The organism is Isoptericola hypogeus, from assembly GCF_039531145.1.
In the GTDB taxonomy this organism is placed as follows: domain Bacteria; phylum Actinomycetota; class Actinomycetes; order Actinomycetales; family Cellulomonadaceae; genus Isoptericola; species Isoptericola hypogeus.
Genome location: NZ_BAAAPM010000003.1, coordinates 764,837 through 821,683, shown reverse-complemented (window position 1 = coordinate 821,683; position 56,847 = coordinate 764,837). Strand labels below are relative to the sequence as shown.

General features: G+C 74.5%; 47 protein-coding genes (1 of these 47 running past the window's edge). 26 read left to right on the top strand and 21 right to left on the bottom strand.

Translation table 11 applies throughout. The features are described from left to right. Positions 1 to 316: the beginning of an IclR family transcriptional regulator gene (locus ABD254_RS06025; RefSeq protein WP_344246604.1), read on the bottom strand. 470 nt of this gene lie to the left of the window's left edge; 316 of the gene's 786 nt are visible here — the first part of the coding sequence; the start codon lies at positions 314 to 316; its stop codon lies beyond the left edge, outside the window. A 68-nt stretch (positions 317 to 384) separates the two neighbouring features. On the opposite strand from ABD254_RS06025, the gene eda reads away from it, so the two are divergent. From eda to ABD254_RS06010, 3 genes are all read left to right on the top strand, one after another. Next, positions 385 to 1,062 carry a bifunctional 4-hydroxy-2-oxoglutarate aldolase/2-dehydro-3-deoxy-phosphogluconate aldolase gene (gene eda / locus ABD254_RS06020; protein WP_344246602.1) on the top strand — a complete coding sequence of 226 codons (678 nt, stop codon included), beginning with the start codon at positions 385 to 387 and terminating at the stop codon, positions 1,060 to 1,062. Between the two features lie 6 nt (positions 1,063 to 1,068). After that, on the top strand, positions 1,069 to 2,175 hold the full coding sequence (locus ABD254_RS06015) for a sugar kinase (RefSeq protein ID WP_344246600.1): 1,107 nt from the start codon (positions 1,069 to 1,071) through the stop codon (positions 2,173 to 2,175). A 251-nt stretch (positions 2,176 to 2,426) separates the two neighbouring features. Then, the gene (locus tag ABD254_RS06010; RefSeq protein WP_344246598.1) at positions 2,427 to 2,969 is read left to right on the top strand and encodes a ferritin; all 543 of its coding nucleotides are present in this window, start codon (positions 2,427 to 2,429) and stop codon (positions 2,967 to 2,969) included. Here ABD254_RS06010 and uxuA read toward each other — a convergent pair. Together uxuA and uxaC are read right to left on the bottom strand one after the other, a co-directional pair. After that, complete coding sequence (gene uxuA / locus ABD254_RS06005) at positions 2,894 to 4,078, bottom strand: mannonate dehydratase (RefSeq protein WP_344248509.1); 1,185 nt, start codon at positions 4,076 to 4,078, stop codon at positions 2,894 to 2,896. The two genes, ABD254_RS06010 and uxuA, sit on opposite strands and share 76 nt — an antisense overlap. 105 nt (positions 4,079 to 4,183) lie before the next feature. Further along, positions 4,184 to 5,608 carry a glucuronate isomerase gene (gene uxaC, locus ABD254_RS06000; RefSeq protein WP_344246596.1) on the bottom strand — a complete coding sequence of 475 codons (1,425 nt, stop codon included), beginning with the start codon at positions 5,606 to 5,608 and terminating at the stop codon, positions 4,184 to 4,186. 169 nt (positions 5,609 to 5,777) lie between these two features. Between uxaC and ABD254_RS05995 the strand changes: the two genes are divergently transcribed. Both ABD254_RS05995 and ABD254_RS05990 read left to right on the top strand, forming a co-directional pair. Next, positions 5,778 to 6,782 (top strand): LacI family DNA-binding transcriptional regulator, encoded by a 1,005-nt coding sequence (locus ABD254_RS05995; RefSeq protein WP_344246594.1) that lies wholly within the window; start codon positions 5,778 to 5,780, stop codon positions 6,780 to 6,782. A 60-nt stretch (positions 6,783 to 6,842) separates the two neighbouring features. After that, positions 6,843 to 8,483, top strand: coding sequence for a mannitol dehydrogenase family protein (locus ABD254_RS05990; RefSeq protein ID WP_344246592.1), 1,641 nt, complete (start codon positions 6,843 to 6,845; stop codon positions 8,481 to 8,483). Here ABD254_RS05990 and ABD254_RS05985 read toward each other — a convergent pair. Both ABD254_RS05985 and ABD254_RS05980 read right to left on the bottom strand, forming a co-directional pair. Beyond that, positions 8,429 to 10,132, bottom strand: coding sequence for an alpha-amylase family protein (locus ABD254_RS05985; protein ID WP_344246590.1), 1,704 nt, complete (start codon positions 10,130 to 10,132; stop codon positions 8,429 to 8,431). The genes ABD254_RS05990 and ABD254_RS05985 overlap by 55 nt on opposite strands. Next, positions 10,129 to 11,097, bottom strand: coding sequence for a TIGR03885 family FMN-dependent LLM class oxidoreductase (locus ABD254_RS05980; RefSeq protein WP_344246588.1), 969 nt, complete (start codon positions 11,095 to 11,097; stop codon positions 10,129 to 10,131). The genes ABD254_RS05985 and ABD254_RS05980 overlap by 4 nt, the downstream gene beginning before the upstream one ends. Positions 11,098 to 11,172: 75 nt before the next feature. Between ABD254_RS05980 and ABD254_RS05975 the strand changes: the two genes are divergently transcribed. Beyond that, complete coding sequence (locus tag ABD254_RS05975) at positions 11,173 to 11,421, top strand: hypothetical protein (RefSeq protein WP_344246586.1); 249 nt, start codon at positions 11,173 to 11,175, stop codon at positions 11,419 to 11,421. A 19-nt stretch (positions 11,422 to 11,440) separates the two neighbouring features. Continuing rightward, complete coding sequence (locus ABD254_RS05970) at positions 11,441 to 14,575, top strand: glycoside hydrolase family 2 TIM barrel-domain containing protein (protein ID WP_344246584.1); 3,135 nt, start codon at positions 11,441 to 11,443, stop codon at positions 14,573 to 14,575. A 76-nt stretch (positions 14,576 to 14,651) separates the two neighbouring features. Here ABD254_RS05970 and abc-f read toward each other — a convergent pair whose 3' ends face one another. Then, positions 14,652 to 16,310: a ribosomal protection-like ABC-F family protein gene (gene abc-f / locus ABD254_RS05965; RefSeq protein ID WP_344246582.1), complete on the bottom strand. Its 1,659-nt coding sequence runs from the start codon at positions 16,308 to 16,310 to the stop codon at positions 14,652 to 14,654. A gap of 243 nt (positions 16,311 to 16,553) precedes the next feature. Then, entirely contained in the window at positions 16,554 to 17,573 is a 1,020-nt protein-coding gene (locus tag ABD254_RS05960) for a LacI family DNA-binding transcriptional regulator (protein WP_344246580.1), read from the bottom strand. 304 nt (positions 17,574 to 17,877) lie between these two features. Here ABD254_RS05960 and rhaI point away from each other — a divergent pair, with 304 nt between their 5' ends. From rhaI to ABD254_RS05945, 3 genes are read left to right on the top strand one after another with little or no spacing between them, the layout of a single operon-like run. Continuing rightward, a complete protein-coding gene (rhaI, locus tag ABD254_RS05955; protein ID WP_344246578.1) occupies positions 17,878 to 19,059 on the top strand; it encodes an L-rhamnose isomerase in 1,182 nt (393 codons plus the stop codon). 50 nt (positions 19,060 to 19,109) lie between these two features. Beyond that, on the top strand, positions 19,110 to 21,176 hold the full coding sequence (locus ABD254_RS05950) for a bifunctional aldolase/short-chain dehydrogenase (protein WP_344246576.1): 2,067 nt from the start codon (positions 19,110 to 19,112) through the stop codon (positions 21,174 to 21,176). 5 nt (positions 21,177 to 21,181) lie between these two features. Continuing rightward, complete coding sequence (locus tag ABD254_RS05945) at positions 21,182 to 22,657, top strand: rhamnulokinase (protein ID WP_344246574.1); 1,476 nt, start codon at positions 21,182 to 21,184, stop codon at positions 22,655 to 22,657. 31 nt (positions 22,658 to 22,688) lie between these two features. On the opposite strand, the gene ABD254_RS05940 is transcribed toward ABD254_RS05945, so the two are convergent. From ABD254_RS05940 to ABD254_RS05925, 4 genes are all read right to left on the bottom strand, one after another. After that, the gene (locus ABD254_RS05940; RefSeq protein WP_344246572.1) at positions 22,689 to 23,195 is read right to left on the bottom strand and encodes an ATP-binding protein; all 507 of its coding nucleotides are present in this window, start codon (positions 23,193 to 23,195) and stop codon (positions 22,689 to 22,691) included. Positions 23,196 to 23,470: 275 nt separating this feature from the next. Next, on the bottom strand, positions 23,471 to 24,397 hold the full coding sequence (locus ABD254_RS05935) for a sugar phosphate isomerase/epimerase family protein (RefSeq protein ID WP_344246570.1): 927 nt from the start codon (positions 24,395 to 24,397) through the stop codon (positions 23,471 to 23,473). Further along, positions 24,394 to 25,581 (bottom strand): dihydrodipicolinate synthase family protein, encoded by a 1,188-nt coding sequence (locus tag ABD254_RS05930; RefSeq protein ID WP_425553727.1) that lies wholly within the window; start codon positions 25,579 to 25,581, stop codon positions 24,394 to 24,396. Before ABD254_RS05930 ends, ABD254_RS05935 begins: the two co-directional genes overlap by 4 nt. A gap of 92 nt (positions 25,582 to 25,673) precedes the next feature. Next, positions 25,674 to 26,810, bottom strand: a complete 1,137-nt coding sequence (locus ABD254_RS05925; protein ID WP_344248507.1) for a Gfo/Idh/MocA family protein — start codon at positions 26,808 to 26,810, stop codon at positions 25,674 to 25,676. A 206-nt stretch (positions 26,811 to 27,016) separates the two neighbouring features. Between ABD254_RS05925 and ABD254_RS05920 the strand changes: the two genes are divergently transcribed. Continuing rightward, positions 27,017 to 28,045 carry a LacI family DNA-binding transcriptional regulator gene (locus ABD254_RS05920; protein ID WP_344246568.1) on the top strand — a complete coding sequence of 343 codons (1,029 nt, stop codon included), beginning with the start codon at positions 27,017 to 27,019 and terminating at the stop codon, positions 28,043 to 28,045. Positions 28,046 to 28,145: 100 nt separating this feature from the next. On the opposite strand, the gene ABD254_RS05915 is transcribed toward ABD254_RS05920, so the two are convergent. Next, entirely contained in the window at positions 28,146 to 29,363 is a 1,218-nt protein-coding gene (locus ABD254_RS05915; protein WP_344246566.1) for a glycosyltransferase, read from the bottom strand. Positions 29,364 to 29,534: 171 nt separating this feature from the next. On the opposite strand from ABD254_RS05915, the gene ABD254_RS05910 reads away from it, so the two are divergent. Further along, entirely contained in the window at positions 29,535 to 30,116 is a 582-nt protein-coding gene (locus tag ABD254_RS05910) for a DUF1697 domain-containing protein (protein WP_344246564.1), read from the top strand. A 5-nt stretch (positions 30,117 to 30,121) separates the two neighbouring features. Here the strand turns inward: ABD254_RS05910 and ABD254_RS05905 are convergent, their stop codons facing one another. Next, a complete protein-coding gene (locus tag ABD254_RS05905) occupies positions 30,122 to 30,787 on the bottom strand; it encodes a uridine kinase family protein (protein WP_344246562.1) in 666 nt (221 codons plus the stop codon). A 227-nt stretch (positions 30,788 to 31,014) separates the two neighbouring features. Here ABD254_RS05905 and ABD254_RS05900 point away from each other — a divergent pair, with 227 nt between their 5' ends. Then, positions 31,015 to 32,172, top strand: a complete 1,158-nt coding sequence (locus ABD254_RS05900; RefSeq protein WP_344246560.1) for an endo-1,4-beta-xylanase — start codon at positions 31,015 to 31,017, stop codon at positions 32,170 to 32,172. Between the two features lie 63 nt (positions 32,173 to 32,235). Here ABD254_RS05900 and ABD254_RS05895 read toward each other — a convergent pair whose 3' ends face one another. Genes ABD254_RS05895 through ABD254_RS05885 form a run of 3 tightly spaced genes read right to left on the bottom strand, consistent with a single transcriptional unit; the run spans position 32,236 to position 35,530 of the window. After that, the gene (locus tag ABD254_RS05895; RefSeq protein WP_344246558.1) at positions 32,236 to 33,042 is read right to left on the bottom strand and encodes a LutC/YkgG family protein; all 807 of its coding nucleotides are present in this window, start codon (positions 33,040 to 33,042) and stop codon (positions 32,236 to 32,238) included. Next, complete coding sequence (locus ABD254_RS05890; RefSeq protein WP_344246556.1) at positions 33,039 to 34,673, bottom strand: LutB/LldF family L-lactate oxidation iron-sulfur protein; 1,635 nt, start codon at positions 34,671 to 34,673, stop codon at positions 33,039 to 33,041. The genes ABD254_RS05895 and ABD254_RS05890 overlap by 4 nt, the downstream gene beginning before the upstream one ends. Continuing rightward, complete coding sequence (locus ABD254_RS05885; protein ID WP_344246554.1) at positions 34,670 to 35,530, bottom strand: (Fe-S)-binding protein; 861 nt, start codon at positions 35,528 to 35,530, stop codon at positions 34,670 to 34,672. Before ABD254_RS05885 ends, ABD254_RS05890 begins: the two co-directional genes overlap by 4 nt. A gap of 157 nt (positions 35,531 to 35,687) precedes the next feature. On the opposite strand from ABD254_RS05885, the gene ABD254_RS05880 reads away from it, so the two are divergent. The 4 genes from ABD254_RS05880 to ABD254_RS05865 all read left to right on the top strand — a co-directional run bounded on the left by ABD254_RS05880 (position 35,688) and on the right by ABD254_RS05865 (position 39,887). Beyond that, complete coding sequence (locus ABD254_RS05880; protein WP_344246552.1) at positions 35,688 to 36,410, top strand: FadR/GntR family transcriptional regulator; 723 nt, start codon at positions 35,688 to 35,690, stop codon at positions 36,408 to 36,410. Positions 36,411 to 36,514: 104 nt separating this feature from the next. Next, on the top strand, positions 36,515 to 37,222 hold the full coding sequence (locus ABD254_RS05875; RefSeq protein ID WP_344246550.1) for a SprT-like domain-containing protein: 708 nt from the start codon (positions 36,515 to 36,517) through the stop codon (positions 37,220 to 37,222). 90 nt (positions 37,223 to 37,312) lie between these two features. Further along, the gene (locus tag ABD254_RS05870; protein ID WP_344246548.1) at positions 37,313 to 38,362 is read left to right on the top strand and encodes a beta-ketoacyl-ACP synthase III; all 1,050 of its coding nucleotides are present in this window, start codon (positions 37,313 to 37,315) and stop codon (positions 38,360 to 38,362) included. Between the two features lie 157 nt (positions 38,363 to 38,519). Continuing rightward, a complete protein-coding gene (locus ABD254_RS05865; protein WP_344246546.1) occupies positions 38,520 to 39,887 on the top strand; it encodes a Gfo/Idh/MocA family oxidoreductase in 1,368 nt (455 codons plus the stop codon). A gap of 87 nt (positions 39,888 to 39,974) precedes the next feature. Here the strand turns inward: ABD254_RS05865 and ABD254_RS05860 are convergent, their stop codons facing one another. From ABD254_RS05860 to ABD254_RS05850, 3 genes are all read right to left on the bottom strand, one after another. Then, positions 39,975 to 41,384: a pectate lyase family protein gene (locus ABD254_RS05860; RefSeq protein ID WP_344246544.1), complete on the bottom strand. Its 1,410-nt coding sequence runs from the start codon at positions 41,382 to 41,384 to the stop codon at positions 39,975 to 39,977. A gap of 126 nt (positions 41,385 to 41,510) precedes the next feature. Beyond that, complete coding sequence (locus ABD254_RS05855; RefSeq protein ID WP_344246542.1) at positions 41,511 to 42,704, bottom strand: Gfo/Idh/MocA family protein; 1,194 nt, start codon at positions 42,702 to 42,704, stop codon at positions 41,511 to 41,513. Positions 42,705 to 42,745: 41 nt separating this feature from the next. Continuing rightward, entirely contained in the window at positions 42,746 to 44,707 is a 1,962-nt protein-coding gene (locus ABD254_RS05850; RefSeq protein ID WP_344246540.1) for a DUF6807 family protein, read from the bottom strand. A gap of 174 nt (positions 44,708 to 44,881) precedes the next feature. Here ABD254_RS05850 and ABD254_RS05845 point away from each other — a divergent pair, with 174 nt between their 5' ends. The 4 genes from ABD254_RS05845 (at position 44,882) to ABD254_RS05830 (ending at position 49,064) form a co-directional block, all read left to right on the top strand. Beyond that, entirely contained in the window at positions 44,882 to 45,805 is a 924-nt protein-coding gene (locus ABD254_RS05845) for a carbohydrate ABC transporter permease (protein ID WP_344246538.1), read from the top strand. After that, positions 45,798 to 46,760 (top strand): carbohydrate ABC transporter permease, encoded by a 963-nt coding sequence (locus tag ABD254_RS05840; protein ID WP_344246536.1) that lies wholly within the window; start codon positions 45,798 to 45,800, stop codon positions 46,758 to 46,760. Before ABD254_RS05845 ends, ABD254_RS05840 begins: the two co-directional genes overlap by 8 nt. Before the next feature lie 76 nt (positions 46,761 to 46,836). Further along, entirely contained in the window at positions 46,837 to 48,165 is a 1,329-nt protein-coding gene (locus tag ABD254_RS05835) for an ABC transporter substrate-binding protein (RefSeq protein ID WP_344246534.1), read from the top strand. A gap of 167 nt (positions 48,166 to 48,332) precedes the next feature. Further along, positions 48,333 to 49,064 (top strand): SDR family oxidoreductase, encoded by a 732-nt coding sequence (locus ABD254_RS05830; protein WP_344246532.1) that lies wholly within the window; start codon positions 48,333 to 48,335, stop codon positions 49,062 to 49,064. A 44-nt stretch (positions 49,065 to 49,108) separates the two neighbouring features. On the opposite strand, the gene ABD254_RS05825 is transcribed toward ABD254_RS05830, so the two are convergent. Continuing rightward, positions 49,109 to 50,554, bottom strand: a complete 1,446-nt coding sequence (locus ABD254_RS05825; protein WP_344246530.1) for a glycoside hydrolase family 5 protein — start codon at positions 50,552 to 50,554, stop codon at positions 49,109 to 49,111. 141 nt (positions 50,555 to 50,695) lie between these two features. On the opposite strand from ABD254_RS05825, the gene ABD254_RS05820 reads away from it, so the two are divergent. Next, on the top strand, positions 50,696 to 51,205 hold the full coding sequence (locus ABD254_RS05820) for a hypothetical protein (RefSeq protein WP_344246528.1): 510 nt from the start codon (positions 50,696 to 50,698) through the stop codon (positions 51,203 to 51,205). 12 nt (positions 51,206 to 51,217) lie between these two features. Here ABD254_RS05820 and ABD254_RS05815 read toward each other — a convergent pair whose 3' ends face one another. Next, on the bottom strand, positions 51,218 to 51,736 hold the full coding sequence (locus ABD254_RS05815; protein WP_344246526.1) for a MarR family winged helix-turn-helix transcriptional regulator: 519 nt from the start codon (positions 51,734 to 51,736) through the stop codon (positions 51,218 to 51,220). A 112-nt stretch (positions 51,737 to 51,848) separates the two neighbouring features. Here ABD254_RS05815 and ABD254_RS05810 point away from each other — a divergent pair, with 112 nt between their 5' ends. From ABD254_RS05810 to ABD254_RS05795, 4 genes are all read left to right on the top strand, one after another. Next, entirely contained in the window at positions 51,849 to 54,137 is a 2,289-nt protein-coding gene (locus ABD254_RS05810; protein ID WP_344246524.1) for an LLM class flavin-dependent oxidoreductase, read from the top strand. Positions 54,138 to 54,231: 94 nt separating this feature from the next. Next, a complete protein-coding gene (locus tag ABD254_RS05805; RefSeq protein ID WP_344246522.1) occupies positions 54,232 to 55,293 on the top strand; it encodes an aldo/keto reductase in 1,062 nt (353 codons plus the stop codon). Positions 55,294 to 55,306: 13 nt separating this feature from the next. Further along, positions 55,307 to 56,176 carry a PfkB family carbohydrate kinase gene (locus ABD254_RS05800; protein WP_344246520.1) on the top strand — a complete coding sequence of 290 codons (870 nt, stop codon included), beginning with the start codon at positions 55,307 to 55,309 and terminating at the stop codon, positions 56,174 to 56,176. Next, positions 56,173 to 56,814: a nucleoside/nucleotide kinase family protein gene (locus ABD254_RS05795; protein WP_344246518.1), complete on the top strand. Its 642-nt coding sequence runs from the start codon at positions 56,173 to 56,175 to the stop codon at positions 56,812 to 56,814. Before ABD254_RS05800 ends, ABD254_RS05795 begins: the two co-directional genes overlap by 4 nt. Positions 56,815 to 56,847: the final 33 nt, after the last annotated feature.

The following is a 56,847-nucleotide window of genomic DNA, read 5'->3' as shown; positions in this document are numbered from 1 at the left end:
CCTCGAGGGCGGGGCGCAGCAGGGCGGGGAGGTTGTCCTCGGCGAGGTAGGCGGTGCCGAGGGCGACGGCGGCGGGACCGAGCCGGTAGGTGCCGGCCTCGTCCTGCTCGGCGTACCCCCGGTGCCGCAGTGCCGCGAGGGTGCGGTGCAGGGTCGACTTGTTGGCGCCGACCTCGACCGCGATCGCGGCGAGCGAGACGCCCGACGCGCCGGCCCGGGCGAGCGCGTCGAGGGCGAGCAGCGCCTTGTCGACGCTGCCGAGCGGGCTCGCGGCGTCCGCCGGCCCGGGTGCGGCGTCCGCGGGAGGTTGGGTCATCGGTGGTCCGTCCCCTAGGGTGTTCCGTAGTGAACAACAGGCGTTCACCATAGCGAAACGGAGCCTCGATGTCTTCCCCCGACACCTCCACCCCCACCGCCGGGGACGTCGTCGCCGCGCTCGGCGCCCACCGGCTGGTCCCCGTCGTCGTGGTCGACGGCGCGGAGCAGGGCGCGCGCCTCGCCGACGCGCTCGTCGCCGGCGGCCTGCCCGTCGCCGAGATCACGCTGCGCACCGCGGGCGGCATCGACGCGATCCGCGCGGTCGCGAGCACCCAGCCCGACGTGGTCGTCGGCGCGGGCACCGTGACCACCGTCGCCCAGGTCGACGCCGTCGTCGACGCCGGCGCCCGCTACATCGTGTCGCCCGGGCTGTCCGCGTCCGTCGTCCGCCGGGCGCAGGAACACGGCGTCCCGATCCTGCCGGGCGTCGCGACGCCCAGCGAGATCATGGCCGCACTCGACCTCGGCATCGACGTCGTCAAGCTCTTCCCCGCGTCGGTCGTCGGCGGCCCCGCCGCGATCAAGGCGTTCTCCGCACCGTTCCCCGGCCTGCGCTTCGTGCCCACCGGAGGCGTGAGCGCCGCCAACCTGGGCGACTACCTCGGCCTCGCCCCCGTGCTCGCCGTGGGCGGCTCGTGGATGGTCGAGAAGTCCCTCGTCGCCGCCGGCGACTGGGCCGAGGTCACCCGCCGCACCGCCGAGGCGGTCGCGCTCGCCGCCCCCGCCACGTCGAAGGAGAAGTGACCCGACATGACCAACCCCTCGATCACCACCCGCCCGGCCGCCGAGTGCCGGTACGACGTCGTCGCGCTCGGCGAGGTCATGCTCCGCCTCGACCCGGGGGACCGGCGCGTGCGCACCACCCGCTCGTTCGACGTCTGGGAGGGCGGCGGCGAGTACAACGTGGCCCGCGGCCTGCGCCGCGCGTTCGGCCTGCGCGGCGCGATCGTCACCGCGCTCGCCGACAACGAGGTCGGGCGCCTCGTCGAGGACTTCATGCTCACCGGCGGCCTCGACACCTCCTGGGTGCAGTGGCGCGACTACGACGGCATCGGCCGGTCGGTGCGCAACGGGCTGAACTTCACCGAGCGCGGCTTCGGCGTCCGCGGCGCGGTCGGCGTCAGCGACCGCGGCAACACCGCGGTCTCGCAGATGAAGCCCGAGGACGTCGACTGGGACGCCCTGTTCGGCTCCGGCGTGCGCTGGCTCCACACGGGCGGCATCTTGGCCGCGCTCTCCGAGTCGGCCGCGGACGTCGCGGAGGCCGCGATGTCGGCCGCGCGTCGGCACGGCACGGTCGTGTCGTACGACCTCAACTACCGCCCGTCGCTGTGGAAGGGCATCGGCGGCGTCGAGCGGGCGCGCGAGGTCAACCGCCGCCTCGCGCAGCACGTCGACGTGATGATCGGCAACGAGGAGGACTTCACCGCCTCCCTCGGCTTCGAGGTCGAGGGCGTGGACGAGAACCTCACCGACCTCGACACCGGCGCCTTCCGCGCGATGATCGGCACGGCCGCCGAGGCCTACCCGAACTTCCAGGTCATCGCGACGACGCTGCGCGGTGTGCGCTCGGCGTCCCGCAACGACTGGGGTGCGATCGCCTGGTCGCGCGCCGAGGGCTTCGCGGAGGCCACCCACCGCGCCGACCTGGAGATCTTCGACCGGGTGGGCGGCGGCGACTCGTTCGCCTCCGGCCTTGCCTACGGGCTCATGGAGCTGGGCTCGCTGCAGCAGGCCGTCGAGTACGGCGCCGCGCACGGCGCTCTGGCCATGACCACGCCGGGTGACACGACGACGGCGACCCTCGCCGAGGTCGCCAAGCTCGCCGGCGGGGGCAGCGCCCGCGTCCAGCGCTGACGCGTCGTGGGCGCGAGAACCGCCGCCACCGCCGAGCGGATGGTGGCGTGCCTCGCGCCCACGCGGGGAGCCCGGGTGGGACTTCGCGGCGTGAAGACCCACGTCAGCCGGGCGGTGACCACGCGGGACGCGCGGGACCGGGCGCGGCTCGTCGTCTACGCCCACCAGGCGGGGCTGGTGTCGCCGCCGGTGCGCTGAGCCGGCCCGGGACGGCCTCGCCGTCGTCAGCGGGCGCGACTAGCGTGGAGGACATGACGACCTCCGAGGGTTCGCAGTTCTGGCGGCTGCTGGGCGAGCAGGTGGGCCACGAGCTGGCCGCGCACCAGCAGTACACGGCGATGGCGGTGTGGTTCGACGGCCACGACCTGCCGCAGCTGGCGGCGCACTTCTACCGGCAGGCGCTCGAGGAGCGCAACCACGCGATGATGATCGTGCAGTACCACCTGGACCGGTCGCTGCCCGTGACGATCCCGGGCACGCCGGACGTGCGCAACGACTTCGACGCCGTCGTGGAGCCGTTGCAGCTCGCCCTCGACCAGGAGCAGCAGGTCACGCGCCAGATCGAGGCCATCTTCCGCGCGGCGCGGGAGGAGGGCGACGCGCTGGGCGAGCAGTTCCTGCTGTGGTTCCTCGAGGAGCAGGTCGAGGAGGTCGCGTCCGCGACGACGCTGCTCACGGTCGCCAAGCGCGCTGGCGACAACCTGTTCGACCTGGAGAACTACGTCGCCCGCGAGACGATCGGCGACTCCGGCGAGTCCGCGGACGCGCCCAAGGCCGCGGGCGGCGCGCTGTAGCGGAACGCGTCCCACGCGCCCAGGAGGTACTGGGTGCCGAGCGCGCGGTCGTACAGGCCGTACCCGGGGCGGGGCTTGTTCGTGGTGTTCTCGTCCCACAGGTGACGCCCGTGGTCGGGCCGCACGTACCCGGTGTACCCGGCCTCGGCGTACGCCCGCATGATCCCGGTGGTGTCGACGTCGCCCTCGCACGCGCGGTGCCCGACCTCGGTGAAGTCGCCGTTCTCGAAGTGCTTGATGTTGCGCACGTGGGTGAAGTGGATGCGATCGACGAAGCGGCGCACGGTGCCCGCGGCGAGGGGGGCCTGGGCGGGGTTCGCCGAGAAGCTCCCCAGGCACAGCGTCAGGCCGTGGTACGGGCTCGGGTGCAGGTCGAGCACGCGGGCGAGGTCGTCCGGGGTGGACACGACGCGGGGCCAGCCGAAGACGTCGAACGGCGGGTCGTCGGGGTGCACGCCCAGCCGGATGTCGGCCTCCGCGCAGGCGGGGATCACGGCCTCGAGGAAGTACTTGTAGCTCGCGTACATGTCCTCGTGGGTGACGCCGTCGTACGCGGCGTTCAGCTCGGTGAAGCCCGCGAGGCGCTCCGGTTCCCACCCCGGGAGGGTCAGGCCGTGGGACCCGGCCGCCATGTCGGCGATGAGCCCCTCCGGCGTCATCCGGTCCACCACCGCCTTCTCGAAGTACAGGGCGGTGGAGCCGTCGGGGAGCGGGTGCCACAGGTCGGTGCGGAGCCAGTCGAAGACGGGCATGAAGTTGTAGCAGACGACCTTGACCCCGGCCCGTCCCAGCCGCTTGATCGTGGTGACGTAGTTGTCGATCGCCTCGTCGCGGCCGAGGCCGAGCACGGTGCGGCCCAGCTTGATGGACTCGTGCACGTTGACCGACTCCACGACCTCGGCGTCCAGCGTGCGGGTCACGCCCCGGGCGCGCGCCTCGCGCGAGAGCCCGGTGATCCGCGCGACCTCCGCGTCGATCTCGGCCTGCTCCCACACCTCGCCGGCCTGCTTGTGGTGCAGGCTCCACACCACCGTCTCGACGCCGGGGATCTGCCGGATCTGGTCGAGCGTGACGGTGTCGTTCCCGTCGCCGTACCAGCGGAAGCCCATCTTCACGGTGCGTCTCTCCTCGTGCTCGGTCGTGCGTCGTCGCTGTGAGCATGAAATTGGCCCACGTTCAGCCCCGAGAGTGGGCCGAATTCATGCTCACAGCGGTCAGGGGCGGGGGCGGGCGTAGGCCGTCTGGGGGAGCCGGTAGGCCAGGTCGATCGCCACCTCGACGGCCTCGTCCAGGTCGAGCCGGTGCTCGACGACGAGGCGTGCGAGGTAGCCGGCGTCGACGCGTCGGGCGAGGTCGTGCCGGGCGGGGATCGAGCAGTACGCGCGGGTGTCGTCGACGAAGCCGCTCATGTTGCTGAACCCGGCGGTCTCGGTGGCGCCCTCGCGGAACCGCCGCATGGCGTCGGGGGCGTCGAGGAACCACCACGGCGCGCCCAGGCGCAGGGCCGGGTACACGCCGGCGAGCGGGGCGAGCTCGCGCGAGTAGACGTCCTCGTCGACGGTGAACGCGATCATGCGGAAGCCGGGGTGGTGGCCGAACGCGTCGAGCACCGGCCGCAGGGCGCGCGTGAACTCCGTGACGACGGGGATGTCGTAGCCCCGGTCCGAGCCGAACGCGGCGAGCGGCGCGCTCGCGTGGTCGCGCAGCACCCCGGGGTGCAGCTGCATGACGAGGCCGTCCTCGGCCGACATCGCCGCCATCTGGAACAGCATGTGGCCGCTGAACGCCCGCGCCTCGGCGGCGGTGACCGTGCCCGCGAGGGCCGCGTCGAAGACCCGCCGGGCCTCGGCGTCGGCGAGCGGCGTGGTGTCGGCGTGCAGGTGGCCGTGGTCGGTGGCGCGGGCCCCGGCCGCCACGAACCGGGCGCGCTGGGCGCGCAGCGCGTCGAGGTAGGTCGCGTACGACGCGACCTCGACGCCCGCGGCCGTGCCCAGCCGCGCGACGTCGTCGCGCCACGTCGGCCGGTCGACGTGCAGCAGCGGGTCGGGGCGGAAGGTCGGCAGCACGCGCTCGCCGTAGCCGTCGGCGGCGACCTTGGCGTGCTCCTCGAGGGTGGACCACGCGGGGTCGGTGGTGGCGATGACCTCGATGCCGAACGAGTCCAGCAGGGCGCGGGGGCGGAAGTCGGGCTCGGCGATGCGGGCGGCGACCTGGTCGTAGAGCGCGTCGGCGGTGCCGGCCGACGGGCGCTGCGTGACGCCGAAGATCTCGACGAGCTCGTGCTCCAGCCAGTAGCGGGTGGGCGTGCCGCGGAAGTGCTTCCAGCCGGCGCAGAACCGGCGCCAGATCGCGCGGGGGTCCGTCTCGACGTCCTCGCCGGGCGTCGACCCGATGCCGAGCCGGGGCAGCGTCTCACCCTGGGAGACCAGCATCCGCGTGAGGTAGTGGTCCGGGACCACGAGGAGCTGGGCCGGGTCCCCGAACGACGCGTCGTCGGCGAACCACTCGACCGGCACGTGCCCGTGCATCGAGACCAGCGGGAGGGCGCGCACGGCCGCGTAGATCTCGCGCGCGACCGGGCGGGTGGCCGGGTCGGCGGGCAGGGCCCGGTCGGGGTGCAGGGTCCAGGGCTCGCTCACAAGGGCTCCTCGTCGTCGAAGTATGCGAACGTTTGCATCGTAGCCTGCGACCGTCCGAGCGTTGCAAATCCGGCGACACCGGGCCGAGCCGCCCCCCGCGGGTCGACCGTGTGACAGAATCTGGCAAACGTTCGCCAAGCCTGGCGTCCCGAGGAGAGGAAGGTGGGCCGTGGTCACGGTGCACGACGTCGCCCGCGTCGCCGGGGTGTCGATCTCGACGGTGTCCCGGGCCCTCGCCACCCCGGAGCGGGTGGCGGCCCCGACGCGAGAGCGGGTCACGACCGTGGCCCGGGAGCTGGGTTACCGGCCCAACCGGGCCGCGAGCGTCCTGCGCGCGGGGCGCAGCGGCGCTCTGGGTCTCGTGGTCCCCGACCTCGCCAACCCGTACTTCGCGTCCGTCGCCAAGGGCGCCCAGGCGCGGGCGCGTGAGCACGGGCTCGGGCTCTTCGTCGTCGACACCGACGAGGACGCGGACCTCGAGGTCGACGCCGTCGCCGGTCTCGCGCCGCAGACCGACGGGCTGCTGCTGTGCTCCCCGCGTGCCGTCGACCGGACGGTGGGCGCGCTCGGCGCTCGGCCGGCCGTGCTCGTCAACCAGGAGGCCGACGGCCTGCCGTCGATCGTCGTCGACCACCGCGGCGGCATGCTCGGCGCGCTGGAGCACCTGCGCGCGCTGGGCCACCGGCGGGTCGCGTACGTCGGCGGTCCGGCGTCGTCGTGGTCCGACGCGCGTCGGCGCGCAGCGCTGCACGAGGCCGCCGCGCGCTTCGACGACGTCGAGGTCGTGCCGCTGGGTGCCTACCGTCCCCAGGTCGAGGGCGGCCGCTCGGCCGCCGATCTGGTGTACGCATCCGGAGCGACGGCCGCCGTCACGTTCAACGACCTCGTCGCAGTCGGGCTCGTGGAGCGCCTGGCCGCCCGAGGTCTCGACGTGCCCCGCGACCTGTCGGTGGTCGGGTGCGACGACTCCTACGTCGCCGCGCTCGTCTCACCTCCGCTGACCACCCTGCGCACCGACCTGCGCAACGTCGGTCGCACGGGCGTGGACCGCCTGGTGGCGCTCGTCGGTGCGCGGGGCGACGGCTCCGACGTGCCGCCGCTGGCCGTCGAGCTCGTGGTGCGGGACTCGACCGCGCCCCCGCCCGCCCGGCCGGCTGCCCGGCCGACCGTCTGACCGCCCGCCCGAACCATCGCATCCGACCCCCGGCACCGCCGCCGGACCGACGGAGGACCTGTGAACGACCGCCTGCACCGCTCGACGCTCCCTGCGCACGTCGTGGAGCCCGTGACGCCCGCGCAGGTGGGCGTCGTCCACCTCGGCATCGGCGCGTTCCACCGCGCCCATCAGGCGGTGTTCACCGAGCTCGCCGCGCGCGCGACCGGCGACCTGCGCTGGGGGATCCTCGGCGTGACCCAGCGCTCGGCGTCCGTGCGAGACCAGCTGCGCCCGCAGGGCGGCGTGTACGCGGTGCTCACGACGGGCACCGACGCCACGGCGCTGGACCTGGTCGGCTCCGTGGTCGACGTCGCGTGGCCGGCCGAGGACACGCCGCGCGTGCTCGCTGCGATCGCGGCACCCACCACGCACGTCGTCACGCTCACGGTGACCGAGAAGGGGTACGCGCGCGCCGCGGGCGGCGGGCTCGACGTCGAGAAGGTGTCGTCCGACCTCGCCGCCCTGGCCGCCGAGCATGTGCTTCCTGCTGCCGAACATGTCGTTGCCCGGGATCCCGGGCCGCATTCCCGGACCGACCACATGGTCGGCGGAGAGGACGGGCACGGTCGGGCGGGCGCGAGCGCGATCGGGCTGCTCGTGCGCGGGCTGGCGGCGCGGCACCGCGAAGCCTCGGCCGCGGGGGAGCGACGCCCGCTCACTGTGCTGACGTGCGACAACATGGTGGACAACGGCCGGGTGCTCGAGCGGCTGGTCCGCGAGGCCGTCGACGCCGCGCTCCCGGCCGGCGAGGGGGACGCGCTGCGCGCCTGGCTGGATGCCGACGTCACGTTCCCGAGCTCGATGGTCGACCGCATCGTGCCCGCGACGACGGCGGCCCAGCGCGACGCGGTCGAGCTCGAGCTCGGCGTGCGGGACGAGGGCCTCGTCGTGGGGGAGCCGTTCCGCCAGTGGGTGATCGAGGACCGCTTCGCCGGGCCGCGGCCGCCGTGGGAGGCCGCCGGCGCCACGCTCACGAGCGACGTCGCGCCCTGGGAGCAGGCCAAGCTGCGCATGCTCAACGGCACGCACTCCCTGCTGGCGTACGCCGGCCGGCTGGCGGGGCACGCCACTCTCGCCGACGCCGTCGCCGACCCCGCGCTGCGGGCGCGGGCCGAGGCGTTCATGTTCGACGACGCGCTGCCGACCCTGAGCCCGCCCGACGGCGCAGACCTGCACGCCTACGGCGAGTCGCTGCTGGAGCGGTTCGGCAACCCCGCGACCGGGCACACCACGGTGCAGGTGTCGATGGACGGGACGCAGAAGATTCCCATCCGCTGGGGCGGGGTGGTGGCCGACCGTCTGGCCGCCGGCGAGGTGCCGGCAGGGGCGGCATTCGCCCTGGCGGCCTGGTGCGAGCTCGTCCGCCGCGAGGTCTCCGCCGGGCGCGAGGTCGACGACCCGCGCGCGGCGGAGCTGCGCGCCGCCGTGGCCCGCGCCGTGGAGGGCGCCGGGCGCGGCGACGGCGCGGCCGCGTCCCCGGAAGCCGTGGCGCGAGCCCTCGTCGCGCTGCCCGGCCTGCTGCCCGCCGGCACGGCGTCGGACGCGCGGTTCCTCGACGCCGTCGTGGCGGAGGTGGCGGGGCTCCGGACGCTCGTCCCAGGGCGCTACAGCAGGCGCCGGACCCCCGGCGGGGACACCCGCAGCCAGCGGAACCCGTAGCCGTCGAGCCGCACCTCCGCCTCGCCGTCCGGCCCGGGGTCGCAGTCCTCCCGGTCGAGCAGGTCGACCCACCGCGTGCCGGGGGCCGGCATGTGCAGCTGCAGGCGCACGACGACGGGGTCCGCCGACAGGTTGTGGACGGTGACCATCGACGCGTCCTGCCAGGTGGAGCGCAGTGCGAGCACGGCGTCGTGCGGCTGGTCGAGGATCTCGACCGAGCCCCACCCGAGCTCGGGGCACTCGCGGTAGCGGTGCGCGAGCAGGCGCACGAACGACAGGAGCGAGTCCGGGTCGCGACGCTGGTCGGCGACGTTGACGTGCTCGGGCGCGTAGCCGTCGGTCGGCACCGGACCGGCGAGCCGGCGCGCGGGCGCGCGCGAGAAGCCGCCGTTCGGCGCGGGAGTCCACTGCATGGGGGTGCGCACCGCGAGCCGTCCGGGCGCGGCCAGGTTCTCGCCCATGCCGATCTCCTCGCCGTAGTACAGCACCGGCGTCCCGGGCAGCGAGAAGAGCAGGGAGTACACCATCCGCACGCGGCGGGGGTCGCCGTCGAGCATGGGCGGCAGGCGGCGCCGCAGGCCGCGTCCGTAGAGCTGCATCGACTCGTCGGGGCCGAACGCAGCGAAGACCTCCTGACGCTCGTCCTCGGTGAGCTTGTCGAGCGTCAGCTCGTCGTGGTTGCGCACGAACGTGGCCCACTGCGCGTCGTGCGGGATGGGCGGACGCGAGCCCAGCGCGCCGGCGAGGGGTCGCGCGTCGGACCGCGCCAGCGACAGGTACATGGCCTGCATGGCGTTGAAGTCGAACTGGACCGTGAGCTGGTCCACCTCCGTGCCGCCGTCGCCGCCGTCGGTGGGGTGCTCGTTGCCGAAGTATCGGGCCTGGTCGAGGTACGGCAGGTTCACCTCGCCCAGGAGGATCGCGTCCCCGGCGCGTCGTCCGATGAAGGCGCGCAGGGTCCGCAGGAAGTCGTGCGGCTCGTCGATCGTGTCGCCGGGCGCGGACGCCACGTCCGACAGTGCGAACGGCACGGCGTCGACACGGAAGCCCGAGATGCCGAGCTCGAGCCAGAAGCCGACGGTCTTCGCGATCTCGTCGCGCACGGCCGGGTTGGCGGTGTTGAGGTCCGGCTGGTGGTGGTAGAAGCGGTGCCTGTACCACTCGCCGGTCTTGTCCTCCAGGGTCCAGATGCCCTCCTCCTGGTCGGGGAAGACGACCTGGTCCTGGGTGGGGGGCGGCTCGTCGGGACGCCAGACGTAGTAGTCGCGGTACGGGGAGTCCTTGGACCGGCGCGCCGACCGGAACCACGGGTGCCGGTCCGAGGTGTGGTTGACGACCAGGTCCACGACGACCCGGATACCGCGGTCGCGGGCGGTGCGCACCAGCTCGACGACGTCACCGAGGTCGCCCAGCCGCGGGTCGACGCCCAGGAAGTCGGTGACGTCGTAGCCGTCGTCGAGGTCGGCGGTCGGGTAGAAGGGCATGAGCCACAGGCACGTGACGCCGAGGTCGGCCAGGTGGTCGATCCGCTGCACGAGGCCGGGGATGTCGCCCACGCCGTCGTCGTCCCAGTCCAGGTACGTCTCGACGTCGAGGCAGTAGACGACGGCGTCCTTCCACCAGAGGTCGCCGGTGTCGCGGATGTTCATGCCGTCACCTCCCGCAGCCGGGGGAGCAGCGCGGTGCCCGCCACGTCGAGGAACGCGTCCTGCTCCTTGCCGACGTGGTGGAGGTAGACCTCGTCGAAACCGCAGGCGACGAGCTCGCCCAGCCGATCGGCGAGCCGTCCGGCGTCGTGCTCGACGACGACCGCGGCCCGCACCTGCTCCGGCCGCACGAGGTCGCCCACGGCGTCGTACTGCTCGGGCGTCTCGAGGTGCCAGCTCACGCTGGGCGGCAGCAGGTTGGACCGCCACTGGTCGTGCGCGACGGCGAACGCGGCGGCGTCGTCCTCGCCCCAGGCGAGGTGCACCTGCAGGGCGAGCGGTCCGCGGCCGTCGGCGTCGCGGTACGCGCCGACGACGCGCCGCAGCGCCTCGGTCGGCTGGTTGACGGTGACGAGGCCGTCCGCCCAGTCGGCGTGCCGTGCGGCGGTGGCCGGCGTGACGGCGGCGCCGACGAGCCGCGGCGGGTCCTCGGGCAGCGACCAGACGCGGGCCCGGTCGACCGTGACGCGGCCGCGATGGGTGACCTCCTCGCCCGCGAGCAGGGCGCGCAGCACGTCGACGCACTCACGCAGGCGCGCGTCGCGCTCGGCCTTCACCGGCCACGGCTCGCCCGTCACGTGCTCGTTCATCGCCTCGCCCGAGCCGAGGGCCGCCCAGAAGCGGCCGGGAAACATCGCGGCGAGCGTCGCGACCGCCTGGGCCATGACCACCGGGTGATAGCGCTGCCCCGGCGCGGTGACGACGCCGAACGGCAGGCTCGTGGCGGTGAGCGCCGCGCCGAGCCACGACCACGCGAAGCCGGACTCGCCCTGGCGGGTGCTCCACGGCGTGAGGTGGTCGGAGCACATCGCGGCGTCGAAGCCGACGTCCTGCGCCCGGCGTGCGACGTCGAGCAGCGGCCCGGGCGCGACCTGCTCGTGCGAGGCATGGAGACCGACGGTGACCATGCCGGTCAGTCAACCGTCCCACCTGGACGTTCGCCCGCCGAGCGGGTCGGCGGGCGGGCGAGCTGCCGACGCGGCATGGGGCCCGCGCTCGTCACCGTGCCGGTCTTCCAGATCGTGGGCATCGGGAACGACGACGTGCCGCCGCCCGTCATGCTGAGCGACTGGGAGCCGTACCCGATCACCCTGGGGCTCGACAGCCGGCGCAGCGGGACCGGCCGGCCGCCCGAGCCCTCCGAGCTCACCGACCCGGGGGCGTGCTGCTCCCGGTCATCACGTCCGCCCGCGCCCCGCTGTTGCTCCAGCGGTTCTCGGCCGGCGATCTGACGGAAGGTGCTGACCAGGCATGACGCTGTTCTCCCCGCCCACACCCCTGCCCCACGAGTCGACCACGCCATTCGCCGGTCGGGTCGACCCTCCCCGGGCGGCGGTGGTCAGCGACGCACCGCGGCTGCCGCTCGACGGCACGTGGCGGTTCCGGCTGCTGCCCGGGGTCCCGGGGTCTCCCGGCGCGCACGGCGTCCTGCCGGCGGGGGAGGCGACCGACGGCTTCGCGCAGCCCGGGTACGACGACGACGGCGAGGGCTGGGGCGAGATCCCCGTCCCGGCGCACTGGGTGCTCGTCGATGACGGCCGGTACGGGCGGCCGATCTACACCAACGTGCAGTACCCGTTCCCGGTGGACCCGCCGCACGTGCCGGACGAGAACCCGACGGGCGACTACTGCCGCGAGGTGGAGGTCCCGGCCGGCTGGACCGAGAGCGGCCGGGTGCTGCTGCGGTTCGACGGCGTGGAGTCGTTCTTCACGGTGTGGGTCAACGGCGAGGAGGTCGGCTCGGCGTCCGGCAGCCGGCTGGCGCACGAGCTCGACGTGACCGGCGTCGTGCGTCCCGGCCGGAACACGGTCGCCGTGCGGGTGGTGCAGTGGTCGGCGGCCAGCTACCTCGAGGACCAGGACCAGTGGTGGCTGCCCGGCATCTTCCGCGACGTCACGTTGCTGCACCGGCCCGCAGGCGCCCTCGACGACGTGCGGGTGGACGCCGACGTCGACCCCGCGACGTCCGAGGGCACCCTGATGCCCGAGCTGCGGACCGACGACGCCGCGTTCCCGGTGCGGCTCGCCGTCCCGGAGCTCGGCGTCGACGTCACGTGGGAGACGGCGTCCGACGTCGCGCCGGTGGCGGCGGGCGTCGTCGAGCCGTGGTCGGCAGAGGTGCCGCGGCTGTACGACGCCACCGTGGCGGCGTCGGGCGAGACCGTCACCCTGCGCGTCGGGTTCCGCCGCGTGGAGATCGTCGGCGACCGGCTGCTCGTCAACGGCCGGCAGGTGACGTTCTCCGGCATGAACCGGCACGAGACGCACCCCGACCGCGGGCGGGTCTTCGACGAGGAGCACGCCCGGGCCGACCTGGCGCGGATGAAGCGGCACAACGTCAACGCGATCCGCACCAGCCACTACCCGCCGCACCCGCGGCTGCTCGACCTCGCCGACGAGCTCGGCCTGTGGGTGATCCTCGAGTGCGACCTCGAGACGCACGGCTTCGAGGACGGCGGCTGGGCCGGCAACCCCAGCGACGACCCGCGCTGGCGCGACGCCTACCTCGACCGTATCCGGCGCACCGTGGAGCGGGACAAGAACCACCCGAGCGTCGTGCTCTGGTCGCTCGGCAACGAGTCGGGCACGGGGCGCAACCTCGCCGCGATGGCGGAGTGGGTGCGCGGGCGGGACCGGTCGCGGCCGGTGCACTACGAGGGCGACTACGCCGGCGAGTACACCGACGTGTACTCGCGCATGTACGCGACGGTGCCGGAGACGGAGTCGATCGGGCGCGACGGCGACCTCTCGCCCCTGCTCGGCTGCTCGGTGGCCGACGGTGCCCGACAGCGGTCCAAGCCCTTCCTGCTGTGCGAGTACGCGCACGCGATGGGCAACGGCCCGGGCGCGCTCGACCAGTACCGCGACCTCGTCGACCGCTACCCGCGGCTGCACGGCGGGTTCGTCTGGGAGTGGCGCGACCACGGCATCCGCGCCGCCACCCCCGACGGGGTCGGGTACTTCGCCTACGGCGGCGACTTCGGCGAGGTCGTGCACGACGGGAACTTCGTCATGGACGGCATGGTGGGTTCCGACGACGTCCCCAGCCCTGGCCTGGCCGAGTTCGCGCACGTCGAGCGGCCGGTCGTGGTGCGGCCGGCGGGCGATGCCTCCGGCGTGGTCGAGGTCTGGAACCGTCGGCACGCGGCCGACACCGGCGACCTCGAGCTGCGCTGGCGGGTGGAGCACGACGGCGCGGTCGTGGCGGAGGGCGGGGCGCCGGTCGCGGACGACGGCGGTCGTCCCGTCGCGGCGGGGGAGCGCGGCGTGACGGCGCTGTTCGACGTCGCGGCGCTGCCCGTGCCGGCGCCGGGCGCCGAGGCGTTCGCCACGGTGGAGGTCGTGCTGCGCGAGCCGGCCCCGTGGGCGGAGGCCGGCCACGTCGTCGGGCGCGACCAGTGGGCGCTGCCGGCACCCGCCGCGCCGACCGCCTCGCGCCGCGTCGTCGTGAACCGGCGTCCCGCTGGGCCTGCCGAAGGTTCGGTGGGGCCGGCCGTGGCGCTCGCCGACGGGCCCGCGGTGTTCCGCGGCCCGGAGCTCGTGGCGCTCGCCGGCGCCGCGGTGTCTGCGCCGCGCGTCGAGCTCTGGCGTGCGCCGACGGACAACGACGAGGGCGCGGCGATGGGCAGCTACGACGCGGCCGACCCGGCGGCCCTGCCGTGGCGCGGCACTCCCGCCCTGCCGGTGGCCGAGCGCTGGCGGCGGCAGGGCCTGGACCGGCTGACGCACCGCACGCTGGACGTCGCGGAGACGCCGGAGCGCCTCGTCGTGCGGCGGCGGGTCTCGGCCGCGCAGAGCCGGGCCGCGATCGACGTCGAGGAGACCTGGACCGCCGAGCGGGACGCCGCCGGCGTCGTGGAGGCCGTGCTGCGCGTCGTGCTGACCCCGAACGACGCGTGGGACGACGTGTGGCCGCGTCTCGGCATCCACCTGGGACTTCCCACGGACGTCGACGGGGCGCGGTGGTTCGGCCTCGGTCCGCACGACGCGTACCCGGACGTGCGGCGGTCCGTCGTCGTCGGGCGCCACGCCGCCGACATCGACGACCTCACCGTGCCGTATGCGCGGCCGCAGGAGTCCGGCCACCGGCCGGAGGTCCGCGAGCTGGTGCTGGAGCGCGGGGGCCGGCCGTGGCTGCAGGTCACGGCAGGCCGGGACGCCGCGGGCCGGCTGCCCGGCTTCACGCTCGCCCGCCACTCGGCCCACGAGCTGGCCGCGGCCGCGCACCCGCACGAGCTACCTGCCCCGGCGCACCACCACCTGTACCTCGACGCGGCGCAGCACGGCCTGGGCTCGCGCGCCTGCGGCCCGGACGTGTGGCCGACGGCGATGCTGCGCCCGCAGGCCCGCACGCTCGAGCTGCGCTGGCGAGCCCTCGACTCCTGACCGCCCGCCCGCCCTGGAGTCGCTGTGAGCATGATTTTGGCCCGCTTTCCGTGGGGAAAGTGGGCCAAAATCATGCTCACAGCGGGGCGCGGGAGGTGTCGGCCAGGATGGCGCCGCCGTCGAGCACGACCCGGCGCCCGCGGAACCGCTCGCGCATCAGCCGGTCGTGCGACACCAGGACGAGCGTCCCGGCGTACGCGGCGAACGCCCGCTCCAGCTCCTCGACCAGCGCGGGCACGAGGTGGTTCGTCGGCTCGTCCACCAGGAGCACGTCCGTCGTGGACGTGACGAGCCGGGCCAGCTCGAGCCGTCGGCGCTGCCCCTGGGAGAGGGTGCCGACGATGCGCCGCAGGTCGTCGGGGCCCAGCAGGCCGGTCGCCAGCAGGTCCGTCGCCTGCTCCTCGAGGTCGCCGGCCCGGCCGGCGGCGAACGCGTCGAGCACGGTACGACCGTCGCGCGCGGTGAGCGTGGCCGCCTGGCGCAGGTGGCCGACGACTCCCGACGTGTGCACGGTGCCCGCGTCGGGCACGACCTCGCCCGCCACGACGCCCAGCAGCGTGCTCTTGCCGGCGCCGTTCGCTCCGGTGACGAGCACGTGCTCCCCGGGGGCGAGCGTCAGGTCCGGCACGCGGAGGCGCCGGTGCACGTCGACCTCGCGCAGCTCCACCGCGGCACCGCCGATCGTGCCGGCGTCCGCCGTCGTGCCGACGTCGGTGCGGAACTCGGCCCGCTCGGCGGGCCGCTCCGCCGGGGAGCCGGTGAGCCGCCGCACCCGCTCCTTGGCGTTGCGGATGCGGCTGGTGGCGCCGTGGGTGCGGGACCGTGACCGGAACGCGCCCGACCCGAACGAGGCCATGGGCAGCTTGCGCGGGATCTGGTCCATCCGCTCCGCGTTCGCGTCGACGAGCCGCCGCTGCCGGCCGAGGTCGGCCCGCCACCGCTCGTAGGCGAGCCGCGCCTGCTCGCGCTCCGCCTCCTTGGCCGCGAGGTATCCCGCGTACCCGGCGCCGTACCGGCGGGCGGCCCCGCCGTCCACCTCGACGAGCGTCGTCGTGAGGTCGGCGAGGAACGCCCGGTCGTGCGTGGCGGCCACGACGGTCCCGGCGTGGTCGCGCAGCCGCTGCGTGAGCCAGTCGAGGGCGTCGTCGTCGAGGTCGTTGGTGGGCTCGTCCAGGAGCAGGAGCTCCGGGTCGGCCGCGAGCGTGCCGGCGAGCGCGAGGCGCGACCGCTCTCCGCCCGACAGCGTGCCGAGCGTGCGGGTGCGGTCCAGCGCGGGCAGGCCGAGGCGGTGCAGCGCGACGTCGACCCGATGGTCGGCGTCGCGGCCGCCCCGGGAGTCGAGACGCGCGGTCAGGTCGGCGTAGCGGTCCAGCGCGGCGCCGAGCTCGTCGTCGGCGAGGGTGCCGAGCGTCCGCTCGAGGGCGGTGATCTGGGCCTCCAGCTCCCGCACGTCTGCCAGCAGGTGGTCGATCGCCGCGCCGACACTGCTCGCGGGTGGCAGGTCGAGCGACTGCGTCAGGTGGCCGAGCCCACCGGGGGCGTGCACGACGCGGGTGCCGTTCTGCGGCTCCAGCGTGCCCGCGAGCACGCCGAGCAGCGTGCTCTTGCCGGAGCCGTTGTCCCCGACCACGCCGACGCGTTCGCCGGGCGAGATCGTCAGGGAGAGCCGGTCGAGGACGACGTGGTCCGCGTACCGCAGGGTGATGTCGGTGAGGGTGAGCTGTGACGGGTCCATGTGCGGGACTCCTTCCGTCGTCGGCGTCGACGACCGTGACCGGGGGTGGGCGCGCGAACGCCGACGCGGAGCGGTGCTCGACGCGTCGGCGCTGGTGCGGTCACAGGGTTCCCATCGGCCGCGACGCTACCCGTCCGCGACCCTCGGCGCACGGGCTTTCCCCGTCCAGGCGTTGTGAGCGTGAAGATGGCCCACTTTCGTCGACGAAGGTGGGCCATCTTCACGCTCACAACGCTGCGGCGGTCAACCGGTGCCGGTCGTCGACTCCCGCACGACAAGCTCGGGCTGGAAGGTCACGTGCGCGGCGGAGTCGTCGGGGTCCAGCAGCAGGTCGGCGGCGCGGTAACCGAGCTGGTGGGTGGGCTGGCGCACCGAGGTCAGCGGCGTGGCGAGCTCGCCCGCGAACGCGACGTCGTCGTAACCCACGACTGCCATCCCCGACGGCACGGGCACGCCCGCGGCGCGCAGGGTGCGCAGGGCGCCCAGGGCCGCGAGGTCGTTGACGCACATCGTGGCGGTGGGGCGGTCGTCGAGGGCGAGGACCTGCTCGGTGCCCGCCTGCCCGCCGTCGGCGTTGAGGGCGGTGATGGTGACCTCGACGAGCGCCTCGCCCGGGTCGAGCCCGGCGTCGACCAGGGCGGCCCGCAGCCCCTCCGCGCGGTCGGCGCACTGGCGGATGGTGTGCGGGCCGTTGAGGAACGCGATGCGCTCGTGCCCCAGGTCGACGAGATGGCGTGCGGCGGCCGCGGCGCCGGCCCGGTCGTCGACGGCGACGGACGACAGCGTCTCGACGGGGGACGGGCGGTCCAGCAGCACGACGCGCAGCCCACGGGAGCGCAGCGCCTCCAGGTGCTGCACGTCGGGCCCGGACGGCACGACCATCACGCCCTGCACGCCGTGCTCCTCGAAGAGCCGCAGGTACCGGGCCTCCCGCTCGGGGTTCTCGTCGGAGCTCGCGAGCATGAGCGTGTAGCCCGCCTCGTCGAGGCGGTCCTCGATGCCGCGGGCGACGTCGGTGAAGAACGGGTTCGCGATGTCGAGCACGATGGCGCCCGCGGTGGTGATCGTGCCGGCGCGGAGCTGGCGGGCCGAGCCGTTGGGCACGAAGTCGAGCTCGCCGATCGCGGCGAGCACGCGCTCGCGGGTCGCGGGCGAGACCCGGTCGGGCCGGTTGAGGACGTTGGAGACGGTGCCGACCGAGACCGTGGCGAGGCGCGCGACGTCGCTGATGGACGCGCGGCGTCGCGGTGCGGTCGTGGTCATGGGACTCCTCGGGTCGAGGGTGCGCCGTCGCGCCCGGCTCCAGCGTAAAGCGGCGCCGGGCGCGCCCCCTGCGACATTCGGAGAATGAGCCACGACACCTGACCGCGAGGTAGAGCCTCCGGTTCTCCGGTCGTACGCCGCGCGCTCTACCGGAAGACCCGAGGCTCTACCTCGCGGGCTGCGGCGTGGCCGTCCAGACGGTTGACGGCGACGCGGCCGCGCGCCTACGCTATGAAACGATTCAAAACGCTGACCGCGACGGCCGCACCAGCACCGCGCGAAGGAGCGCGACCGAGGAGGAGACATGACGGCGACGACGCCCGCGCTCGACGCGCGGCTCCGCACCGCCCTGGGCGAGCAGACGATCGAGCTGCCGTCGTGGGCGTTCGGCAACTCGGGCACGCGGTTCAAGGTGTTCGGCACTCCCGGCACCCCGCGCGACCCGTACGAGAAGATCGCGGACGCCGCGCAGGTGCACCGGTACACCGGCATCGCGCCGCGCGTCTCCCTGCACGTCCCGTGGGACCTGGTCGACGACTTCTCCGACCTGGCCCGGCACGCCAAGGAGCACGGCGTGACCATCGGGATGATCAACTCGAACCTGTTCCAGGACGACGACTACAGGCTCGGCTCGCTCACGCACGCCGACCCGGCGGTGCGGCGCAAGGCGGTCGCCCACCACGTGCAGTGCATCGACGTCATGCGCGCCACGGGGTCCAAGGAGCTGAAGGTCTGGCTGCCGGACGGCACCAACTACCCGGGGCAGGACTCCATCCGCGCCCGGCAGGACCGGCTCGCCGAGTCGCTGGCCGAGATCTACGCGCAGCTCGACGACGACCACCGCATGGTGCTCGAGTACAAGTTCTTCGAGCCGGCGTTCTACCACACGGACGTCCCGGACTGGGGCACGTCGCTGCTGCACTGCCTCGCCCTGGGGGAGAAGGCGAAGGTCGTGCTCGACACGGGCCACCACGCGCCCGGGACGAACATCGAGTTCATCGTCGCCCAGCTGCTGCGTCAGGACCGGCTCGGCGCGTTCGACTTCAACTCGCGCTTCTACGCCGACGACGACCTCATGGCCGGCGCCGCCGACCCCTTCCAGCTCTTCCGGATCATGCACGAGATCGTGCAGGCCGACGCGCTGCGCCCGGAGTCGGGGGTGAACTTCATGCTCGACCAGTGCCACAACATCGAGGAGAAGATCCCCGGCCAGATCCGCTCCGTGATGAACGTGCAGGAGGCCACGGCCAAGGCGCTGCTCGTCGACACCGAGGCGCTCACCGCCGCCCAGGTCGCCGGCGACGTGCTCGGCGCCAACGGCGTCCTCATGGACGCCTACAACTCCGACGTCCGGGGGCTCCTCGCCGGGCTGCGCGCGGAGGAGGGGCTGGACGCCGACCCGATGAGGGCCTTCGCCGCCTCGGGCTACGCCGGGCGGATCGCGGCCGAGCGCGTCGGCGGCCGGCAGGCCGGCTGGGGCGCCTGACGCCTGCCCGCCTCGGCACACGTACGCACACCGACCACCCCGGAGCACCGATGACGAACCAGACCGCGAACCCGACCGTCGAGGCCCTCGTCGCCCGGTCGAACCGCCTCGGCGCCGACCCGCGCAACACCAACTACGCCGGCGGCAACACGTCCGCCAAGGGCACCGAGACCGACCCGGTCACCGGGCAGGACGTCGAGCTGCTGTGGGTCAAGGGCTCCGGCGGCGATCTCGGCACCCTCACCGAGCAGGGCCTGGCCGTCCTGCGGCTCGACCGGCTGCGCGCGCTCGTGGACGTCTACCCGGGCGTCGAGCGCGAGGACGAGATGGTCGCCGCGTTCGACTACTGCCTGCACGGCAAGGGCGGCGCCGCCCCCAGCATCGACACGGCCATGCACGGCCTGGTGGACGCCGCGCACGTCGACCACCTGCACCCGGACGCCGGCATCGCGATCGCCACCGCCGTCGACGGGCCGGAGCTGACGCAGAGGATCTTCGGCGGCAAGGTCGTGTGGGTGCCGTGGCGTCGCCCCGGCTTCCAGCTCGGCCTCGACATCGCGGAGATCAAGGCCGCGAACCCCGAGGCGATCGGCACGGTCCTCGGCGGGCACGGCATCACGGCCTGGGGCGAGACGGCCCAGGAGGCAGAGGAGGCCTCGCTGTGGATCATCGAGACCGCCGCGGCGTACATCGCGGAGCACGGCGCGCCGGAGCCCTTCGGCCCCGCCCTCGAGGGCTACGGCGCCCTGCCCGAGGCGGAGCGCCGGGCCAAGGCCGCCGCGCTCGCCCCGCACCTGCGCGCCGTCGCGTCGCACGACAGGCCGCAGGTGGGCCACTTCACCGACGCCGACGTCGTGCTCGACTTCCTCGCGAGCGCCGAGCACCCGCGTCTCGCCGAGCTCGGCACCAGCTGCCCCGACCACTTCCTGCGCACCAAGGTGAAGCCGCTGGTCGTGGACCTGCCGGCCACCGCGACGGTCACCGAGATCGTCGAGCGGCTGCCGCAGCTGCACGAGGCGTACCGCGCGGACTACACCGCCTACTACGAGCGCGGCGCCGCCGAGGCCCGCTCCCGCGGCGAGGAGCCGCCCGCGATCCGCGGCGCGGACCCGGCGATCGTCCTCGTGCCCGGCGTGGGCGTGTTCTCCTACGGCGCGGACAAGCAGACCGCGCGCGTGGCCGGCGAGTTCTACGTCAACGCTCTCCACGTGATGCGCGGCGCGGAGTCCCTGTCCACCTACGCCCCGATCGACGAGTCGGAGAAGTTCCGCATCGAGTACTGGGCGCTCGAGGAGGCGAAGCTGCAGCGCAGGCCGAAGCCGAAGCCTCTCGCCACCCGGGTCGCGTTCGTCACCGGCGCCGCGTCGGGCATCGGCAAGGCCATCGCCGCCCGGCTCGCGGCCGAGGGCGCGTGCGTCGTGGTCGCCGACCTGGACCTGGAGAAGGCCCAGGCGGCCGCAGCGGAGCTCGGCGGCCCGGACGTGGCGGTGGGGCTGGCCGCGAACGTCGCCGACGAGGCCGCGGTGCAGGACGCCCTCGCCGACGCGGTCCTCGCCTTCGGCGGCGTCGACATCGTCGTGAACAACGCCGGGCTGTCGCTGAGCAAGTCCCTGTTCGACACCACCGAGGCCGACTGGGACTTGCAGCACGACGTCATGGCCAAGGGCTCGTTCCTCGTCGCCAAGAACGCCGCGCGCATCCTCGTGGACCAGAAGCTCGGCGGAGACATCGTCTACATCTCGTCGAAGAACTCCGTGTTCGCCGGCCCCAACAACATCGCCTACTCGGCCACCAAGGCCGACCAGGCGCACCAGGTGCGGCTGCTGGCCGCCGAGCTGGGCGAGCACGGCATCAAGGTCAACGGCATCAACCCCGACGGCGTCGTGCGCGGGTCCGGCATCTTCGCGTCCGGCTGGGGCGCCAACCGCGCCAAGACGTACGGCATCGAGGAACAGGACCTGGGCGCGTTCTACGCCCAGCGCACCCTGCTCAAGCGCGAGGTGCTGCCCGAGCACGTCGCGAACGCCGTCTACGCGCTGTGCACGCCGGACTTCTCGCACACCACCGGCCTGCACGTGCCCGTCGACGCCGGCGTCGCGCAGGCGTTCCTGCGGTGACGAGAGTGCCGACGACGAGGGCGGGCACCCTCGCCGCCGTCGACCTGGGCGCCACCAGCGGGCGCGTCGTCCTGGGGCATTTCCCTTCGACCCTTCGACAGGCTCAGGACGGCGCAGGCTCAGGGCGCCGCGGGCCGCGGATGCGGCTGCAGCACGTCGCGAGGTTTTCCAACGCCCCCGTGCGCACCCCGGACGGTCTGCACTGGAACCTGCTGGAGCTCTATCGCCAGGTGCTGGGCGGGCTGGCCGCCGCGGAGCGCGAGGCGCCCGGGGAGATCCTCGGCGTCGGCATCGACTCGTGGGCGGTGGACTACGGGCTGCTGCGCGGGGGGCGCCTGCTCGGCGTGCCGTACCACTACCGGGACGACCGCACCGCCGCCGGCGTGGAGCGGGTGCACGCCCGCATCGACGCCGCGGCGCTCTACCGCCGCAACGGTCTGCAGCACCTGCCGTTCAACACGGTGTTCCAGCTCGCGACGGAGGGCCCGCTGCTCGACCTGGCCGACCGGCTGTTGCTGGTGCCCGACCTGCTCGCGCACTGGCTCACCGGCGCCGAGGTCGCCGAGCGCACCAACGCCTCCACGACCGGGCTGCTCGACGCCCGCACGGGGGAGTGGGACGCCGGGCTCGTCGGCGTGCTCGGCCTCCCGGCGGGGATCCTGCCCCGTCTCGTGGACCCGGGGGCGTCGCTCGGCGCGCTCTCGCCCGACGTCGCCCAGGTGGTCGGCCGGGCCCTGGAGGTCACCGCCGTCGGCTCGCACGACACGGCGTCGGCCGTCGTCGCGGTGCCCGCGACCGACCGGGACGTCGCCTACGTGTCGTGCGGCACGTGGGGGCTGGTGGGCGTCGAGCTCGACGCCCCCGTCCTCACCGAGGAGGCCCGCGTGGCGGGCTTCACCAACGAGGGCGGCGTGGACGGGCGCACCCGGTTCCTGCACAACGTCATGGGGCTGTGGCTGCTGAGCGAGTCGATCCGCACCTGGGAGCGGGAGTCGACGGCGGCCCCGCGGTCCAGCACGCTCGCCGAGCTGCTCGCCGAGGCGGCGCACGTGACCGCGCCGGTCGCGCTCGTCGACGTCGACGACCCGCGGTTCCTGCCGCCCGGCGACATCCCGGGACGCATCGCCGCCTGGTGCCGCGAGCACGACCAGCCGGTGCCCGCCACGCGGGGGGAGTACGTGCGCAGCATCGTCGAGAGCCTCGCGCAGGCGTTCTCGGACGCCGTCGCCACGGCCGCGCGGCTCGCCGGGCGGACCGTCACGACCATCCACGTGGTGGGCGGCGGCGCGCAGAACATCCTGCTGTGCCAGGCGACGGCGGACCGCTCGGGTCTGCCCGTGGTCGCCGGCCCCGTGGAGGCCACCGCCATCGGCAACCTGCTGGTGCAGGCCCGCGCCCGCGGGCTGGTGGGCGGCGGCCTGGAGGACCTGCGCGCGCTCGTCGCCGCCGCCTTCGCCCCGGAGCGCTACGAGCCGCGGTAGGAGCCAGGCCCGCCTCCGACGCCGCCCCGCCCTACCGCGGCGAGCGCGCCCGCGCGTCGGTGGGGTGCGCCCCCGGCCGCACGTGCACCCGGCCGCGGAACTCCGCCCAGACGTGCTTCTCGCCGGCGGCGGTGCGGAACCAGCCGACCCGGTCCGCCACCCGCTCGGCGAGCCGCAGGCCGAAACCGCCCTCACCGGGCTGCCGGTCGCGCGGGACGACGGGCGCGGCGTCCGGGCTGTGGTCCACGACGTCGAGCACCGCGACGTGGCCGTCGCAGAGCAGGCGCACCGTGACGGGAGGCTCGGCGTGCTCGAGCCCGTTCGAGACGAGCTCGCTCGCCACCAGGACCATCCGCTGGGCGCCGGAGAGCGAGCCCGGCAGGGAGTCGTCGCCGGCCGGTGCCCGGGCGGCCGAGCAGCCGCAGGGCAGGCGCGTCTCCAGCTCGGCCCGCACGTCCGCGAGCTCGGCCACCGACCTCACGGTCCAGGACCCGACGACGTCGAGCCGTGCGGGGAGGTCCGCCTCGAGCGGGCTCACCGCGACATGTCCTGAACCATGCAGCCTCCTGTGCCGCGGGGGGTGGGTGCTGGGGGTGCGAGGCCACCGCAGCGGCCGAGTCCGACGTCGACCTTACTGCGCGCGGGTCCCGCCCGCGCGGCGGTCCACAGCCGCGGCGCACAGGATTCCCGCGGTCGCGACGACGCCCCGCCGCCTCACGGGCGACGGGGCGTCGGACGGCGGCACCGGCGTCGGCGACCGGTGCCGCGCCGGGGTGTCAGGGCCCGGCGGTCAGGGAGCAGGTCAGGGGGCGGTCACAGGTGCGGCAGCACGTGCCGCGCGTACCGCTCGCCGACGGTGCGTGCGGTGTCGCGGGGGTCGGTGGCCCAGACCTCCTCGTGGAAGATCTCGGTCTCCACGTCGCCGTCGTACCCGGCCTCGGCGACCCAGCGCGAGACGGTCGGGAAGTCGATGTACCCGTCGCCCACGTGCCCGCGCGAGTTCAGCGGCTCGGCGGCCAGCGGCAGGATCCAGTCGCACACCTGGTAGCCGGCGAGGCGGCCCTCGCGCCCGGCGCGGGCGATCGACGCCTCGAGCGCCGGGTCCCACCACACGTGGTAGGTGTCGACGACGACACCCACGACCCCGGCGTCGAACGGCGCCGCGAGGTCGAGCGCCTGGCCGAGCGTGGAGATCACCGCGCGGTCGGCGGCGAAGATCGGGTGCAGCGCCTCCAGCACGATCCGCACGCCGTGCTCGGCCGCGAACGGCGCGAGGTCGCCGATGCGGTCGGCGACGCGAGCGCGGGCGGCGACAAGGTCGCGGTCACCCGGCCCCGCGTCGGGGCGGGGGCCGCGGCCCGGCTCGCTCATCGCCGGCAGGCCGCCGACGACGAACACCAGCTCGCGCGTCCCGACGCCCGCCGCCTCCTCGATCGCTCGCCTGTTGTCGTCGAGCGCGGCCGCGACGCCGGCCTCGTCGTGGGCGGTGAGGAACCCGCCGCGGCACAGCGACGAGACGCGCAGCCCGGCGTCGGAGACGATCCGCGCCGCCTTCTGGGCGCCGTGCTCCTGGACCTGGTGACGCCAGAGGCCGACGGCGCCGAGTCCCGCCGTCGCGGCGGCGTCGACCGCCTGGGCGAGGGTCGCGTGCTTGACCGTCGCGGTGTTGAGGGAGCAGCGGCTGAGGTCGGTGCCGGACCCGTGGGTCGCTCCCGCGAGCCGGTCGCCCGACGCGGTCATGCGGTCACCCCGTTCGTCGTCAGCAGGGCGTCGAGGCGGCGCGCGGCCAGCGCCGGGTCGAGCAGCATGCCGCAGCCGTCGGCGAGGCGCGCCAGGTCCACCAGGTGCGCCAGCGAGCGGCCCGACTGCAGCCCGCCCACGAGCTGGAAGCCCGGCTGGAAGCCGTTCAGCCAGGACAGGAACGCCACGCCCGTCTTGTAGTAGTAGGTCGGCGCGGCGAAGATGTGCCGACCCAGCTTCTCCGTCGAGGCGAGGATCGCGTGGCCGCGCCCGGCCTCCCCGGCGTCGAACGCCTGCAGCGCCGTGGACGCGGCCGGGTAGATCGCCGCGAAGATGCCGAGCAGGGCGTCGGAGTGCCCCTGCTCGTCGCCCGCGATGAGCTCCGGGTAGTTGAAGTCGTCGCCGGTGTACAGGCGCACGGGCGAGCCGTCGAGGGCGGCCAGCGCGCGGCGCAGCCCGATCTCGTGCTGCGCGTCGAGCAGCGAGACCTTGACTCCGTCGACCCTGTCCTGGTGCGTCCGGATGAGGTCGAGGAACGTGGCCGTCGCCGAGTCCACGTCGTCGGAGCCCCAGTAGCCCGCCAGGGCAGGGTCGAACATCGTGCCGAGCCAGTGCAGGACGACGGGCTTCTCCGCCTCGGCCAGCACGGCGTCGTAGACCCGGGCGTAGTCCTCGGGGGAGCGCGCGACCTTCGCCAGCGCGCGCGAGGCCATGACGATGACCTGCGCCCCGGCGTCCTGCACCACGCGCACCTGCTCGCGGTACGCGTCGGTGACGGCGGCGAGGCCCGCCTCGCCGGGCTCGACGGAGGCAGGGTCGAGCTGGTCGGTGCCCGCGCCGCACGCGATGCGCGCGCCCACGGACGCCGCCTCGGCGGACGACCGGCGCACGAGCTCCTGCGTCGCGGCCCAGTCCAGGCCCATGCCGCGCTGCGCGGTGTCCATGGCGTCCGCGACGCCCAGGCCGTGCTCCCAGATGCGGTGCCGGTAGGCGAGCGTCGCGTCCCAGTCGACGACGGCGGGCGCGCCGGGCACGTTCTCCGCGCCGACCTGCGGCACGACGTGTGCCGCGGCGAACGCGACCCGCGAGGAGATCGGTCCGGCGGGCTTCTGCCACGGGCCCGGCGCGTTGAGCTCGCGCACCTCGGTTCCGGTCGCCCGGCCGGCGGTGTCGAACCGCGGCAGGCGGACGGTGACGCCGCTGGGATCCAGCACCGGCGCGCCCGTGGACCCGCCCGGGGCCCGGGTCTGGACAGGCTCGACCGCCGGGTGCGCCGTCACAGCGCGATCTCCGGGACGGCGAGCCGACGGCCCTCGGCGGACGAGCGCAGCCCCAGCTCGGCGAGCTGCACGCCGCGGGCGGCGGACAGCAGGTCGAAGCGGTGCGGGCGCCCGGCGACGACGTCGCGCAGGAACTCCTCCCACTGCAGCTTGAAGCCGTTGTCGAGGTCGGCGTTGGCGGGCACCTCGAGCCACTGGTCGCGGAAGGGCTCCGTGACGGGCAGGTCGGGGTTCCAGACGGGCTTGGGGGTGTGGGCGCGCTGCTGGGCGACGCACTTGCGCAGGCCGGCGACGGCGGAGCCGTGCGTGCCGTCGACCTGGAACTCCACGAGCTCGTCGCGGTAGACGCGCACCGCCCAGGACGAGTTGATCTGCGCGACGACGGGGTCCCCGCCCGGGGTCTCGATCTCGAAGATGCCGTACGCGGCATCGTCGGCGGTGGCGGCGTACTCGCGGCCCCGCTCGTCCCAGCGGGTCGGGATGTGGGTCGTGGTCTGCGCGGTGACGGTCCGGACCGGACCGAGGATGCCCTCGAGGACGTAGTTCCAGTGGCAGAACATGTCCGTCGTCATGCCGCCACCGTCCTCCTTGCGGTAGTTCCAGCTCGGGCGCTGGGCGGCCTGCTGGTCGCCCTCGAACACCCAGTAGCCGAACTCGCCGCGCAGCGACAGGATGCGCCCGAAGAAGCCCTCGTCCACGAGGCGGCGCAGCTTGACCAGGCCCGGCAGGTACAGCTTGTCGTGGACGACGCCGGCGGTGACGCCGGTCTCGTCGCGGAGCCTCGCGAGCTCGATCGCCTCGGCGAGCGTCTCCGCGGTCGGCTTCTCCGTGTAGACGTGCTTGCCGGCGCGCATCGCCTTGCTCAGCGTGGCCGGGCGCAGGTTCGTCATCGCGGCGTCGAACACGATGTCGGTGCCGGCGTCGGCGACGATCCCGTCGAGGTCGGTCGTGTACTCCGCGATGTCGTGCAGCTTGGCCAGCTCGCGCAGCTTCTCCTCGTTGCGCCCCACCAGCACCGGCTCCACCTGCACGCGGGTGCCGTCGGGCAGCTCGACGCCGCCCTGCTCCCGGATCGGCAGGATCGACCGCACGAGGTGCTGGCGGTAGCCCATGCGGCCGGTCACGCCGTTCATGGCGATGCGCAGGGTGCGCGTGGTGGTGCTGGTCACGGGGGACTCCCTTGTCGGTGGGTGAGACGTCGTGCTCGGGGCGCCGGGCGACGTCGCCGCCGCGGTCCCACTCGGAATGCGCTTTCCTGCACGGTAGGCTGTGACGGCGGGCGCGTCAAGAGCGCGTCCGGGCGGGCGGGCGTCACCGCCCTCGATCAGGAGGTGTGCCCGTGCCCCGAGCGAGGCTGCAGGACGTCGCCGACCGGGCGGGGGTCTCCCTGGCCACGGCGTCGCGGGTGCTCAACGGTTCCTCCCGGCAGCCGGGGCCCGCGCTCGTCGAGCGGGTGCGCTCGGCGGCTGCCGACCTCGGGTACGTCGTCAACGCGCAGGCTCAGGCGCTCGCGCGCTCGCGCACGGGGCTGCTCGGTCTCGTCGTGCACGACATCTCCGACCCCTACTTCTCGTCCATCGCCGCGGGTGCGCAGGCCGCCGCGATCGAGCACGGCCGCCTGGTGCTGCTCGCGTCGACGGGGCGCGACCCCGTCGCCGAGCGGAAGGCGGTGGCCGCGTTCGCGGCCCACCGCGTCGACGCCGTCATCGTGGCCGGCACCCGGTGGACACCCGAGGACGACGAGGCGCTCGCCGCCGCGCTCGACGAGTACGCGGCGGCGGGCGGCCGGTCGGTGATCGTGGGCCAGCCGGTCGGGGGCGGGAGCGTCGTGCGGCCGCCCAACGCGGAGGGTGCACGGGCGCTCGCGGAGGCGCTGCTCGCCGCCGGGCAGCGCCGCTTCGCGGTGCTCTCCGGGCCGAGCCGGGTCGCGACGTGGCGCGAGCGCGCGGACGCGTTCGCCCGGGCGGTGCGCGCCGGCGGGGGCGAGGTGAGCACGGTCCGGATCGACGAGTTCTCGCGCGACGGCGGGTACGCGGCGGGCGACGACGTCGCCGGCCTCGCCCGCGGGGCCGCCGGCGGCGAGCCGCCGTGCGTCTTCGCCGTCGCGGACGTCATGGCGATCGGGCTCATCGCCCGGCTGCGCGAGCTCGGCGTCGCGGTGCCGGGCGACGTGTGCGTCGCGGGCTTCGACGACATCCCCACGCTGCGCGACCACGTCCCCGCCCTGTCGACCGTGCGCATCCCGCTCGAGGAGATGGGGCGCCTCGCGGTGGCCGCGGCCGTCGACGACCAGGGCGCGGCCGGCGTGCCCGCCGCCGTCGACGTCGGCTTCGACGTCGTGCTCCGGACCTCGACGGCGAGCGTCTGACCGGCCGCGGGCGAGCCGGGCCTGCGCCGGGACGGTCCGCCCGGGGGCGAGCCGGGCCCGCGCCCGCCCGGGCCGCGCGGCCCGGCCGGGCGTCGTGCCGTCAGACGGCGGCGACGGTGAGCCCGGCGCCCCGGCGGGCGCGCTCGACGACGCTCGCGTACGCCGACAGCATGCGCACGTGGCTGAACCGGGGGCGGGCGGCGACCAGCGCCCGCCCGAGCTCCTCCCGGCGGGCGGCCGCCTCCGCCCAGGCGTCCGCGATCTGCGCGGGATCGAACGTCGTGACCAGGCCGATGCCATCTATGATCCGCGCGCCGTCGCCGACCGGTGTCGTCACCGGGACGGCCCCGCACATCGCGCCCTCGATGAGGCACAGCGGGGCCGCCTCGCCGAACGTCGACGTCAGCGCGACGACGTCTGACGCGGCGAGGATGCGCTCCATGTCGTGCCGCACCCCCAGTGGGTGCACCCGGGCGAGCAGGTCCGGGCGGTCGCCGAACGCCTCCTCGAGGTCCCCGCGCAGCAGGGGGTTCTCCGTCGTCATGCCGGCCCCGCACATGACGACGTGCGCCCGGGCGTCCCGGCCCAGCAGGTGCCGCGCGGCGGCGACGAAGAGCTCCGGCGACTTCATCGCGTCGTAGCGGGCCGCGTACGTCACGACGGTCGCGTCGGCGGGCAGCCCGTACGCGCCGCGCAGGGCGAGCCGCCGCGGGCCGGTGACCGGGCGGAACCGGGTGAGGTCGACGCCGTTCGGCACGACGCGCAGCAGGTGCGCCGGCACGCCGGCGGCCTGGTAGGCGTCGCGGGTCGAGGTGGCGCAGCACACGACGGCCGCGAGCCGGCCCGAATGGGCGGCGGTGAGGAGGTGCGCCAGCCCCGTGCCCTGGTGCTCCGGGTCGGACCGGTGCAGGCACGCCACCACGGGGCGCTGGGGCATGCCCGGCTGGTCGAGCAGGCGCAGCGGTTGCTCCTTGAGGGACAGCACGACCTGCGCGGCCGCCACCTGCCGGGCAGCGGTCGTCAGCTCCGCCTCGGTGAACCGCTCGGGATCGTGGTCGCGCTCGGTGGAGCGCCCCAGCGAGGTGATGCGGACGCCGGCCGCCCGCAGCTCGCGGAAGCGCCGGTCGTCGACCATCCGCTGCAGCGTCGACTCGCGGCGCACCTCGTCGTGGATGCTCAGCACGGCGTGCCGCTGCCGGCCCTGGGCGTGCAAGCCGGCCACCACCGTCGAGTGCAGCACCCGGGCCCCGCCGCTGAAGAAGCCCTCGTAGAGGGAGAGGACTCCAAGAGCTCCACGCTCGACCGTCTGCTGGTTCATCCGGACCACCTCCTTGCCCCCAGCGTGAGCGCCGTTGGTGTGGGGCGGATGACCGTCGTGTGACATTCTCATGACGCGACGAGGCCGTTCCGATGGCCTCGGCTTGGCGCCCGCGCGGGACGCCGGCGGAGCGCAGGGCGGCTGTCGGGGGGTGGTGCGACCGTGGGACCCGTGGCCACCGAGCCGACCACCGAGCCGACGACGCCGACGTCCGTCGCGCTGCTCCGCGGGATCAACGTGGGCGGCCGCCACCTGGTCGCCATGACGGAGCTCGCCGCATCCTTCCGCGACGCGGGCCTCGGGCCGGCGCGGACGTTCCTCCAGAGCGGGAACGTGCTCCTGACGGCGCCACGGGCGAGCGGCCCGGAGCTCGAGGAGGCGATCGAGGCCCTGCTCGCCGAGCGGTTCGGGTTCCCGGTCCCGACCGTGGTCCGGTCGCGCGAGGAGCTGACCGCGACCGTCGCGGCCGCCCCGCCCGACCACGGCTCCGACGCGCTGCGCAGCGAGGTGTTCTTCCTCAAGCACCCGCTCACGGCGCGGGAGGTCCTGGAGCAGATGCCCGAGCTGCGGGAGGGCGTCGACGCCGTCGCCCCCGGTCCCGGCGCGGTCTACTTCTCGCGCGTCGCGGCGCAGGCGGGCCGCACCCGGATCGCCGCCCTCATGGGCCTGCCGGTGTTCCGGCGCATGACCGTACGGACCTGGCGGACCACGACCCGGCTCCTCGCATTGGCCGACGAGCCGCTCCCCGGGTAGGCGCGTCAGGCCGTGAGGAGGGCGCGGATGTCGCGCTCGGCCTGCGCGGGGGACGCCGTCCGGCAGCCGAGCGCCACCCAGCGGCGCACCAGCGCGGGCTCGGCCCGCAGCAGGCCCCAGCCGCGGCGCACCAGCGTGGGCAGCGGCTTGCGCGACTCGGCGACGTCGCGCAGGAGGCGAAACCAGAACGTCAGCAGGCGTGGCTGGGTGAGGCAGATCGCGTCGGCGAGGAAGCCCTCCGCCCGGCACGCCGCGACGAGCTCCGCGGCGAAGATGCCCTCCGCGACGACGATCGGGGCGCCGCCGGTCTCGAGCACCGTGCTGCCCGTGCGGCGCGAGGTGGGGATGTCGTAGACCGGCACGTCCGTCCGGCCGGTGGCCACGACGTCGCGCAGCGCGTCCAGCGCGGCGGCGTCGTCCCAGCTCGCGGGGTCGTCCCAGTCCACGATGCCATAGCGCATCGGCATGCCCGGGTGGTCGACGTCGCGGTAGAAGTCGTCGAGGTTCAGCACCGGCAGCCCGAGTCGCCGCGTGAGCGCCGTCTTGCCGGATCCCGACGGCCCGGTCAACAGCACGATCCGCCGGGCCGGCCGGCGCGCGCCGGCCGGGACGTCGAACAGGGCGTCGGAGGCGGGGGCCGCGGCGCCGGCCGGGAGCTCGCTGTCGGTCACGGGAGCCCATTCTGCGGCCTCCGCGCCGGGCTGACGACCGACCGGCGGGGCGGTCGCGAGCACGACGGTCCCGTGTGGCGACGGCCGCCGGCATTCGGGCGCGCCCGACCGGAGGAGGAGGTGCCCGCTCTCGGTCTTGCGAAAACGTTATCGACATCGTTATCTTTCACCGGTCGGACAACGCGGTTCGCCCGAGCCGTGGGAGCTCCGACCGGAGAGGAACAACGATGTCCCATTCCACCCCGATCAAGCGGGCGGTCGCCGTCGCGGCGGCGGCCGTCACCGCCCTCGCGCTCGGCGTCCCGGCGGCCCAGGCCACCCCTCCCGAGCCCACGCTGCGCTCCGAGGCGCCTCGTGATCTCGAGATCGGCAGCGCCGTGTGGGGCCAGCGCGACCTTCTCGACCACGACCGCAAGAACCCCACCGAGTTCCAGCGCATCCTCGGGGCCGAGTTCGGCTCGGTCACCCCCGAGAACGACATGAAGTGGGCCGAGATCCACCCGGAGCCCGACGTCTACGACTTCTCCGGCGCGGACGCCGTCATCGCCTTCGCGAAGGCCAACCGTCAGGAGGTCCGCGGGCACACCCTGCTCTGGCACAGCCAGAACCCGGACTGGGTGACCGAGGCCAGCAATACCTGGACGTGCGACGAGGCGCGCGACGTCCTCGAGGACCACGTCCGCACCGTCGTCGGCCGCTACGCCGGCGAGATCTACGAGTGGGACGTGGCCAACGAGATCTTCCAGGACGAGTGGGACGCCGGCGGTGTGCGCCTCCGCACCGAGGCCAACCCGTTCCTCAAGGCATGCTCGGCCGACCCGGTCGGCCTCATCGGCGACGTCTTCCGGTGGGCGCACGAGGCCGACCCCGAGGCGCTGCTGTTCCTCAACGACTACAACGCCGAGGGCATCAACGCCAAGACCGACGCCTACTACGAGCTGGCCCAGGAGCTGCTCGCCGACGGCGCACCGCTGCAAGGGTTCGGCGCGCAGGCGCACCTGAGCCTCCAGTACGGCTTCGACGACTCGATGCGGGCGAACTTCGAGCGGTTCGCGGCGCTCGGGCTGAAGGTGGCCGTCACCGAGGCCGACGTCCGCATGCCGCTCGGCGACGACGGCGAGCCCACCACCGAGCAGATCGCCCTCCAGGCGGACCGGTACGACCGGCTGCTCCAGGCGTGCCTCGACGTCGCCGCCTGCACCAGCTTCACGGTCTGGGGCTTCGACGACGGGCGCTCGTGGGTCCCGGGCGTCTTCCCCGAGGGCTACGCCACGATCATGACCGAGGGCTTCGAGAAGAAGCCGGCGTACTTCGCGCTGCTCGACGGCCTCACCGACGCCACCCCGGGCACGTCCCCGCGCACCCCGCCCGGGCTGAACCGGTAGCACCGACCCGCCGAGGCGACGACTGCGGCGTGCGGACCAGGCCGGGCCCGCACGCCGCAGTCATCACGGCCCGGGAGCAGGCGAGACGAGCAGCACGTGCAGGGTGCGGGGCCCGTGCACGCCCTCGACGCGGTCGAGCTCGATGTCCGACGTCGCGCTGGGGCCGGAGATCCAGGTGAGCGGCCGCTCGGGGTGGGCGCCGAGCAGGCGCACCGCCTCGGGGACCGTCGGCACCACCTGGTCGGCCCGCACGACGCACAGGTGCACGTCGGGCACCAGCGAGACGGCGCGACGACCCTGGTCGGGCTCGCCGTCGAGCACGATCGTCCCGGTCTCGGAGATCGCGACTCGCGCGGCGGTGACGACGGCGTCCGTGGCGTCCAGCTCGGCCGCGGCCAGTGGGTCCTCGCGCGAGTCGCGCACGACGTCCGTGCCCGCGGGCAGCGCCGCCAGCCACGCGTCGTCGAGCCCCGCCGGAGCCACGACCCGAACCGCCCGCGACCTGTCAGGCCCAGGAGCATGAATGCCTGCTCGTGGCTGCCCTGACTGCTCGGGGGCCGGAGAGCTGTCAGGTTCAGGACCGTCAGCACCTGCGTGGGGTCCGGACAGCTCGGCGAGGAGGGCGGCGATCGTGGCGGGCAGCGACGCGCCGGTGACCCGGTGCACGTGCGCCTTGTAGTCGACGAGCCGGTCGACGAGCTGCTCCAGCACCTCCGGCGACCCGGGCGCGTGCTCGCCCGAGGCGCGGTAGCCGCGCGGCACGACGACGGGCGCGGGCGCCGTCCCGACCTTGCCCGCCGCCGTCGTCCCCGCGCCGGCCTGCCCCAGCGCCGCGCGCACCCGGTTCAGCACGTCGTCGCGCGCGCTCATCGCTCGTCTCCTGGGGTCCCGGCGGGCGGGGTCTCGACAGGCTCGGCCGGCGGGTGCGGCGGCGTCTCGTGCTCGGCCGACCACCACTGCCGGAAGGTCTGCGCAGGCGGCGCGGGCAGGTCCCGCGACCGCGTCCACCCGGACGCCGGCGGCGGCGCGACGGAGATCGCGTGGTCCCGACCGCCGAGGCCGCGCCCGAGCGTGGCGGCGCGCCCGGCGAGCGCGAACCGGTCGCCGTCGGCCATCACCCACGCCGCCGCCTTCATGGCCGCCTTCCACGGGTCGACGGAGCGGGAGGACCGGTCGGCGTCGACCTCGCGGGCGCGCAGGTCGACGAGGATCGACGGGATGTCGATCTTCACCGGGCACACGTCGTAGCAGGCGCCGCACAGCGTGGAGGCGTAGGGGAGCGACGCGTTCGGGTCGCCGTGCCCGGAGACCCCGCCCGACGACGCCGTGAGCTGCGGCGTGAGGATCGCGCCGATCGGTCCGGGGTACACGGAGCCGTACGCGTGCCCGCCCACCCGCTCGTACACCGGGCACACGTTGAGGCACGCCGAGCAGCGGATGCAGTGCAGCGCGCTGCGCCCGACCTCGTCCGCGAGCACGTCGGTGCGGCCGTTGTCGAGCAGCACGAGGTGGAACTCCTGCGGGCCGTCGCCGGGCGTCACGCCCGTCCACAGCGACGTGTACGGGTTCATCCGCTCGCCCGTGGAGGACCGGGGGAGCAGCTGCAGGAAGACCTCGAGGTCGTCGAACGTCGGCACGAGCTTCTCGATGCCCATCACCGTCACGAGCGTCTCGGGCAGGGTGAGACACATCCGCCCGTTGCCCTCGGACTCGACGACGGCCAGCGTCCCGGTGTCGGCGACGGCGAAGTTCGCGCCGCTGACCGCGACCTTGGCCGACAAGAACTTGCGGCGCAGGTGCGCCCGGGCCGCCATCGCCAGCTCGCGCGGCACGTCGGACAGGTCGGGCGGCGCGTCGCCCATCCGCGCGAGGAAGATGTCGCGGATCTCGGTCCGGTTGCGGTGGATCGCGGGGACCAGGATGTGCGACGGCATGTCGTCGGCGAGCTGCACGATGAGCTCGGCCAGGTCCGTCTCGACGGCGGCGATGCCCTCGTCGGCCAGGGCCTCGTTCAGCCCGATCTCCTGGGTGGCCATCGACTTGACCTTGACCACCTCGTCGGCGCCCTTCGCCTTCGCGATGTCGGCCACGATGCGGTTGGCCTCGCCCGCGTCGCGGGCCCAGTGCACGACGCCGCCGCGCGCGGTGACGTTCTCCTCGAGCCGGACGAGCAGCTCGGGCAGGCTCGCCATGACCTGCTCCTTGACGGCGGACCCGGCGTCGCGCAGCGCCTCCCAGTCCGGCACCTCGCCGACGACGGCCGCCCGCTTGGCGCGGATCACCTGCGTGGCGTGGCCGAGGTTGCGGCGGAGCTGGTCGTTCTTCAGGGTCTGGCGCGCGGCGGCAGGGAAGGCGTCGCCCCAGCGCAGCGGCTCCTGGGGGTGGGGGACCGGGCCGAACGGGTCGTCGGCGCCTCCGGCGACCGTGCCGGTGCCGCCGCCGGTCCCGGTCGCCGTCGCGCCGGAGCGGCGGCGGGTCGGCAGGCCGAGGAACGTGCTCATCGGGCGGCCCCCGTCGTCGTGCGGTCGTGGGAGCGGTCGTCGGCGCGGTCGTCGGTCCGGCCGGAGGCGCGGGACGGCCGCGTGAACGTCGTGGAGGGCAGGGGCGTGGGCTCGTCGCGGGTGGACGCGAGGACCTCCGCGAGGTGCAGGGCCCGCACCCCGGCGTCCTGCCGGGAGAGGCCGCCGCCGATGTGCATGAGGCACGACATGTCGCCGGCCGTGAGCACCTCGGCCTCCGTGGCCCGGACGTTCGCCGTCTTGTCGGCGAGCATCGCCGCGGAGGTGTCGGCGTTCTTCAGCGCGAAGGTGCCGCCGAACCCGCAGCAGGACTCCGCCCCCGGCAGCTCCACCAGGTCGATGTCCTCGACCGCGCGCAGCAGCCGCAGCGGCTTGTCGCCGACGTGCAGCATCCGCAGGGAGTGGCACGTCGGGTGATAGGTGACGCGGTGCGGGAACCAGGCGCCGACGTCGGTGAGGCCCAGCACGTCGACGAGCAGCTCGCTCAGCTCGTACGTCTTCGCGGACACGGCCTCGGCGGTCGCGGCCAGGTCGTCGAGGCCGGCCCGGCGGCAGACCATCGCCTGCTGGTGGCGCACCGAGCCGGTGCACGACCCGGACGGCATGACGACGGCGTCCCACTCGCCGTCGGCCACGGGGGCGAAGGTCTCCACGTGGTTGCGGATCACGGGCACCGCCTCGCGGAAGTAGCCGGTGTTCACGTGCATCTGCCCGCAGCAGGCCTGGCCGGCGGGGAAGACGACCTCGTGGCCGAGCCGCTCGAGCAGCCGGGTCGTGGCGCGCGGCGCGCCCGGGAACAGGGTGTCGGCGAGACACGTGGCGGCGAGGGCGATGCGCATGCGACTCCTTCGTCCGGGGAGCTGAGCGGCTCCGCCCAGCATGACCGGGGCCGATCCGGGCCGCCACGGCTGGCGTCCGGGCGGTGTGGTCGGACCACGGTCGGCCACTGTACACGCATGGTCAGGCCACATCGCCCCCGGCGGCTACGCTGGGGGCGTGCGCACCCACGAACGCGTCCTGGCCCACCTCGAGGACGGCATCGCCGCCGGCCGCTGGGGCCTGGGCGAACGGCTCCCCGCGGAGCGCCAGCTCGCCGAGGACCTCGGGGTGTCCCGCCCGTCGGTGCGCGAGGCCATGCGGATCCTCGAGGCGCTCGGAATCGTGCGCAGCGGGGTGGGGTCCGGACCGGAGGCCGGCGCGATCGTCGTCGACCGCCCGGCGGCAGGCCTCGGCGCCGCCGTGCGCCTGCACGTCGCGACCGGCACGCTCCCGGTGCGCGACGTCGTCGCCACCCGCGTGCTCCTGGAGTCGTGGGCCGTGGCACAGGCGGCAGAGCGGGTGCGGGCGCGCGCCCCCGGCGCCGCGGACCGGGTCGGCGAGGCGCGCCGCCTGCTCGGCGAGATGGAGGCCGACGACGTGACCTCGGAGCGGTTCCTCGAGCTCGACCAGGCGTTCCACCTCGAGCTCGTACGGCTCGCGGGGAACGTGCTCGTCGAGGCCGTGATGACCGGGCTGCGGGGCGCCGTCGGCGGCTACGTCGCGTCGGGGATCGAGCGGCTGCCCTCGTGGCCGCGCACCGCGGCGCGGCTGCGCACCGAGCACCGGGGGGTGCTCGACGCCGTCGCCGCCGGCGACGGCGACGCCGCGGCGAGCGCCGTGCGCGCGCACATCGAGGGCTTCTCCCGCGAGGCGGGGGTCTCGACCACCCGCGGGCACTGAGTCCTCTTGCCCTTCGTGGCCCCTGTGGACGGCCCGCGGCCGGGTGTCGGCGCCGCGCGCTAGCGTCCTGCCCCTGGTCGTGGCCGATCGAGGGGAGGCGTGGCATGGACCTGGACGCCGTGGCGAGGCTCGCGCGCGGGCTGATGGACGATCACGGCCTGGGCGCGTGGACGTTCCGGTTCGACCGGGCACGGCGGCGGGCGGGGCTGTGCCGGTACGACCGGCGCGAGATCAGCCTGTCGGCGCCGCTGATGGCGCTCTACGACGAGGCGGACGTGCGGGAGGTCGTGCTGCACGAGATCGCGCACGGGCTGGTGGGGGCCCGGCACGGGCACGACGAGGCCTGGCGGGCGACGGCGCGGATCCTCGGTGCCAGCGGGCGCCGGGTCGTGCGCGAGGAGAGCCCCCAGGTCGAGGGCGACTGGGTCGGGCGCTGCCCGGTCGGCCACACCGTGACGCGGTTCCGGCGGCCGCAGCGGCCGCAGGGCTGCGCGCGCTGCTCGCCGTTGTTCGACCGCCGGTTCGTGCTGACGTGGACGTTCAAGGGCCAGTCCGTCCCCGAGCTCGGCGGCCCGGAAGAGGGCGTGCCCGACGGCGTGGGGGGTCGGGGCGAGGGCGGCCGGGCCGGGACCCCCGGCCGGGCATTGGTCGACCCGGCCTCGGCGCGGCCGGGCGAACGGCTTCGGGTCACCGCGCCGGGCCGCTACGAGGGCGTGGTCGGAAAGCTGGTCAAGCGCGGGCGCACGCGGTTCCACCTGCGGGTCGGGGGTTCCGTGCTCACCGTGCCCTTCGGCCTCGTCGAGCGCCCGTGACCACGGTCCGGCACGGGCGCGCGAGCCGGGTCCCCGGGGCGTTCCGGACCGTCGTCCCGGCCCGTGCGGGTCGATGGGATGATCGCTGTCATGAGTGAGTCCTCCGCCCCCGCCGCCCTGACGCTGCCGACAGGTGCTGCCGGCTCCCGGATCGTCGGGCTGGGGCATCACCAGCCCGAGAAGGTCATGACCAACGACGACATCGCGCGGCTCGTCGAGACCAATGACGAGTGGATCCGTTCGCGCACGGGCATCGTCACCCGGCACGTCGCGGCCGACGACGTCACGGTCGCGGACATGGCGACGGCGGCCGCACGGCACGCCCTCGACGACGCCGGGGTCGCGGGCACGGACGTCGACCTCGTGGTGGTCGCGACGGCGACGGCGGTCGACCGGTCGCCGAACACCGCCGGCCGCGTGGCCTACGCGCTGCGCACGGGGTTCCAGCCCGGCGCGAGCACGCCGGAGGGCGAGGACGAGCCCGACCTGCGCAACGTCGTCGGCCCCGCCGTCATCGACCTCAACACCGCGTGCTCGGGGTTCGCGTATGCCATGGGCGTGGCCGACCAGGCGATCCGCGCCGGCTCGGCACGCACCGCCGTCGTGATCGGGGCGGAGAAGCTCACCGCCGTGACCGACTGGACGGACCGCAGCACCTGCATCCTCACCGCCGACGGCGCCGGGGCGGTGGTGCTCCAGGCCGCCGACGCCCCCGCCGTCGGGCCCGTGGTGTGGGGCTCGGAGCCGGAGCTGACGCCCGCCGTCCGCATCGAGGCGCCCCTCGACAAGTTCGCGCAGGACGGGCGCGCCGTCTTCAAGTGGGCGATCACGCGCGCCGCCGACCGCGCCCGCCGCGTGGTCGACGCCGCCGGGCTGACGCTCGACGACATCGGCGTGCTCGTCGCGCACCAGGCCAACCTGCGCATCATCGAGCCGCTCGCCAAGGGCCTGGGGCTGGAGGACCGCGTGGTCGTCACCGACATCACCGAGTCCGGGAACACGTCAGCCGCGTCCATCCCGCTGGGCCTGTCGAAGTGGTGGCACGACGGCAGGATCCCCGCCGGGACGCCGGCGCTGCTCTTCGGCTTCGGCGGCGGGTTCACCTGGGCCGGGCAGGTCGTCCTCACCCCGTCGCGGTAGTCCGGTCGCCGCCGAGGTGCGGGGCTGGACCAGGACCTTCTCAGACGTCGAACCACCTCGGCGAACGCCGAGCTCCGTCGAGAGGCGGGCCTCGGGGTAGGCTGTGGGAAACCGCTTCCCCGACGTTGCCGTCGAGCGACACGCAAGGAGATCGACGATGCCCTCCACCGCCTCCGGCGCGCCCGGCCGCACCCGTACGCGCTACCTCGTCGCCGGCGCCGGCCACCGCGCCGGCATGTACGTGGACGCGCTCGTCACCGACCACGCCGACGACGGCGAGATCGTCGCGTGGGTCGAGCCCAACCCGGTGCGCGCCGCCGTGCACGAGGCGAAGGTGGCGGCCGCCGTCGGCGGCGAGCGCCCGGTCTACCACCCGGAGCACCTCGAGAAGGCGATCGACCAGCAGCGGGTGGACCGCGTCATCGTCACGTCCGTGGACAACACGCACGCCGACCTCGTCTCCCGCTCCCTGCGTGCCGGCGTCGACGTCGTCGTCGAGAAGCCGATCGCCGCCACCGAGGCGGAGGCGCGGCAGATCGCCGACGCCGTCGCCGAGACCGGCCGCGACGTCACGATGACGTTCAACTACCGCTACTCGCCGCGGAACTCGGCCCTGCGCGAGGTCGTCGCCTCCGGCGAGATCGGGCGGGTGCTGTCGGTGCACTTCGACTGGGCCCTCGACACCGTGCACGGCGCCGACTACTTCCGCCGCTGGCACCGCGAGAAGACCAACAACGGCGGCCTGCTCGTGCACAAGTCCAGCCACCACTTCGACCTGGTCAACTGGTGGATCGGCGCCGCACCGCAGCGCGTGTTCGCCAGCGGCGGCCGCCGCTTCTACGGCGACGACGCCGGGCACGCGGGCGGCTACGTGCCGACGGCGGGGGAGCGTGCCCTCACCGACCAGGGCGTCGACCCCTGGAGCATCGACGTCGACGCCGACCCGTACCTGTCCGAGCTCTACGGCCCGGAGGCGCGAGCGGTGGACGGCTACGCCCGCGACCGCAGCGTCTTCGACCCGGGCATCACCACGGAGGACACGCTCGGCCTCGTCGTCGAGTACGCCGGCGGCCCGGTGCTCACGTACTCGCTGGTGGCCAGCGCGCCGTGGGAGGGCTACCGCGTCGTCGTCAACGGCACGCGCGGGCGGGCCGAGCTGGAGGTCACCGAGCGCGGCTCCGTCGTCTTCGGCGCCGGCGGCAAGGCGGTGCTCGACCCCAGCTTCACCGAGGCGTTCGGCGAGGACGAGGTGCGCCCGAACGGCGAGCGGCTCGTCGTGCAGAAGCACTGGGAGCGGGCCGAGGAGCGTCCCATCACGGCCGTCGGTCCCGGCGGCCACGGCGGCGGCGACGCCCTGCTGCTCGCCGACGTCTTCCGCGGCCGCGCCGAGGCCGACCCGCTCGGTCGCGCGGCCGGCTTCCGCGACGGGCTGCTCGCGTCGGGCATCGGGTACGCCGGCAACAGGTCGCTGGCCACCGGCGACCCGGTGCGCCTCGCCGACCTGGGCCTCGGCATCGACCTCTGAGCCCCTCCCCGCGAGATCGAGGTACCCGCTGCGAGATCGACCTACCGCAGGTCGATCTCGCGCCGGGTACCTCGATCTCGCGGTTCGTCAGCGGGGGAGGGCCGAGCGGAGCACCCCAGCGCCGGCCCCGGCGTCGACGACGGCGGGCACGGCCCAGGTGGGCAACAGGCGGTAGCGGTAGTGGTCGGAAGGCGACCAGCGGGCCTCGTCCGCGAGCGGCGTGGTCGCCGTGGCGTTGAAGGCGCCGACGACGTCGACCCGGCGGCCGTTCACCAGCGTGCCCGTCTCGCTGAGCATCGCGCCGCCGTAGGCACCCACCACGCGCGCGGGGTCGACGCCGCGCGCGAGGCGCACCGCGTTGTTCTCCACGACCAGGCTCGACTCCTTGCCCGCGCCCCAGAGGTACTGGAACCCCGCGTCGGTCGTCTGCTCGTAGGAGTTGTCGTAGACGTGCACGTCGCCGAACCGCACGCGCGGCGCCCGCTGGCCGATGTCCTGCCAGTGGTTGTGGTGGATCGTCACGCGGTGCTGCCCCCGGTCCTGCGTCCGCGAGTCGGACGAGCCGATGATCATCGTCTTGTCGTGCGCCTCGAAGCGGTTCCACGACACGGTGACGAGGTCGCCGCCGTGGGTGACGTCGAGCAGGCCGTCGTGCACCTCGAACGTGTTCCCGAAGACGGTGGGCAGCGACGACGCCGGGTGGTCGCCGTCGTCGAAGGTGTTGTGGTCGATCCACACCCTCGTCGAGGTCCACACGGACAGGTTGTCGTAGGCGGAGTTCCAGGCGCCGTCGTCCCCGTCGGTCGGGTCCCACTGCGGGAAGCAGTCGTACCCGTCGGAGAGGGTCAGGTTGCGCACGATCACGTTGTGCGAGTCGCGGATCCGCAGGTTCGCGCCCACGACCCGGGCGTCGTCGCCCACGCCGACGATGGTCACGTTCGAGCCGACGTGCACCTGGGTCTGCGCGGCCTGGGCGGTGGCCGCCGCGGCGCGCGCGTCCTCGAGCGGTCCGGACGGCTCCTCGGTCCCCCACACCGCGGGGTCGTACGCCGCGACGTAGTCGTCCATGGAGAACGGCCGGCCCGTTCCCTCGACGGTCACCTGGTCGGCGAAGTCCTGGCACTCCAGCGCCTCGCCGTCGGTGCCGGCGAACGCGTCGAGGGTGCCGCGCACGTAGACGATGCGCGGGACGTCGTTGCCGCGCCCGTCGTCCGAGTCGGCGCCGGGCCTGCCGCCGAGGGCGTCGCGCAGCTCGGCCCAGGTGTCGACGACGTGCACCTGGTCGGCGGCGGCCCCGGCCCCGCCGGTGACGGGCCCGGCCTGTCGCACCACGCCCTCCGGCGCGGTGGTCGTGGCGACGGACGCCCACCCGTCGGCCCCCGGGTCGACGACCTGCCGTCCCAGGTCGGTGCGCGTCGGGCGGTCGTGGCCGTGCTGGTGCCCGTGGGCCGCGGCGTGCGCGGCCCCGGCGGTGACGAGCAGGGCGGCGACCGCCACCCCGGCCGCGGTGCGTGATCCGTGTCGTGCGGCGTGTCGTGCTCCATGGCGCATGGTGCGAAACCCCTTCGTTCCGGCGTTGCGACGACGGCCGACGGCGGTGTCGGCCGAGGAGTGGGGGCCGGCTCAGCCGGCCCAGGGCGCCCCGAGCTCGGCGAACGTGCGCTGCGTGCGGGCGACGTCGGCGCACCAGCGGGCGACGTCGCGCACGACCGGGCGGCGCTCGTCGCCCTCGCCCGCCCACTCGACGTGCTCGGGGGCGATCGGGCGCGGGTCGGCGCCGGTGCGCACGGCCTCGAGCACCCGCATGAACGCCCCGGTGTCGCGGACGTCGCACAGCAGGGACCGGCTGTCGTCGGCGCGGGCGGCGAGCAGGTCGTCCAGCAGCGACGTGCGCCCGTACGTCTTGTCCATCTGGGCGGCGTCGGTGCGCAGCAGCAGCCGGTCGTGCCCGTACTCGTAGGCGAGCTCGCCACGGGTGCCGTGCACCACGACGCGCGCCGGGGTGTGCTCGGGCGCGCACAGCGTCAGGCCGAACCCGTAGCGGTGGCCGGCGGTGTCCTGCACGCGCACCGCGGAGGTGTCGTCGGCCTCGATCGGGTTCGCGCGATACAGGTCGGTGTCGACCCACGCGACGTCCGCCGCCGTGGTGGCCCCGCCGAGGCGCAGCGCCGTCGCGACGGCGTGCGCGAGGGGGTTGGTCACGACGCCGTCGACGACGTCGCGGCCGTCCATCCGGCGCCTTCCCGCCCAGGGCGCGCGCGCCCAGTAGGCGGCCGTGCGCACCCAGGTGCCGACGGCGCCGAGCGCGACCACGTCGCCGATCTCCCCGCGTGCCAGCAGGTCGGCGGCCGCGGCGACGGCGTGCGACCCGAAGGTCTGGAAGCCCACCTGGCAGCGCCGGCCGGTGCGCTCGGCCACGGCGACGAGCTCGGTGTGCTCGGCGAGGGACGCCGTCGTCGGCTTCTCCAGCAGCACGTCGAGGCCGGCCTCCATCGCCGCCCGCGCCAGGGGCAGGTGGGTGGGGATCGGCGTGCTCAGCACCACGACGTCCACCGGGGTGGCCGACGAGGACAGCAGGTCGCCGAGCGTGGGGAACCAGGGCGCGCCGGTGCCGTGCGCGTCGTGCCCGGCGGCCGGCTCGCGGGGGTCGACGACGGCCGCGAGCCGCGCGCTCCCCGCACGCTGCAGCTCCAGCACGCGGCGCACGTGCGACGCGCCGTGGCCGTGCAGCCCGACGACGGCGATCCGGGCGGCCGTCCCGTTGCCGGGCCGGGCGGGGCGCGGGCCGGGGAGGGTGTCGCTGGGCGGGGGCGTCATCGTCGTCCTCTCGGTGGGTGCGTCGGCACGGGGGAGGGCCGTCAGCGCAGGCCGGTGGCGAGCGCGGCGGCCTCGTCGAGGTCGAGGGCGCGGTCCACCAGGGCGGCCACGATCCCGGTCTCGACGGTGCCGCCCGCCGGGACCCGCAGCGGCGTGTCCCACGCGAGCGACGGACCGGCGCCCGGGTACTCGGCGGCGCGCAGGAACCAGTGCCGCGCGGGCGAGGTCTGCGCGAGCAGCAGCGTCGTCGTGCGGTCCTCGTCGTACGGGTCGTGATGCCGCTGGACGAAGGCGACCCACGGCGACGTGCTGCCGTGCGCGAGCTCTTCCCCCTCGCCGGCGGCGGAGAGCACCCGCGTGTCCTGGGCGACGGGGGCGCGCCAGAAGATCCCGCCGTACCCGGCGCCGGGACGACCGTTCGTCGCGGGGGAGCGGATCTCGAGCGGGCCGTGCGACGCGTGCAGGGTGGAGCGCCACTCGAGCGCCCAGCCGTCGTCCCCCAGGAGCCGCGCGCCGAGCCGGCGCCGCTCCTCGAGCTGCGGCCGGCCGTGCTCGTCGCTCCAGAGCACGGTGTCCAGGAGCAGGTGGGGCTCGGCCGGGTCGACGCCGGCCCCCGTGCTGACCTGGCGCCCGTGGTTGGGCAGCAGGGTGGGTCCGACGTCGGCGACGAACGTGCGCCCGCCCCAGTGGCTGGTGCCGTTGACGTCGGGCACCGCGACGCCGACGCCGTAGTGGTGCCGGTGGTCGACCGGCTCGGCGTCCGTCAGGGGCACTCCGGCGAGCGTGTGCACCGGGTGCAGGTACGGGCGCGGCGAGTGGATCGCGGGCAGCCGGTCACCGCCGGAGTACCTGGCCAGCGGGACCCGGTCGCGCGAGTGCCGGAGCACGATCTCCCGCGGCTCGACCGACCAGGCGGGGCCCGGCGCGGCGTCGTCGTCGGCCGCCTCGGCCGGGGGCGAGGGCTCGACGACGGCGGCCCGGGCGACCGTGCGCGGGACGATCCCGGTGCTCGACCGGGCCTCGAGCCTCGCGGTGAAACGGGTGACGCTGGCCGGGTGGGCGTCGTCGTCGATGACGGCGTGCAGCTCGCGCCACGCCTGCCGGCCCAGCTCCGCCTGGGGGACCGCGACCGTCGTGAGGGCCGGCGTGGCGTAGCGGGCGAGGTCGATGTCGTCGAAGCCGGCGACGGAGATGTCGCCGGGGACCGCGACCCCCGCCTCGTTCAGCGCGGCCAGCAGGCCGAACGCCACGAGGTCGTTGAACGCGACGACGGCGGTGGCGCGGCTCGCGAGCACCTCGCGCGCAGCCGCGTGCCCGGAGGCGAGGTCCGCGCCGACGGCGATCTCCACGACCTCGAGGTCCGCGAGGCGCTCGCGCGCGGTCGCGAGCCCGGTGCGGCGCGCGGCGTCGGTGGCGGCGGCGCGCGGTCCCGCGAGGTACGCGAGCCGGCGGTGGCCGAGCCCGACCAGGTGCTCGACGACGCGCACCGTGGCGTCGGCGTAGTCGACGACCAGGCTCGGCGTGCCGCGATGGTCCACCTCGCGGTTGATCACGACGGAGGGCGTGACGTCGGGCAGGAGCGCGTCGAGCGCGGCACCCGGCATGCGCGGCGAAACCAGGATGAGGGCGTCGCACCGCATGCGCGCCTCGCGGGCGATCGCGGCCTCCTCGGACGGGTCCTCGGCGGCGTCGGCGACGAGCACCCGGTAGCCGTCGCCGGCGGCCGCCGCCGTGACGCCGCGCAGGATCTGCTGGAAGACCGGGTTGCCGAGGTCGGGCACGACGAGGGCGACCGTCGTGGTGCGCCCCAGGGACAGGCTCCGGGCGACGGTGCTCGGCCGGTAGTTCAGCTCGATCGCCGCCTCCTGCACGCGGGCCGCGATGGTCGGGTCGACCGTGCTGCGTCCGTTCATCACGCGGGAGACGGTGGCGCGGGACACTCCCGCGGCCGTGGCGACGTCGGCGATGGTGACCGCCGGCCGCCGGAGGTTCACGTCGGTCATCTGCGCCTCCTCAGGGCTCACTCGCTGACCGTACACCATGGGAAACCGGTTGCTCGTGTGGTACGTTCCCGTGAAGCAACCGGTTTCCGGGCAGCTCGCCCGGGACCGTCGATCGAAGGAGATCCGGAGGCCGGCGATGACGCCCACCAGCACGCAGCTCACCGAGGAGCTGCCATGGCGGTGATCCAGGAGGTCGCGCGCACCCGCGGCGCGAGCAAGGAACGACGCAAGGGCGACGGGAAGGCCGCGGCGGTCTTCCTCGCGCCGTGGTTCGTGGGGCTCGTGCTGATCACGGCGTTCCCGCTGGTGACGTCGCTGTACCTGTCGTTCACCGACTACAGCCTGCTGCGGGCCCCGTCGTGGATCGGCATCGAGAACTACACGGCGATGTTCTCCGACCCGCGGTTCTTCCAGGCACTCAAGGTCACGTTCACGTACGTGCTCGTGTCCGTCCCGCTGCAGCTCGCGGCCGCGCTCGCGCTGGCGCTCGTCCTGGACAAGGGGATCCGGGGGCTGGCCTTCTACCGCTCGATCTACTACCTGCCGTCGCTGCTCGGGGCGAGCGTCGCCATCGCCATCCTCTGGCGGCAGGTCTTCGGCGCGGACGGCCTGGTCAACCAGGTGCTCGGCTTCTTCGGGATCGAGGGGCAGGGCTGGGTCTCGCACCCGGACTACGCGCTCGGCACGCTGATCGTCCTCAACGTCTGGACCTTCGGCGCCCCCATGGTCATCTTCCTGGCGGGGCTGCGGCAGATCCCGACGATGTACTACGAGGCCGCGTCGATCGACGGCGCCGGCAGGGTGCGGCAGTTCCGCAACATCACCGTGCCGCTGCTGACGCCGATCATCTTCTTCAACCTCGTGCTGCAGCTCATCGGCGCGTTCCAGACGTTCACGCAGGCGTTCATCGTCTCGGGCGGCACGGGCGGTCCCGTCGACTCGACGCTCTTCTACACGCTCTATCTCTACGAGAAGGGCTTCGGCTCGTTCCAGATGGGGTACGCCTCGGCCATGGCCTGGTTCCTGCTCCTCATCGTCGCGGGCATGACCGCCGTCAACTTCGTCGCCTCCAAGTACTGGGTCTTCTACGATGACTGACACCCCCGTGCGCCCCGACGCACCTGCCGACGCCGCTAGGGCCGAGTCCGGCCCGAGCCGCACGCCCGCGAGCCTCAGCGAGGTCGCGGCGTCCTACCCCGACCGCCCGCCGCGCCGCCGTCCCGTGGGGCCGCGCGTGCGCCGCCTGCTCAAGCACGTGGGGCTGGTGGCCTTCGGCCTCGTCATGCTCTACCCGCTGCTGTGGATGCTGGCGAGCTCGTTCAAGCCGACCGCGCTGATCTTCCGCGAGCCCGGCCTCATCCCGACCGAGTGGGACTTCAGCAACTACACCGAGGGCTGGAACGCCCTGCTCGACCCGTTCTCCCACTACCTGCTGAACTCGGCGATCGTCGTGCTCGGCTCGGTGCTGGGCAACCTCGTGTCGTGCTCGATGGCGGCCTACGCGTTCGCCCGGCTGAAGTTCCGCGGCCGCAACCTGTGGTTCGCGGTCATGCTCATGTCGATCATGCTGCCGATCCACGTGATCATCGTGCCGCAGTACATCCTGTTCTCGTCGCTGTCGTGGATCAACACGTTCCTGCCGCTCATCGTGCCGAAGCTGCTGGCCACGGACGCGTTCTTCATCTTCCTCATGGTCCAGTTCTTCCGCGGCATCCCGAAGGAGCTGGACGAGGCGGCCCGCCTCGACGGGTGCGGGCACGGCCGGATCTTCCTGCGGATCATGCTGCCGCTCTCGCTCCCGGCGCTCGCCACCACGGCGATCTTCACGTTCATCTGGACCTGGAACGACTTCTTCAGCCAGCTGATCTTCCTCACCAAGCCCGACATGTACACCGTGCCGATCGCCCTGCGCACCTTCGTGGACGCCACGAGCAACAGCTCGTGGGGCCCGCTTTTCGCGATGTCGATCGTCTCCCTGATCCCGGTGTTCCTCGTGTTCCTGTTCGGCCAGAAGTACCTCGTGAAGGGGATCGCCACGACCGGTATCAAGTAGCACCACCGCGCCCCGACGGCGGGGCCGGAGCAGATGACAACGACGACGTCTCACCCGTGCACACCGAAGGAGAATCATGCGAGTCACAGCCACCCGGCGGACCCGACGCCACGGCGTCGCGCTCGTCGCACTCACCGCGGCCGGGGCCCTCGCCCTGACGGCCTGCTCCGGCGACTCCGGGGCCATGCCGTCCGACGAGGGCGGCGGGGACGACGGGAACGTCGAGATCCGCTTCGCCTGGTGGGGGTCGGACGACCGCCACCAGACCACCCAGGAGATCATCGACCTCTTCGAGGACAAGAACCCGGGGATCACCGTCACCCCGGACTTCACGGACTGGGACGGCTACTGGGACAAGCTCGCGACGGCCACGGCCGCCGGGGACACGCCCGACGTCATGACCCAGGAGGAGCGGTACCTCTCGGAGTACGCCAGCCAGGGCATCATCGCCGACCTGGCCGAGCTCGGGGTGGACACCGCCGACATCCCGGAGGAGACCCTCGCCACGGGCACCATCGACGACGCGCTCTACGGCGTCGCCACCGGCGTCAACGCCTACGCCCTCGTCGCCGACCCGCAGATCTTCGCCGACGCCGGCGTCGAGATGCCCGACGACACCACCTGGACGTGGGAGGACTACGTCGAGATCGCCGGCCAGGTCGCCGAGGGCGCGGGCGACGGCGTCTGGGGCGCGCAGGACTACGGCTTCAACGAGGCGGGCCTGGCCGTGCTGGCGCGGCAGAAGGGCGAGACCCTCTACACCGAGGACGGCGGGCTGGGGGTGTCGAAGGAGACCGTCGCGGAGTTCTTCCAGGTCTCCCTCGATCTCATGGCCAATGGCGGCCAGCCGGACGCGTCGCGCTCGGTCGAGTACCAGAACGCCGGCCCGGAGGGCTCGCTGCTCGGCACCAACTCCGGCGCCATGGGCGTGTGGTGGTCCAACCAGCTGGGCGCATTGTCCGACGCCTCCGGCCACGAGCTCGAGCTGCTGCGCCTGCCGGGGGAGTCCCAGTTCGAGCGCACGGGCATGTACTTCAAGCCCGCGATGTACTACTCGATCTCGGCGACCACGGAGCACCCGGAGGAGTCGGCGAAGTTCGTCGACTTCCTGCTCAACGACCCCGAGGTGGCGGCGCTCCAGCTCACCGACCGCGGGCTGCCGTCCAACACGACGGTGCGCGAGTCGGTGCTGGGCGACCTCACCGCTGCCGACCAGAAGGTGGCCGACTTCATGGCCGACCTCGAGGACGAGGTCGTCGACAACCCGCCCGTCCCGCCGCAGGGGTCGAGCGACATGCAGGACATCATGATCCGCATCAACACCCAGGTGCTCTTCGAGGAGATCACGCCTGAGGAGGCCGCGGACCTGTTCCTCAAGGACGTCGGCGCCGCCATCTCCGGCTGACACGACTCAGCCGCCGCGCGCCGCCCCGCCGACCGACGGGGCGGCGCGCTGCCGTCCAGAGGCTTCATGCCGTGTCCGATTCCCGCCAGCGCCGGGGCGTCGTGCGGTGCTGGGATGAGCGTGCGACCTCGCACCGGGGCGCGCTTCGCTCCCCGAGAGGACACCCCATGAAGATCGCACTCGTCACCGGAGCCAACCGCGGGATCGGGCTCGCCACCGCACGTCGGCTGGCCCGCGACGGCGCGCACGTCGTCGTCGCGTCCCGGGACGCCGCGGCCGGCCGCGAGGCCGCTGCCGCGCTGGTCGACGAAGGCCTCTCCGCGAGCAGCGTCGCGATGGACGTCACCGATCCGCGCCAGGTCCGTGCGGCGGCGACCCTGGTCGCCGAGCAGCATGGGCACCTCGACGTGTTGGTCAACAACGCCGGGGTGCTGCCGGAGGCGTCGGCGGACCCCGCCGAGGCGGTGGACGTCGAGCTGTTCCGCACGACGTTCGACACCAACGTCCTCGGCCCGGTGGGCGTCACCGAGGCGTTCCTGCCGCTGCTGCGCCGGAGCCCGGCCGGGCGGATCGTCAACGTCACCACGCGGATGGGGTCGCTGGCCGACCAGCTCGACCCGGCCTCGCCGTACTACGCGATGGTGCTGCCCGCCTACCAGTCGTCCAAGGCGGCGCTCAACTCGGTCACGGTCGCGCTGTCGAAGGCCCTCGCCGACACCCCGATCAAGGTCACGTCGGTGTGCCCGGGATTCGTGCAGACGGACCTGACGCCGGCCAACCGAGACCAGGCGCCGCTCACGCCGCAGGACGCGGCCGAGGTGATCCACCGCGCGGCGACGCTGCCCGACTCGGCTCCGTCGGGGACCTTCGTCGACGCCGCGGGCACCGTGCCCTGGTGATCGCGACGCCCTGGTGATCGCGACGACGGGCCCGCCCGGGAGGCTCAGGCGGGGCGGATCGTCACCGTCGTCGCCCCCGCGTCGATCGTGAAGGTCAGGACGCGGGTGGCGGGATCCCACGCGACGACGCGCCCGCCGTCGACGGCGCCGCCGTCGGGGAAGGCTTTCGCCGGGAGGTACGCCTCGCTGGCTGCCCCGGCCCCGACCCCGGCGCCGTCGTCATCGGCGCCGGGGCGGCCCGTGCCGAGCCGGATCACCAGCTCGTCGTCGGCGACCTGCCAGCTGCGCAGGTCGCCGGCGACGGCTCGCGGGTAGGGCCGGTCGACGACTCCGAGCAGGTTGCGGGGCCGCCCGTCCGACTCGTACGGGCCCCAGGGGCCGGGGTCGCTCGACCAGTACACGACGCCCATGCCCGCGGCGTCGGCCGTCCGGTAGACGAGGTCCACGTACTCCAGCGCCCCGGGCTTCGTGGTGTCGAGCCCGAACTCGCCGAGGATCACCGGCACGTCGCCGAGCGCCCGGGCGGTGCGGGCGGTGTTCGCCGCCCACGCGTCCACGGTGCCCTCGACGAGCCCCCGGCTGGTGCCGCTGAAGCCCTCGCCGAGGTCCATCGGCAGCGGGTACAGGTGCGGGCAGAACGCGATGCGCGGCTCGCCGTCGCGCGGGTCGTCGACCGGGCGCAGCCCGCTGGGCAGGCCCCAGTTGAAGCCCATGGCCTGCGGCTCCAGGCAGGCCCACGTGTCGGGGTCGACCTCCCGGATCGCGTCCACGGTGCGCCGGTACAGCTCCGTGAGCGGGCCGGCCTCGAACGCGGGGCCCTGCACGGTGCCGCCGTACGGCTCGTTCATGAGGTCGTACGCGACGACCGCCTCGGAGCCCGCGAACCGCTGCGCGACCGCGCGCCACGCCCCGGCGTAGTGCTCCATGAGCTCGGGATGCTCGCCCGTGGTGTTCCAGAAGTGGTCGAACGCGCGGATGACGCCCGGCTCGAGGTAGTACAGCTCCCACATGTCGTGGTCGCGCACCGGGAGGCCGTCGAGGTACGTCGCCCACGCGGGCGCCCCGTTCCCCGCGTCTCCCGACGGCGTGATGGCGCCGCTCCACAGGTCCTGGTGCATGTCGAGCATCACGTGGTACCCGCGCTCGGCGTACCAGTCGACGCGCTCGGCGACGTCGTCGAGGTAGGCCTGGTCGTAGGTCCCCGGGCTCGGCTCGACCTTGCGCCAGGAGATGAGGAACCGCACGAAGCCCGTGCCCGTGTCGGCGTGCTCGCGGTCCAGGTCCGCCTCGCTGAAGTCGGGCATGCCGTCGGGTGCCGACTTCGAGCTGGACGCCGTGTTGAAGCCGCCCGCGACCAGCGCCCGGCCGTCGTCGTCCCGGACGAACGCGCCGGTCGCGGCGGGGGCCGGTTCGCGGAGCGCGGCGGCGACCCCGCCTCCGACGACGAGCGCCGCAAGACCTGCGGCTATGGCGACGCGCGCTGGGAACACCGGACGTCCTCTCTGACGGTTGCCGCGGAGGCTAGCATCGCGTCCGTGCCGACGATGACACCCCCCGCGGCGTCGCCGCGTCCGTCCGGACCTGCCGCGACACCCCACGGCCCGGCCCCGCGCCCGAGGGCCGGACGCCGCGTGGCGGCGACGACGCTCGGCGGCATCCTCGCGGCGTCGGTCGTGGCGGGGATCTGGCCGGTCACCGGGACCGCGACCACCTGGTTCCCGGTGCTCGCCGTCCCTCCGGCGCTCGGGCTGCCGTCGTTGCTGCCGCCGCTGCGGCTCACCCCGCTGGGCGAGACGACGTGGGCGTTCTGGGCCGCGGACACCGCCGGGGCCGTGGTGATGCTCGCGGTCGCGGTCGTCCAGCTGCGCCACGTGACGTCGCGCCGCCCGCAGCCGGGGCCGGGGAGGGCGTTCAGCCGCGGGCTGTGGACGACGGTGCTGGCGGTGGTCGGGGGGAACCTCGTGCGCAGCGTCTTCCTCAGCGTCGTCACGCACGCGGGGCTCGGCACGTACGCCGGCGCGGTCGTCGGAGGGGCCGTCGTCTCCGCGCTGACGGGGGCGCTGATCGGCGTCGTCGTCGGCCTGGCCGCCGCGGTGGCCGCCGCGACCGGGTCGCGAAGGCCGGCGCGAACCCGGGCCTGACGCCGTCCCGGGTCAGGGGGCGGGGTCCACGACCCGGGCGACGACGGCGCAGCGGTCGTCGCCGGGCGCGGCGCGGTCGGCCGCGCGCGCCAGCAGGTGGCGCAGGGCGTCCCGCTCGGCGGTCGTGAGTCCGTCGAGCAGCGCGTCCTCGGCGGTGCGGACCCGGGCGTCCAGCTCGGCGAGAACGACGCGGCCGTGGTCCGTCGGCACGATCCGGCGGGCGCGCCGGTCGGCGGGGTCCTGCTGTCGCTCGATCAGCCCGCACCCGGCGAGCTCGTCGAGGAGGTAGGTCATCACGGTGCGGTCGATGCCCAGCCGCGCGGCGAGCGCGGCCTGGGTGGGCGGGGCGTCGTGGGTGACGGCGGCGAGCACCTCGTAGCCGCGCCCGCCGTGCGGCACGTCGGCGCACGCGGCCGCCACGTGCGCGCTCCACTCCCGCAGGAGGGCGGCGAGCGACCAGCCCAGCGGGGAGGGCGCGGCGCTCGTCGGCTCGGTCGCGGGTGCCGTGGCGTCCTCGGTCGTCGTGCTCATCTCGCCATCGTAGGGGAATGTGCGGCTTGTCAGAAGAGTTGGCGCTGATATCGTCTGCAGGACAGACGATCTCCTGCCGACGGCGGGGGCGGCATCCCGCGAAAGGTCCCGCATGACGGACTACGGCCATGACCTGGCCTTCGGCACGTTCATCACGCCCACCCACCGCGATCCGCAGGCGCCGGTGCGCCTCGCCCAGGTCACGGAGGCGGCCGGCCTGGACCTGGTGACGTTCCAGGACCACCCGTACCAGCCGGCGTTCCTCGACACCTGGACGCTGCTGTCGTGGGTGGCCGCGCAGACCGAGCGCGTCACCGTCGCGGGCAACGTGCTCAACCTGCCGCTGCGGCCGCCGGCGGTGCTGGCCCGCGCGGCCGCCTCGCTCGACCTGCTCTCCGGCGGTCGGTTCGCCCTCGGCCTGGGCGCCGGCGGGTTCTGGGACCCGATCGTCGCGATGGGCGGCACCCGTCTGACCCCGGGCGAGTCCGTCGACGCGCTCGACGAGGCGCTCGACGTGATCCGCGGCATCTGGGACGGACGGGAACGGCGGGCGCTGCGGGTCGACGGCGAGCACCATCGCGTGGCGGGCGCCAAGCGCGGCCCCGAGCCCGCCCACGACGTCCCGATCTGGCTCGGGGCGCTCAAGCCGCGCATGCTGCGGCTGATCGCGCGCAAGGCGGACGGCTGGCTCCCCTCGATGGCGTACCTCAAGGACGGCGACCTGCAGCGCGGGCACGCGATCATCGACGAGGCGGCCGCCGCGGCGGGCCGGCACCCGGCCGAGATCCGGCGGCTGCTCAACGTGCAGGGGGCGCTCGCGGCGCAGCCGCAGGGCTTCCTGCAGGGGCCCGTCGAGCAGTGGGTCGAGGAGCTGACCGGCCTGGCGCTCACCGACGGGATCGGCACGTTCATCCTGGCCGGCGACGACCCGCGCCTCATCCAGACCTACGGCGAGGAGATCGCGCCCGCGGTCCGCGAGGCTGTGGCCCGCGAACGCGCGTCGGCCGGCACCACCCCGGCGGCGACGCAGCGCGGGGCGCGGGCGATCGCGCTGCGCCGCCCCGGGATCGACTATGCCGGCCTGCCCGCCGCCCTCGCGGCGACCGCCGTCGAGCCCGGCGACCGCGCGTACGACGCCGTCCGGCACAACTACCTGCGCTCCGGCGCGCCGGGGCTGGTGCTGCGCCCGCGCGACGCCGAGCAGGTGGCCGAGGCCGTCCGGTTCGCCCGGAGCCAGGACGTGCCGCTCGGCGTGCGCTCGGGCGGGCACGGCATCAGCGGCCGGTCCACCAACGACGGCGGCATCGTCGTCGACCTCGGGGCGCTCGACGCGATCGAGGTCGTCGACGAGGCCTCGCGCCGCGTGCGGGTCGGCGTGGGGGCCACGTGGGGCGCGGTCGCCGAGGCGCTGTCGCCGCGGGGCTGGGCCATCAGCTCCGGCGACTCCGGCGGCGTCGGCGTCGGCGGCCTGGCCACCGCGGGCGGCGTCGGGTTCCTGGGGCGCACCTACGGGCTCACGATCGACCACGTCGTCGCGGCCGAGGTGGTCACGGCCGACGGGCGCGTCGTGCGGGCGTCGGACGACGAGCACCCCGACCTGTTCTGGGGATTGCGCGGCGCCGGCGGCAACCTCGGCGTCGTGACGTGGGTCGAGATCGAGGCGATGGAGCTCGGGAACGTCGTGTTCTCGCAGATGACGCTCGACGCGACCGACGTCGCGGGGGTGCTGGAGCGCTGGGGCGCCGTCGTCGAGTCCGCGCCGCGCGAGCTCACGAGCTTCCTCATCCTCTCGCCGGGACGGCGCGGCCGGCTCGCGGACGGCAGCGACGACCAGGGCCCCGTCGCCCAGCTCATGACCGTGTTCGCCGGCGACGACACGGACGCCGCCGTCGAGCAGCTCGAGCGGCTCGCGGCCGCGGGGCCGCTGCTCGGCCACCAGGCGTACCTGCTGCCGTACTCGGGGGTCGTGCAGGCGGGCGACAAGCACCACCAGGGCGGCGGCGACCCGGCCGTGCGGTCGGGCCTGGTGACCCGTCTCGACGCCGCGACCGCCAGGGCGTTCGAGAAGCTGGCGCTGTCCGGGGAGGCGTACTTCCTGCAGGTCCGCGCCACGGGCGGCGCGGGGAACGACGTCGAGGCGGGCGCGACGGCGTACGCGCACCGGCACCAGAGCTTCCTGCTGTCGGCGATGTCGTCGTCGCAGGCCCGGCTCGACGCCGCCTGGGACGCGATCATGGCGCCGCACGTCGACGGGCTCTATCTGTCCTTCGACACCGACACGCGGCCCGAGCGACTGGCCGACGCCTTCCCGGAGCCGACGCTCACGCGGCTGCGCGAGGTGAAGCGCGACTGGGACCCGGACAACCTGTTCCGGGCGAACTTCCCCGTACCCCCCGCCTGAGGGTGTTGTGAGCATGATCTTGGCCCGGTTTCGGAGGCGAAACCGGGCCAAAATCATGCTCACAACACGACGTGCGGTGGGGGAGGATGGGCCCATGCCTCTCGCACCTCGGTACCTGGCCGACGACGCCCGCTACGAGTCGATGACCTACCGCCGCACCGGCCGCTCGGGCCTGGACCTGCCCGCGCTGTCCCTGGGCCTGTGGCACAACTTCGGCGACGTGAACCCGTTCGAGACGCAGCGCGCCATCCTGCGCCGCGCGTTCGACCTGGGGATCACTCACTTCGACCTGGCCAACAACTACGGCCCGCCGGCTGGCTCGGCGGAGACCAACTTCGGCCGCCACCTGGCCGCGGACCTGCGCCCGTACCGCGACGAGCTCGTCATCTCGACGAAGGCCGGTTACGAGATGGGGCCCGGCCCGTACGGCGACCACGGCTCGCGCAAGTACCTGCTGTCCTCGCTCGACCAGTCCCTGACGCGCATGGGCCTCGACTACGTCGACGTCTTCTACCACCACCGGCCCGACCCGTCGACGCCGCTGGCCGAGACCATGGGCGCGCTCGCGTCCGCCGTCCAGCAGGGCAAGGCGCTGTACGTCGGGGTGTCGAACTATGCGCCGTCGCGCACCCGCGAGGCCGCCCGGATCCTCGAGGACCTGGGCGTGCCGCTGCTCATCCACCAGCCGAGCTACTCGATGTTCAACCGGCACGTCGAGATCGCCGACCGCGAGGACCCGTACGACGGGCACCAGAGCGAGTCGCTGCTCGACGCGGTCGAGGACCTCGGCGTGGGCACGATCGTGTTCTCCCCGCTGTCTCAGGGCCTGCTGACGGGGCGCTACCTCGGCGGGTCGGCCCCCGAGGGGTCGCGCGCGGCGCGCAGCGACTCGCCCTTCCTGTCGTCGTCCAACCTCACCGAGACGTACCTCGAGCGGGCGCGGCCGCTGAACGCGATCGCCGAGGGGCGCGGGCAGACGCTGGCGCAGCTCGCCCTCGCGTGGGTGCTGCGCGACGCGCGGGTCACGTCCGCGCTGATCGGCGCGTCGAGCGTGGCGCAGCTCGAGGACAACGTCGCCGCCCTGGCCGCCGGCCCGCTCACCGACGACGAGATCGCCGCCATCGAGCCGCACGCCGTCGACGGCACCGGCCGCTGACCCGGCGTCGAACATGGCCGTCTGCTGGTTCGTCGGGCTGACCACGCTCGACGTCGTGCACCGAGCCTCCGCGCGCCCCGGCCGGGACGAGAAGGCCACGGCCACACGACAGGACGTCGCGGCCGGCGGCCCGGCCGCGAACGCTGCCGTGACGGCGGCCGCGCTCGGCGAGGAAGCGGTGCTCGTCAGCGCGCTCGGCGCCGGACCGGTCGCGACGGCCGCCCGCGCCGACCTCGAGGCGCACGGCGTGCGTGTGCACGACGTCGTCCCCGCTGGCGCGGACCACGCGCTCGCGGTCTCGGCCGTGCTCGTGGACGACGCGACGGGCGAGCGGTCCGTCGTCTCGGCGGACGCCGCGCTGGGCGTCGCGCCCGCGCCGACGCCCGAAGGTCTCGCGGGCCTGCCGGCCCCCGACGTCGTGCTGCTCGACGGGCATCACGCCGAGATCGCGCGCGGGGTGCTCGCGTTCCTCGGTGCCGCCGAGCGGCGGCCGCTGGTCGTGCTCGACGCCGGCCGGTGGCGACCGGTCTTCGGCGAGCTCCTCCCGGCGGCCGACGTCGCCGCGCTGTCCGCCGCCTTCACCGTGCCCGGGCACGACGACGCGGCGGCGGGAGCGCTCGCGGGCGGGGCCCGGCGGGTCGTCGTGACGCACGGGCCCGACCCGGTGGAGTGGTTCGCCGACGGGCGCGCGGGGACCGTCGAGGTCCCCCGTGTGGAGGCGCGGGACACGCTCGGCGCGGGCGACGCGTTCCACGGCGCGCTCGCTGCCGCGCTCGCGGGCGGAGTCACGCTCGACGACGCCTGCGCCGTGGCGGCCGCCGTCGCCAGCACGCGCGTCGCGCACGTCGGGCCGCGCGCGTGGCTCGCGGAGCTGGCCCGATGAGCGCCCGTCCGACGTCGACGGCAGAGCTCGTCGCGCGGGCGTACCTGCTCGCCGACCGCGGTCGCCGCACCGTCCTCGGCATCACCGGCCCCCCGGGGGCCGGCAAGTCCACGCTCGGCTCTGCGCTGGTGGCCGCGCTCGGGCCGAGCCTCGCCGTCGAGGTCGGGATGGACGGCTTCCACCTGTCGGACGCGGTGCTCGCTGCGCACGGCAGCCGCGGCCGCAAGGGCGCGATCGACACGTTCGACGACGCCGGGTACGCGGCGCTGGTCGACCGGCTCGCCGCCGCGCGCCCGGGCGACCCGCCCGTCTACGCGCCGGTGTTCCGGCGCGAGCACGAGGAGCCGGTCGCCGCAGGGGTCGAGGTGCCCTCGGACGTGCCGCTGGTCGTGACGGAGGGGAACTACCTGCTCGCGACGTCGGGCGCGTGGCCCGCCGCCCGAGCCCGGATGGCCGAGGTCTGGTACGTCGACGTACCAGACGACGTCCGTGTGGCGCGGCTGACCGAGCGGCACCGCGTGTTCGGCAAGAGCGCGGACGACGCGCGGCGCTGGGCGCTCGGCTCGGACCAGGCGAACGCCGACCTGATCGCGACGACGCGGGGCGACGCCGACCTCGTCGTGGAGTGGACGGGCTGACGGCCGTGCCCGCCGAGTTCGAGGCCGGCGCCC

Excerpts from the sequence above, each read along its gene's own strand:
- ABD254_RS05975 (WP_344246586.1), top strand. The coding sequence starts at position 11,173 with ATGGGGCCCGCGCTCGTCACCGTGCCGGTCTTCCAGATCGTGGGCATC.
- ABD254_RS05805 (WP_344246522.1), top strand. The coding sequence starts at position 54,232 with ATGCCTCTCGCACCTCGGTACCTGGCCGACGACGCCCGCTACGAGTCG.
- ABD254_RS05850 (WP_344246540.1), bottom strand. The coding sequence starts at position 44,707 with ATGACCGACGTGAACCTCCGGCGGCCGGCGGTCACCATCGCCGACGTC.
- ABD254_RS05980 (WP_344246588.1), bottom strand. The coding sequence starts at position 11,097 with ATGGTCACCGTCGGTCTCCATGCCTCGCACGAGCAGGTCGCGCCCGGG.
- ABD254_RS05985 (WP_344246590.1), bottom strand. The coding sequence starts at position 10,132 with ATGAACATCCGCGACACCGGCGACCTCTGGTGGAAGGACGCCGTCGTC.
- ABD254_RS05810 (WP_344246524.1), top strand. The coding sequence starts at position 51,849 with ATGACGGACTACGGCCATGACCTGGCCTTCGGCACGTTCATCACGCCC.
- ABD254_RS05925 (WP_344248507.1), bottom strand. The coding sequence starts at position 26,810 with ATGAACGGCGTGACCGGCCGCATGGGCTACCGCCAGCACCTCGTGCGG.
- ABD254_RS05855 (WP_344246542.1), bottom strand. The coding sequence starts at position 42,704 with ATGACGCCCCCGCCCAGCGACACCCTCCCCGGCCCGCGCCCCGCCCGG.
- ABD254_RS05915 (WP_344246566.1), bottom strand. The coding sequence starts at position 29,363 with ATGAACCAGCAGACGGTCGAGCGTGGAGCTCTTGGAGTCCTCTCCCTC.
- ABD254_RS05935 (WP_344246570.1), bottom strand. The coding sequence starts at position 24,397 with ATGACCGCGTCGGGCGACCGGCTCGCGGGAGCGACCCACGGGTCCGGC.
- uxuA (WP_344248509.1), bottom strand. The coding sequence starts at position 4,078 with ATGGGCTTCCGCTGGTACGGCGACGGGAACGACACCGTCACGCTCGAC.
- abc-f (WP_344246582.1), bottom strand. The coding sequence starts at position 16,310 with ATGGACCCGTCACAGCTCACCCTCACCGACATCACCCTGCGGTACGCG.
- ABD254_RS05970 (WP_344246584.1), top strand. The coding sequence starts at position 11,441 with ATGACGCTGTTCTCCCCGCCCACACCCCTGCCCCACGAGTCGACCACG.
- ABD254_RS05960 (WP_344246580.1), bottom strand. The coding sequence starts at position 17,573 with ATGACCACGACCGCACCGCGACGCCGCGCGTCCATCAGCGACGTCGCG.
- ABD254_RS05840 (WP_344246536.1), top strand. The coding sequence starts at position 45,798 with ATGACTGACACCCCCGTGCGCCCCGACGCACCTGCCGACGCCGCTAGG.
- ABD254_RS06010 (WP_344246598.1), top strand. The coding sequence starts at position 2,427 with ATGACGACCTCCGAGGGTTCGCAGTTCTGGCGGCTGCTGGGCGAGCAG.
- ABD254_RS05845 (WP_344246538.1), top strand. The coding sequence starts at position 44,882 with ATGGCGGTGATCCAGGAGGTCGCGCGCACCCGCGGCGCGAGCAAGGAA.
- ABD254_RS05900 (WP_344246560.1), top strand. The coding sequence starts at position 31,015 with ATGTCCCATTCCACCCCGATCAAGCGGGCGGTCGCCGTCGCGGCGGCG.
- ABD254_RS05795 (WP_344246518.1), top strand. The coding sequence starts at position 56,173 with ATGAGCGCCCGTCCGACGTCGACGGCAGAGCTCGTCGCGCGGGCGTAC.
- ABD254_RS05875 (WP_344246550.1), top strand. The coding sequence starts at position 36,515 with ATGGACCTGGACGCCGTGGCGAGGCTCGCGCGCGGGCTGATGGACGAT.
- ABD254_RS05950 (WP_344246576.1), top strand. The coding sequence starts at position 19,110 with ATGACGAACCAGACCGCGAACCCGACCGTCGAGGCCCTCGTCGCCCGG.
- ABD254_RS05885 (WP_344246554.1), bottom strand. The coding sequence starts at position 35,530 with ATGCGCATCGCCCTCGCCGCCACGTGTCTCGCCGACACCCTGTTCCCG.
- eda (WP_344246602.1), top strand. The coding sequence starts at position 385 with ATGTCTTCCCCCGACACCTCCACCCCCACCGCCGGGGACGTCGTCGCC.
- ABD254_RS05835 (WP_344246534.1), top strand. The coding sequence starts at position 46,837 with ATGCGAGTCACAGCCACCCGGCGGACCCGACGCCACGGCGTCGCGCTC.
- ABD254_RS06015 (WP_344246600.1), top strand. The coding sequence starts at position 1,069 with ATGACCAACCCCTCGATCACCACCCGCCCGGCCGCCGAGTGCCGGTAC.
- ABD254_RS05895 (WP_344246558.1), bottom strand. The coding sequence starts at position 33,042 with ATGAGCGCGCGCGACGACGTGCTGAACCGGGTGCGCGCGGCGCTGGGG.
- ABD254_RS05865 (WP_344246546.1), top strand. The coding sequence starts at position 38,520 with ATGCCCTCCACCGCCTCCGGCGCGCCCGGCCGCACCCGTACGCGCTAC.
- ABD254_RS05890 (WP_344246556.1), bottom strand. The coding sequence starts at position 34,673 with ATGAGCACGTTCCTCGGCCTGCCGACCCGCCGCCGCTCCGGCGCGACG.
- ABD254_RS05815 (WP_344246526.1), bottom strand. The coding sequence starts at position 51,736 with ATGAGCACGACGACCGAGGACGCCACGGCACCCGCGACCGAGCCGACG.
- ABD254_RS05830 (WP_344246532.1), top strand. The coding sequence starts at position 48,333 with ATGAAGATCGCACTCGTCACCGGAGCCAACCGCGGGATCGGGCTCGCC.
- ABD254_RS05800 (WP_344246520.1), top strand. The coding sequence starts at position 55,307 with ATGGCCGTCTGCTGGTTCGTCGGGCTGACCACGCTCGACGTCGTGCAC.
- ABD254_RS05870 (WP_344246548.1), top strand. The coding sequence starts at position 37,313 with ATGAGTGAGTCCTCCGCCCCCGCCGCCCTGACGCTGCCGACAGGTGCT.
- rhaI (WP_344246578.1), top strand. The coding sequence starts at position 17,878 with ATGACGGCGACGACGCCCGCGCTCGACGCGCGGCTCCGCACCGCCCTG.